We start from the raw sequence: 55678 nt of genomic DNA, 5'->3' as shown, positions 1-55678 counted from the left end.
ATGGCCAGGTGTATGGCATGGCGCAGGGCAATGTGCTGGTCGGCGGCGTGGGCGCGCAGGCGGCCGGCAGCTCCGTCACCGTCAACCATCTGAGCGTGGGCCGCATTTCGGGCGGCGCCACGGTCGAGCGCAGCGTCGCCAGCGCGGTGGGCGCCAACGACATCATCCGCCTGGAACTGAACGCCACCGATTTTGCCACCGCCAGTCGGGTGGTCGACGCCGTCAACAGCCGCTACGGCCCCGGCACGGCCGCCGCGCTCGACGGACGCGTGATCCAGGTGCGCACGCCCGCCGGCAGCGACCAGCGCGTGGCCTTTTTGGGCCAGCTGGAAAGCATCGAAGTCAATCCGGCGCGCCTGGCCGCGAAAGTCATCATGAATGCGCGCACCGGTTCGGTGGTGATGAACCAGTCGGTGACGCTGGAAACCTGTGCGATTTCGCACGGCAACCTGTCGGTGACCATCAATACCGAGCCGCAAGTGAGCCAGCCGCCGCCATTGTCGGGCGGCACCACGGTGGTGACGCAGACGGCGCAGATCGATATCAAGAAGGAACCAGGCAAGGTGATGCTGGTCAAGGGCGGCGCCGCGCTGTCCGACGTGGTGAAAGCCCTTAACGCCATCGGCGCCTCGCCGCAGGACCTGCTGGCCATCCTGCAGGCCATGAAGGCGGCGGGTTCCCTGCGCGCCGAACTTGAAATCATTTGATCGAGGGGCATGCCATGATCAGCCAGACCGACCTCAGCAATACCGCCGCCTACGACGTCAAGGGCATGGATGGCTTGCGCCAGTCCGCCAGGGCGAAGGATCCCGCCGCGCTGAAAGAGGCGGCTACGCAGTTTGAAGCCATGTTCATCAACATGATGATGAAAAGCATGCGCGACGCGTCGCCGCAGGACGGCATCATGGATAGCCAGCAAAGCAAGATGTACACCTCGATGCTGGACCAGCAGACCAGCCAGAACCTGGCCAAGCGCGGCACCGGACTGGCCGATGTACTGCTGCGGCAACTGTCCTCGACCCTGAGCCCGGCCGTCGATGGCGAAGCGGAAGCGGCAGCCTCGCCCCGTTCGTCGAGCATGGCGGCGGCGCTGGCCGCGTTCCGCCAGCAGCAGGGCGCGGCCACCGACGGCGCCGCCGCCGCCACCGGGACCGGGGCCGGCAAGACGCTGAGCGACAAGGCCAATTCGACCCAGGCGCCGCACGTGCGCGCGTTCCAGGAAAAGCTGGGCGTGCATGCGGAAGAAGCCAGCCGGAGCACCGGCATTCCGGCCAAGTTCATGCTGGGCCAGGCGGCGCTGGAAACGGGCTGGGGCAAGCGCGAAATCATCGGCCGCGACGGCAGCAGCAGCCACAACCTGTTCGGCATCAAGGCCAGCAGCGACTGGAAGGGCAAGGTCACGGAAGCGGTCACCACCGAATACGTGAATGGCAAGGCGCAGCGCAAGGTCGAGAAATTCCGCGCCTACGACAGCTATGCCGACAGTTTCAAGGATTATGCGCAATTAATCACTGGCAATAAACGCTATGAAAAAGTGCTGGCCAATGCCGGCGACGCCAGCGCGTTTGCGCAGGGACTGCAAAAAGCGGGCTATGCCACCGACCCGAACTATGCTGCCAAACTGACAAAAATCATCAAGGGTTCGCTGGTCGGATAGGGCCTGCGGCGGCCGGCGCCGAACGCCGGCTTCAAGTTTTCCGCGCCGCTGCCGTAAACAATCATGACAGGAACCTAAAAAGACACCATGACCTCGAATCTACTCAGCATCGGTAAAAGTGGCTTGCTCGCAGCGCAGGTGGGCCTGTCGACGACCGGCCATAACATCACCAACGTGAACGTGGCCGGCTACAACCGCCAGACCGTCGAGCAGCAGACGGCGAACGCCAACTTCGCCGGCTATGGCTATGTCGGCACGGGCACGGAAGTGTCGCAGATCAAGCGCCAGTACGACAGTTTCATGTCGACCCAGGTCAATGCGGCGCAAAGCACCACCAGTTCGCTCAACGCCTATTACACGCAGATCAGCCAGATCGACAACCTGCTGGCCGACTCCACGGCCGGCCTGTCGCCGTCGCTGCAGGATTTTTTCAAGGGCGTGCAGGATTTCAGTTCCAACCCGTCGTCGGTCTCCTCGCGCCAGGCCCTGCTGTCGAGCGCCAGTTCGCTGACGGCGCGCTTCCAGAGCCTGAGCGGGCGGCTGTCGGAAATCGGTTCCGGCGTCGATTCGCAGATCACCTCGAACGTGGCGGTGATCAATACTTACGCCAAGCAGATTGCCGAACTGAATACGTCGATTTCGCAGCTGACGGTCGATCCGCAGACCCAGCCGAACGACCTGCTGGACCAGCGCGACCAGCTGGTCAATGAACTCAACAAATATATCAAGACCACGGCCCAGCCGGGGTCGAACAACACGCTTACCCTGTCGATCGGCTCGGGCCAGCCGCTGGTCGTGGCCAACCGCAGTTTCGAGCTGGCCGACACGCCTTCGCTGACCGACCCGAACCGGGTCGAAGTAGGCTATGTGACGGGCGCCAACGTGACGATCTTGCCGGAAAACGCGCTGACGGGCGGCTCGCTGGGCGGCCTGCTGGAGTTTCGCAGCGGTACCCTGGACCGGGTGCAGAATTCGCTGGGCAAGGTGGCCGCGGCGATGGCGACCACCTTCAACGACCAGCACAAGCTGGGCCAGGACCTGAACGGCGACATGGGCGGCGATTTTTTCAAGATCCCCGATCCGGTCATCGGCGGCAGCCGCCTGAACAGTGCGTCGAACACCACCGTGCTGTCGGCCAAGATCAGCGACCCCACCGCATTGACGGCCAGCGATTACAGCCTGAAATATGATGGCAACAACTATGTCGTGACGCGCCAGAGCGACGGCGCGCGCACCGTCATCAATCCGTATCCGCAAACCACGCCGCAGACCATCGACGGCGTCGATTTCTCGATCTCGGGCACGGCCGCCGAAGGCGACAACTACGTCATCAAGCCGACCGCCAACGTGGCCGCCGGCCTGGGCGTGCTGATTACCGACCGCAACAAGCTGGCGGCCGCCGCGCCGATCACCACCGGGGCGCCGGTCAGCAATACCGGCAGCGGCAAGCTGAGCGCCGGCACGGTCGACAAGACCTACCTGGAGGCGGGCAATGCCTTGACGGCGCCCGTCACGCTGACGTATGACAAGGCAGCCAATGCACTCAGTGGCTTTCCTGCCGGCAAGGCCGTCACCGTCAAGGGTCTCGACGGCAACAGCACCACGTACCCTGCCGGCACCGCCAGTATTCCCTACAAGGAAGGCGATAACTTCAGCTTTGGCGGCGTCAGCGTGTCCATGACGGGCGTGCCGGCCAATGGCGACACCTACACCATCGCGCCGAACACGGGCGGGGTGGGCGACAACCGCAATGCGGCGGCGCTGGCGGCCTTGCAGACCACCAATATCCTCGACGGCGGCAAGGCCACGTTCCAGGGCTCGTATGCGGAAACCGTCAGTTTCGTCGGCAACAAGACGCGCGAAGTGCAGGTCAGCGGGCTGGCCAGCCAGGCCCTGCTCGAACAGACCACCAGCCAGCAGCAGGCCGTGTCGGGCGTCAACCTCGATGAAGAGGCGGCCAACCTGCTGCGCTACCAGCAGGCTTACCAGGCGTGCGGCAAGGTCATGCAGATTGCCAGTACCCTGTTCGACGTGGTCATCGGCCTCGGACGCTAATCATTATTTTGCAGCGGCATCGCCGCCGCCATCAGGAGCAGCATCATGCGCATCAGCACACGAATGATCTACGAGCAGGGCAGCACCCAGCTGAACAATTTGCAGAGCGCCTTGAACCGCACGCAGATGCAGCTGTCGACCAACCGCCGCAACCTGACGCCGGCCGACGATCCGATCGCCTCGGCGCGCGCGCTGGAAGTGACGCAGTCGCAGGCGCTCAATACCCAGTTTGTGACCAACCGCTCGAATGCCACCAATTTCCTGTCGCAGGAAGAGCTGGCGCTGAAAAGCACCACCAACCTGATCGCCGACGTGCAGGAACTGGTGGTCAAGGCCGGCAATCCGGGCCTGCGCGACGAGGAGCGCGCCACCATCGCGAAAGAGCTGGAAGGGCGCATGACTGACTTGCTGGGCATTGCCAACACGTCCGACGGCGCCGGCGGCTACCTGTTCGGCGGCTACAAGTCCAGCACCCAGCCGTTCAGCCAGACGCCGACCGGCGCCGCCTATGCGGGCGACCAGGGCCAGCGCGAGCTGCAGGTGGGCTCGTCGCGTTTCCTGGCCACCAGCGATTCGGGCGCGGCGGTGTTTGAAAACAATATGACGGGCAACGGCAAATTTACCGTCACTCCCGACAGCGGCAATTTCACGCGCGGCGGCGCCGGCATCGTGACCAGCAGCACCGTCACCGATGCCAGCAAACTGACCGGCAACAAGTACGAAATCAAGTTCAGCGTCAGCGGCACCGGCGACTCGGCCGTCACCAGCTACACCATCAACGACCTGACCCTGGGCCAGACGGTGCCCAACCCGGCCGTGCCGGTGACGTACAAGGCGGGCGACGCGATCAACTTTGACGGCCAGCAGGTCGTCATCAACGGCAAGCCTGGCGACCAGGACAGCTTTGGCGTGGCGCCCAGCGCCAAGGAGTCGCTGTTTACCACCGTGACCAACCTGATCGGCGCACTGCGTACCTCGGGTAGCGGCGACGCCGGGCAGGCCCGCCTGGCCAACAACCTGAGCGCCGCCAGCAGCACTCTCAGCACGGCCTACGACAATGTGCTGTCGGTCACTGCCGAAGTGGGCGCGCGCATGAAGGAACTCGATTACCTGGCCAGCTCGGGCGACGACCTAGACCTGCAATATTCGGCCACCCTGTCCGACCTGCAGGACCTGGACATGGTCAAGACCGTCTCGCTGTTCACCCAGCAGCAGATCACGCTGCAGGCGGCGCAGAAAACCTTTACGCAAGTGTCGGGACTGTCCCTGTTTAACTATATTAACTAGCTTACGCCGGGCGAGGCCGCCGGCTAGCCGGGGCAGGAAGATTCTTCCGCCCCGGCTTTTTTACATCCATCCATGATCTGCAGGCAAACTGTGCAGGTAGACTGCCTATCTGTTATACTTGAGGCCGTTCAATATCCCGTTTCCCTTCATGCACCTCACCGACCACCACGAACACGTCCTGCTGCTGGCCAGCGAATTGCGCATCCAGGTCTGCAAGCTGCGCCGGCGCCTGCGCGAAGAAGCGCATATCGCCGATGTCACGCCGTCGCAGGCCTCGGTGCTGAGTCGGCTGGAGCGCGATGGCCCGGCCACTGTCAGCAGCCTGGCGCGCGCCGAAGGCATGCGCCCGCAGTCGATGGCCGCCACCGTGCAGGCCTTGGGCGACGCCCAGCTGGTGACGGGTTCGCCCGACCCGCTTGACAAGCGGCAGACCATATTGACCCTGACCGACCATTGCCGCGCCCTCGTGAAAGCGAGCCGCGCGGCACGCGAGGACTGGCTGGCACGCACCATCGAGAGCCGGCTGACACAAGACGAAACAGCACAATTGCAGCAGGCCATGGCGCTGCTGAAACGTTTGGCCGATTGAACCCGAACAGCGAAATGCCGGGGTCGGACCCTGAGGGTCCGACCCCGGCATTTGCTTTTGGGTTAAAAAAAGAAGCTAATTTAGCAACATTCACTACTGACCCAAGCCAGGAGGCTCCCCACACAGATGCACAATACTTTCCGCTCATTAAGCAATCCCAATTACCGTATCTGGGCCGGTGGTGCCCTGGTCTCGAATGTCGGCACCTGGATGCAGCGCACCGCGCAGGACTGGCTGGTGCTCAGCGAGCTGACCCATCACAACGCCAGCGCCGTCGGCATCGTCATGGCGCTGCAGTTCGGACCGCAATTGCTGCTGTTGCCGCTGACCGGCATGGCGGCCGACCTGCTGGACCGGCGCAAACTGCTGCTGTTCACGCAGGCCGCGATGGGATTGCTGGCGCTGGGGCTGGGATGGTTGTGCATCAGCGGACGGGTGGAGCTGTGGCATGTGTATGTATTTGCTTTCCTGCTGGGCTGCGTGACGGCGTTCGATTCGCCCGTGCGCCAGACCTTTGTCTCGGAAATCGTCAGCGAGCAGGACCTGACCAATGCCGTGGCGCTGAATTCCACCTCGTTCAATGCGGCGCGCATGCTGGGTCCGGCCGTGGCCGGCTTGCTGATCAGCAGCGTCGGCAGCGGCTGGGTTTTCATCATCAACGCGTTCTCGTTTGCCGGCGTGATCGGCTCGCTGTTGCTGCTGCGCACCTCCTTGCTGCGCCGCGCGCCGCGCATCAAGGCCACGCGCGGCAGCCTGGTCGAAGGCTTCCGCTATGTCAGCGGGCGGCCCGACCTGGTGTCGGTGCTGCTGATGCTGTTCCTGATCGGCACCTTCGGTTTGAACTTCCCGATCTTTTTGTCCACCATGTCGGTCACGGCCTTCCATGCGGGCGCCGGCCAGTATGGCGTGCTCAGTTCCATCATGGCCTGCGGTTCGGTGGCCGGCGCCTTGCTGGCGGCCGGGCGCGACAAGCCGCGCCTGGCGCTGCTGCTGGGCGCCGCCGCCCTGTTCGGCTTCGGCTGCGCGCTGGCCGCCGTGATGCCCAATTACTGGCTGTTCGGCATCGTATTGGTGGTGATCGGGATTGCCGCGCAAACCTTTACCACCACCGTCAACAGTGCGGTGCAGCTGTCGACCGATCCGGGCATGCGCGGCCGGGTGATGGCGATATTATTGGCGATCTCGGCCGGCGGCACGCCGCTGGGCGCGCCGATCGTCGGCTGGGTGGCCGATGTGTTCGGTCCCCGTTGGGCGATGGGCATCGGCGCCTTGTCCGGCTTTGCGGCGGCCGCCGTCGGCGTGCGCTATCTGGTGAAATACCACGGCCTGACACTGCGTTTCGACAGCCGGCGCTGGCGCTTTGCGCTGAGTGGCGGACAGAATCCGCACTAAGGCGCAGGGATGGGAGTAACCGGCGGCGCCGGCCGCAGCGGATTGGCCGGCGGCGGTGGTGGCGGCCGCTCGCGGTTGGCAAAGCCGCGCGGCAGCAGGCGCGCCGCCTCGATGCCGCGCAGGAACAGGTTCTGGAACGGTACCGCAAAATACGGCAGCACCATCGCCAGCACCAGCAGGCCCACGCCCAGGGTGACGGGAAAGCCGATGCCGAAAATGTTCAGCTGCGGCGCGGCGCGCGTCAGGATGCCCAGCGCCACGTTGGTCAGCAGCAGGGCGGCCACGATCGGCAAGGAGATCTGCACGCCCGAGCGGAAGATTTCCGCACCCCAGGCGGCCAGCTGCTGGAAGCCGCCGCCGCTGATCGGGCTGGCCGAGATCGGCAGGCTGACAAAGCTTTCCGCCAGCGCCGCCAGCAGTACCAGGTGGCCGTTAACCGTCAGGAACATCAAGGTGGCCAGCATGGTCAGGAACTGGCTGATGGCCGACGAGCGGCCCTTGGTCTGCGGGTCGAAAAACGACGCAAAGCCCAGGCCCATGGTCAGGCTGCTGATCTCGCCGGCCATCTCGATGGCGGCAAACACGATGCGGATCGAAAAACCCATCGCCAGGCCCACCAGCATTTCCTGCGTCAGGATCAGCAGGCCGGCCAGCGACAGCGGGTCGGCGGCCGGCAGGGCCGGCACGGTGGGCGCGATGATCATGGCCAGCAGGGCGCCCAGCGTAACTTTCACGCTGACCGGCACCGCCGCGTTGCCGAACAGCGGGGCAGCCGCGATCAGGCCCAGAATGCGGCTCAGCGGCCACAGCAGGGCCGCAATCCAGGTGTTCATTTCAATGCTGGACAGGGTCAGCATGGGATCAACCCTGGCCGCATGCTAGCCGACCAGGTTCGGAATGCCGGTAAATACCTGGCGCATGTAGTCGAGCATGACGGACAGGATCCACGGCCCGGCCACCACGATGGCGACAAAGATGCCGACCAGCTTGGGAATAAAGGACAGGGTCGCTTCGTTGATCTGCGTGGCGGCCTGGAAGATGCTGACGATCAGGCCGATGATCAGCGCCACCAGCAGCATGGGCGCCGCCACCATCAGGGTGATTTCCATGGCCTGGCGGCCCATCGTCATGACGCTTTCGGGTGTCATTGCATGCGTCCCTAATAAAAACTCTGCGACAGCGAGCCGAGCAGCAATTGCCAGCCATCGACCAGCACGAACAGCATCAGCTTGAAGGGCAGCGAAATGGTGGCCGGCGACATCATCATCATGCCCATCGACATCAGCACGCTGGCCACCACCATGTCGATGATCAGGAAGGGAATGAAAATCGCAAAGCCGATCTGGAATGCGGTTTTCAGTTCACTGGTGACAAAGGCCGGCACCAGAATGCGCAGCGGCACGTCTTCCGGCCCTTGCAGGGCGGGCGTGCGCGACATCTTGGCGAACAGCGCCAGGTCGGCCTGGCGCGTCTGCTTGAGCATGAAGGTTTTCAATGGATCGACGCCCTTGTCGAGCGCCTGCTGCATGGTCAGCTTGTTTTCCTGGTAGGGCAGGTAGGCGTCCGTATAGATCTTGTCGAACACGGGGCCCATCACGAACAGGGTGAGGAACAGCGCCAGGCCCACCATCACCTGGTTCGGCGGCGCCGACTGCGTGCCGATCGCCTGGCGCAGCAGCGACAGCACGATGATAATGCGGGTAAAGCAGGTCATCATCAACAAGGCCGCCGGCAGGAAAGTCAGCGACGTCATCAGGATCAGGGTCTGCAGCGGCAGCGAATAGTTCTGTCCGCCACCGGGCGCCGGCGTGCTGTTGAATGCGGGAATGCCGGGCTGGGCCAGCGCCCATAGCGGCAGGGCCAATGCACAGCCTGCCAATAGCCACTTCAGGGGAGTTTTCAAGGTAGTCAACGTCTGCGCCTGCTTATTTCCCATTGCGTTTTTCGATGGTCTGCTTGAGCCATTCGGAAAAATTGGCGGCGGCCGGGCCGTGCTGCGCGTTCGACAGCTGCGGCAGCTCGCCTTCCTGGCGCGGCAGCGTGGCCAGCGCATTGATGCGGCCGGGCGAGGCGCCCACCACGATCCACTGGTCGGCCACTTCGATCAGCACGATGCGTTCGCGCCCGCCCAGGTTGAGCGAACTGACCACGCGCATCTTGCTGTTGCCGCCCAGCGCTTTCGGGCCATAGCGTTTCATGGCCCAGGCCAGTGCGACCAGCAGGGCCAGCACGAACGCCAGCGCGAAAATGGTTTGCAGCAGGCTGCCGCTCGACGCGGTGGGCGCCATTGTCATCGGCGCACCGGGCGGCATGGCGGGCAGGGCGGGGGCTGCGGCCGGCGCGGCAGCTGGCGCTGCCGCAATTTCTGCGGTCGCCACGACAGGCGTGGCCGTATCGGGAGCCGCTGCTGCAGGTGCGCTGGCCGTCACGCTGGCCGCTGGAGCAGTTGCGGCTGTTGCAGGCGCTTCTGCCGCCTGCGCCACGCAGCATGCCGCCGCCAGCGGCAGCAGCACGGTGGAAATCAACAGGCCAGGCTTCATTTATTGAGTTTTCGGATACGTTCGGAGGGCGTGATGATGTCGGTCAGGCGGATGCCGAACTTGTCGTTGACCACCACCACTTCGCCCTGGGCGATCAGGCAGCCGTTGACCAGCACGTCCATCGGCTCGCCGGCCAGGCCGTCCAGTTCCACCACGGAACCCTGCGCCAGTTGCAGCAGGTTCTTGATGGCGATCTTGGTGCGGCCCAGTTCGACCGTCAGCTGCACCGGGATATCGAGGATGAAATCGATATCGTTGTGCGTTTCCGACTTCGACGCCTGCTTCGAAAAATCCTTGAACACGGCGGCGCTGGCCGCGCTGGCGGTATTGGCGGCCTGGTTCTGCAGCGCTTCGGCTTCGGCCTTGGCCTGCTCGGCAATCGCCGCGCCCCAGTCGTCTTCCGCGCTTTGGTCGTCCAGATTGTCAGCCATGTCATTCTCCTGTTGTACGGGGACGGGCCGCACCGCGGCCCGCAGTCAATTGTTTAATGATTGTTGATATTATCGGCATTGGCGAGCAGTTTCTCGACCTTCAATGCATATTGTCCGTTCAGCACGCCATAAGTGCAATCCATCACGGGCACGCCGTCGACGGTGGCGGCGATCAGTTCGGGGATATTGAGTGGAATGATGTCGCCCACTTTCATGTTCAGGATCTCGTCGAACGAGACGCGCGCCGTGCCCAGGGACGCCACCAGCTCGACTTCGGCGATCTGGATCTGCTGCGTCATCAGGCGGATCCAGCGCTTGTCCACTTCCAGCGCCTCGCCCTGCAGGCTGGACGTGAGCGAATCGCGGATCGGCTCGATCATCGAATACGGCATGCAGAAGTGAATCTGGCCCGACACGGAACCGAGTTCCACCGTAAAGGTCGACGCCACCACCACCTCGTTCGGCGTGGCGATATTGGCGAACTGGGTGTTCATTTCCGAGCGGATATATTCAAACTCGACCGGGAACACCGGTTCCCACGACTTGGTATACGCCTCGAACACGATATCGAGGATGCGCAGGATGATGCGCTGCTCGGTCTGCGTGAAGTCGCGGCCCTCGACGCGCGTATGGAAACGCCCGTCGCCGCCGAACAGATTGTCGACCAGCAAGAACACCAGGCCCGGATCGAATACCATCAGGGCCGTGCCGCGCAGCGGCTTCATGTGTACCAGGTTCAGGTTGGTGGGCACCACCAGATTACGGATGAATTCGCTGTACTTCGACACCCGCACCGAGCCGACCGACACTTCGGCGCTGCGGCGCAAAAAGTTGAACAGGCCGACACGCAACAGGCGCGCGAAGCGCTCGTTGATAATCTCCAGCGTCGGCATCCGGCCGCGCACGATGCGCTCCTGGGTTGCCAGGTTGTAAGTGCGTACTCCCGTGACATCTTCCGGCGCCTGCGCGTCGTCCTGGTCTCCGTTGACGCCCTTCAGAAGGGCATCGACTTCTTCCTGGGAGAGGAAATTATCGGCCATGGCTGCTTATTGAATGATAAATGCGGTAAATAACACGTCCGTCACGTCCTGTTCCGGCCCTTTTTCTTCGAAAGGCTGGTTGACTTGCGCGACGATTTCGGCCGCCAGCTGCTGCTTGCCTTCCACGGTATTGAGTTCCGAGGCCTTTTTGCCGGACAGCAGCAGCAGCAAACGGCTGCGCACCTTGGGCATGTTGACCTTGATCGTTTCCATTTCTTCCGAACTCGCTACCTGCAGTGTGAAGGCAATCTGCAGATATTGCTCGCCATTTTCCGGCTGCAGGTTGACGGTGAACGAATCGATCGGCACGAACACGGGCGGGCCTGCTTTCGTTGCAGCATGTTTTTTCTTCTTCGACGAACCCGATTCTTCGTGATCGCCCTTGTCATGCAAGAAATACCAAGCCGCGCCACCACCGCCGCCGCCGGCCAGCAGGACCGCTGCCAGGATGATAATGATCAGCTTCTTTTTTGACGCTCCCGCAGGTGCCAGGGCCGCATCGGCTTTCGGATCTGCTTTCATTTTTGGATTTGCTTTCAATGGTACTCAACTGCATGGAAGTGGATCACGACGCCATTATGTCATTATCGGCAAATTCTGCGCAGAACCAACTGTGGAAAAGAGGGCGCAAGTGCGCTCAACTTGCTTTTTGAGCGCCCAGTGAGCTGAAAACGCGGTCAGGCAAAGGTATCGACCTCGCCCAGGGTCGGCCGGCCACGTGCGCCACCGCTCTGGGTGATGGCGATTTCGCCGCCCGTTACGCCACCGCCCTGATTGCCGCCACGGCCGTTGCCGGCACCGTCGCGCTGGCCGCTGTCCTGCTGCGCCTTGCCATCCGATACGGTGGCGTTGCCAAAGGCGATGCCCGCTTCGCTCATCATGTCGCGCAGGCGCGGCAGGGCCGCTTCCAGCGCCTGGCGTACTTCGGGCTGGGCCGACATGAAGGCGGCGTCGGCCTGGTCATTGGTAACCGTCAGCACCACTTGCAGCGGGCCCAGGTCGGGCGGATTCAGGGTCAAGGTGGCGGTCTGGTCGCCACCGGCCGCCATCCACACGACTTTCTGGCCCAGTTGCTGGTCCCAGGCCGGCGTGCCGACGCGGCCCATCAATTTGTCGGCGGGCACGGCGGCGGCGGCGGCCGCCTGTTGCAGTGCGCCGGCCGGCAATTGCGCGGCCAGGCGCGCCAGGTCCGGCGGCGCTTCTTTCGGCAACGCCTCCGTCAAGGTACCGCTTTTGGCGGTGGCGGCCAACTGGGCGTCGAGCGCCAGCTTGCCGGCGTCGCCCTTGCCAGCCTGTGCAGCGGCAGCCGCATGGGCCTTGCCCAGGCTGGCGGCAAAGCCGGCCGCCGCCGCAGGATCGGCATCGGCATCGACCTTAACGCCCGTCAATGCTTCGCCGGCCTGGCCGGCCAGCAATTGCGCCGCGCCGAGACTCTTGCCGTCGGCCTTGGCCAGCGCGCGCGCGCCCGCTTCGCCTGCTGCCGCGCTGCCGGTGGCTGGCTGCGTGGCCAGCCTGGCATTGCCCACCAGGGCCAGCATTTCCGCGATGGGATCGCTTGGCGGCTGCGCTTCCGACGCCACGGTTTCTTCCGAATCGCCTGCTTCCTCGTCGACGCCAGAGCTTTCCTTGTCGCTCGCCTTGTTGCTGGCCTGCGCCTGTTCGGCCGCGCGGTTGGCCGGCTGCGCAGGCTGGGTGGCCTGGGCAGCCGGCGCGGCCGGCCTGGCGGCCTGGGCTGGCGACGGCGCATTGGCGCGGCTGGCCTGGCGCTGTTCCAGCTGGCGGTTCAGCGTGCGCTGGAACTCGCCATCGGGCGCGCTGCCGGACGGCATGTCGCGCTTGGCCGGCGCCGGCGTGGCATTCGGGGAGGAAATCTGGGAGAGCGGGGTCTGCATGGTGTGCCCTGGTAGCGCTGCTGGTATTAACGGGAATTAGCGTTTGTAATAAGCTTGTCGTGCTGCGTGTTCGTCCATGGCCTTCTGGTCGCGCTTGTTTTCCAGCTTCAGGGCCTGTTCCTGCGCCCGGTTATTCAGCGTGGTGTAGGACATGCGTTTCCTTTCCGCATCCTGCCAGCGCGCTTTTTCCTGCTCGCTGCGCGCCTGCGCGTGCTGCACCACTTGCTGCTGGCCCGTGATGGCGCTGTCGAGCTTGAGCATGAAGGCCTGGAAATTGCGGTAAGCCATGGGCGTGATGCCATTGGCCATGTTTGCTTCGAAGCGCTGGGCATAGTCGTCGCGGTAGCCCACCAGCATCTGCAGCTTTTGCTGGCAATCGTCGATCGCCTTCAGGGCCGCGCCCAGGCGCTTGGCGCAGTCGTCGGTTTCGCGCTGCGCCAGGTCGATCAGGGTAGCAAGTTGGGAAGGAGATGCCATGGTTTAATTATATGCCTGGCAGAACGGCTTCAATCACTCGAACAGAGCGGCAAGTTGCCCCAAGCTCTCATCCATGCTGACCCGCTCCGTGATTTGCTGTTGCAAAAACGCTTCAATCTTTTCATGCAGGGCGATCGCCTGGTCCAGCACCGGGTCGGTGCCGGCGCTGTAGGCGCCCACGCTGATCAGGTCACGGCTGCGCTCGTAGCGCGAATACAGTTGCTTGAGCTTGCGCGCCTTTTGCTGGTGTTCATGGGTGGTAATCGAGTGGGCCGCGCGCGAAATCGACTGTTCGATATCGATCGCGGGGTAGTGGCCCGCTTCTGCCAGGCGGCGATTGAGCACGATATGGCCGTCGAGAATCGCGCGCGCCGAGTCGGCGATCGGATCCTGCTGGTCGTCGCCCTCGGTCAGCACGGTATAGAACGCCGTGATCGAGCCGCCGCCTTCTTCGCCATTGCCGGCCCGCTCCACCAGCACCGGCAGCTTGGCGAACACGGACGGCGGATAGCCTTTGGTGGCGGGCGGCTCGCCGATCGCCAGCGCGATTTCGCGCTGCGCCATCGCGTAGCGCGTCAGCGAATCCATGATCAGCAGCACGTTCTGGCCCTGGTCGCGGAAGTGTTCGGCAATCGCGGTGGCGTACGCCGCGCCCTGCAGCCGCATCAGCGGCGGCGTGTCGGCCGGCGCGGCCACCACCACCGAGCGGGCCAGGCCTTCCGGCCCCAGGATCTGTTCGATGAATTCCTTTACCTCGCGGCCCCGTTCGCCGATCAGGCCGACCACGATCACGTCCGCTTCCGTGTAGCGCGCCATCATGCCCAGCAGCACGCTCTTGCCGACGCCGGAGCCGGCAAACAGGCCCATGCGCTGGCCACGGCCGACCGTCAGCATTGCATTGATCGAGCGCACGCCCACGTCCAGGGTGTCGACGATGGGCGCGCGGCCCAGCGGATTGGCGGGGCGCACATTGATGGGGGCGCTGTCGGTCGTATGCAGCGGCCCCAGCTGATCCAGTGGCCGTCCGGCGCCATCGAGCACGCGGCCCAGCAGCTGCGGCCCGACCGGCAGGTGGCGCGCGCGGTCGCTGGGGCGGCGGCGCGGGTGCGCCACGCTGCCGGGACGCGGAATCGCCGGCTCGACCGAAAACACGCGCGTGCCCGGCACGATGCCTTCGACATCGCTTTGCGGCATCAGGAACAGGCGGTCGCCTTCAAAGCCCACCACTTCGGCCTCGACCCGGCCGCCATTGGGCAGCGGCACGGTGCAGGCGGCGCCCACGGCCAGGCGCAGGCCGACCGCCTCCATCACCAGGCCGGCCACGCGCGTGACGCGGCCCGATACCTGCATCGGCTCGACAAAGCCGACCACCGCGCCGCAATCGTTCAGGTAGGCGCGCCAGCGCGCCGCATGCGTGTTGGGTTTGTTCGGCGGCAGCGGATCGTGTTCGCTCACGGCGCCAGCCAGTCCAGGTCTTTGCCGAGCGCGTGCGTCAGGCGCTGCCAGCGCGTCGAGGCCTGCGCATCGATCTGGTTGCTGGCCGTGTCGATCTTGCAGCCGCCGCGTTCCACCGACGGATCTTCGATCACGCGCCAGCCGCCCTTGTCGAGTTCTTCGCCGATGCCGTCGCGCACCACTTGCGCGTCCTCGGGATTGAGCATCAGCAGCGCCGGCTGTTGCAGCACGGGCAGGTATTCGATTGCTTCGCGCACCATCGGCAGCATCAGTTCCGGGCGCACGGGCAGGGCGGCCTTGAGCATGCCCTTGGCCAGCTGCAGCGCCAGTTCCATCACGTCGCTGGCGATCAGCTCGTCGGCCTGCTGCACCGCCGTGCCGAACGCGACGGCGATGGTCTGCAGGTGCGCCAGTTCCACCTGGGCAGCTTGCTGGCCTTCGGCATACGACTGCGCGTGGCCGTCGGCATGCCCGGCCGCATGGCCTTCGGCATAGCCGGCCGTGCGGCCTTCCTCGAAGCCGGTGGCGTGCGCCGCCTCGCGGATGGCGTCGATTTCTTGCTGGGTGGGATACTGCAGCGGTGGTGCGAGTTCTTCTTCCGGCAGCTCGGCAAACGGGTCCGGTTCGGGCTCCGGCTCCGGTTCGAGCAGCTTGCGCGCCGCCACCACGCTGGGGCGGTCGTCGCCGAACGAGGTCATTTCCCAGCGTTGATACGCGGTTTGTTTTTCTTTGGGAATAAAATTAGACAAACGAATCCTCGCCTTTTCCACCCAGTACTATCTGCCCTTCGTCCGCCAGGCGGCGCACGATTTGCAGGATCTGCTTCTGCTGCGACTCCACTTCCGATAGCCGCACGGGGCCTTTCGACTCCAGGTCTTCGCGCATCATCTCGCCGGCGCGCTGCGACATGTTCTTGAAGATCTTCTCGCGCAGCTCCTGCGAGGCGCCTTTCAGGGCAATGATCAGCATTTCCGACTGCACTTCGCGCAGCAGCAACTGGATGCCGCGGTCGTCGATATCGATCACATTGTCGAACACGAACATTTCGTCCATGATCTTCTGCGCCATGTCGTTGTCGTAGTTCTTGATATTGTCCATTACCGAGCCTTCCTGCTCGCCGCTCATGAAGTTCAGGATCTCGGCGGCAGCGCGCACGCCGCCCAGCGACGATTTCTTGATGTTTTCATTGCCCGACAGCAGTTTCGTCAGCACGTCGTTCAGCTCGCGCAGCGCGGCCGGCTGCACTCCGTCCAGCGTGGCGATGCGCAGCACCACGTCGTTGCGCAGGCGGTCGGTGAAATGGCCGAGGATTTCGCAGGCCTGGTCGCGCTCGAGGTGGACCAGGATGGTGGCGATGATCTGCGGGTGCTCGTTGCGGATCAGCTCGGATACCGACTGCGAGTCCATCCATTTCAGCGATTCGATGCCGGACGCATCCTTGCCACCCAGGATGCGCGACAGCAATACGGAGGCCTTGTCGTCGCCGAGCGCCTTGGTCAGCACCTGGCGGATATATTCGTCCGAATCGAGGCCGACGGTGGAGTTGAGCTCGGTTTGCTCGCGGAAGTCGTCGAGCACTTCGACCACCTGTTCGTGCGCGATGCCCTTCATGGTGGCCATCGCCGCGCCCAGTTTCAGCACTTCGCGCGGGCCCAGGAATTTCATTACCTCGGCCGCTTCGCTCTCGCCCAGCGCGAGCATCAGAATGGCCGCTTTTTGCAGTCCCGTCGATTCAGTCATTATTGCCTATCCATGCCTTGATTACGTTGGCGACCACGCGCGGATCGTCCTGTGCCAGCTTCCTGGCCATCGCCAGGTTGTCGCGGTAGCCGCGGGCCGTGTCTTCTTCCAGTTCTTCCAGCTCGGCTTCGCTGAGCAGGACTTCGTTTTCCTCGTCCGTCTTCGGCAGTTCCGGCTCGATCACGGGCGGCGGCGCGCCGAAGTCGTCGATCTTGCGCATCACCGGGCGCATCATCGGACGCACGATCTTGATGAACAGGTACAGCAGGATCAAGGCGGTGATCAGGAACTTCGCCAGTTCCTTGGCCAGCGGCAGGTTGGCCGGATCGCGCCACCATTCGAGCTTGCCTTCCGGTGCGCGTTCGATGCCGTCGAAGGGCGAATTGGCCACGCTGAAGCTGTCGCCGCGGTCCTTGTTGTAGCCCATTGCCTCCTTGACCAGGTTATTGATCTGCACCATTTCCGCAGGGGAAATCGGCGTCACTGTCACCTTGCCATCGGGCGCGATATTGCGGCGGTAGTTCACCACCACCGCCACCGACAGCCGGCGCAGGCCGCCCATCGATTTCTGTTCGTAGCGCACCGTCTTGTCGACTTCATAATTGGTGGTCGATTCCTTCTGCGACGGCGGCGTGGGCGTGCCGGTACCGGGTGCGCCCGGCGCTTCGGCCGTCAGCGGCGCGGTGGCCACGCCCGGCGGCTGGTTCGACAGCGCGCCCGGCACGCCGGACGGATTGGCGTTGCCCGGGCCGGTCGACTCGCTGGTCTGCTGGCTGCGGATGGTCGACGCTTCCGGCGGCGAGTTCGGCTTGTAGGTTTCGGCCGCCTGTTCGCTCTGTGAAAAATCGACGTCGGCCGTCGCTTCGGCGCGCACATTGCCTTCGCCGACGATCGGCAGCAGGATCGATTCGACCTGCTTGATCACGCTTTGCTGCAGTTGCTGCACGTATTTCAGCTGGTTCGGGTCCAGGCTCTTGATGCCGTTGGCGCGGTCCTTGTCGCGTTCCTGGTTCGACAGCAGGGTACCCGCTTGGTCGACCACGGTGACGTTAATTGGCAGCAATTCCGGCACGCTCGACGCCACCAGGTGCACGATGGCGCTGACCTGCAGCTGGTCGAGGCCGCGGCCCGGGTGCAGGTTGAGCAGCACGGAAGCGGTCGGTTTTTGCTGTTCGCGCACGAACACCGACGGTTTCGGCAGGGCCAGGTGGACGCGCGCCGTGTCGACGGCGGCCACCGATTCGATCGACTTGGCCAGCTCGCCTTCGAGGGCGCGCTGGAAATTGACTTGTTCCAAGAACTGCGACACGCCCAGTTTCTGGTTTTCCATCAACTCGAACCCCACGTTGCCGCCTTTCGGCAAGCCTTGCGCGGCCAGTTTCAGGCGCGCATCGTGGACCTGTTCGGACGGCACCAGGATGGCGCCGCCGCCTTCGGAAAACTTGTGCTTGATGCCCAGCTGGTCCAGCGACGCGGTGATGGCGCCGCCGTCGCGGTCGGTAAAGTTGGAGAACAGGACCTTGTACTCGGGCGGCTGGTTCCACATGTACAGCGCCACGCCGATGGCGATCAGCGCCGCCACGCCCAGGCCGCGCAGGAAATTCTTGCCCATCGGCGTTTTGGCGAACGCCTGCACGGATTCCACCGGCGAGCGCGCGGGAGCGGGTGCCGGTGAGGGTTGGTTCAGTTCGATTTCTTCCGCTACAGCCATGATTGCCTTCCGTGGCGCTGGTATTATGTGGGTGGTGAGGGGGGCCGCCTGCGAAACGAGGCGCGATAAGTGAAATTATCCGCCCCTGTCACGCGCTTCAATCGTTCAAACAGAAGGCAGTTTTGCCGCCTGCTCGGCCGAGCGGCTGGCTTTGCTACTGGTATTGTGGAAGCCTGGCAACGTACGGTAGCAGCAATTGTACCCGGCGCTGCCTTGCCTGCCATGGTTTTGTGCCTTGGGGGCAACAGACAGTTATCGGAGGCACAGTGAAAACAGGCGGTATCGACAGCAGCAGGATCGAGGCGATGATCTCGCAATTGAAGGCGGCGGCCACGCGGCCGGAGGCCAAGGTGCCGGCCATCGCGCTGGAGGCGCCGGCGGCCAAGGTCAATTTCGCCGATGCGCTCAAGGGGGCGCTCGATTCGGTCGCCGCGACCCAGAACGCCTCGGCGGACCTGGGCAAGCGCTTTACCATGGGCGACGACTCGGTCAGCCTGTCGGACATGATGGTGGCCTCGCAAAAGTCCAGCATCGCGTTCCAGGCGACGGTGCAGGTGCGTAACAAACTGGTATCGGCTTACCATGAAATCATGAATATGCAGGTTTGAGCCTGGCGCCGTCAAGTTAAGCTGTTCAAGCATTTCAAAACCACCCCGCACAGCGAAAAGGCTGGGGTCGGACCCTCAGGGTCCGACCCCGGAACTTGCTTTTGGGGTCGAACACGGCCAACGTGACAGCATCAAGATCCGGCCCTGCCCATACAGATTGCGCGCATGAATAAACTGGAACTGATGAAGACCTTCGTGCGCGTTACGGAACTGCGCAGCTTTACGCAGGCGGCCGCCAGCCTGGGCCTGCCCAAGGCCAGCGTGTCCGAGCATGTGCGCGACCTGGAGCGGCTGCTGGGCGCGCGCCTGCTCAACCGCACCACGCGCAAGGTCAGCGTGACCCAGGACGGCCTGGCCTTGTACGAGCGCTGCAAGGACATGCTGGCCGACATGGACGACATGGAAAACATGTTCCGCCTGGACGGCACCGTGCTCGGTGGCCGCCTGCGCATCGACATGCCGACCGTGGCGGCGCGCCAGCTGGTGATGCCGCACCTGGGCCAGTTCCTCGCCGCCTATCCGCATATCCAGATCGAAGTGAGCAGCACCGACCGCCGCGTCGACCTGGTGCGCGAGGGCTTCGATTGCGTGTTGCGCGCCGGTGACGTGCAGGACCCGTCGCTGATCGCCCGCTACCTGGGCACGGTGGCGATGGTCAACTGCGCCAGCCCCGCTTATCTGGCGCAATATGGCACGCCGCACACTGTCGATGAACTGGCAGAGCACCGCCTGGTGCATTACGTCACCACGCTCGGGGCGCGTGCGTCCGGCTTCGAATATGTGCTCGACGGCCAGCTGCACCAGCTGCCGATGGCGGGCAGCGTCACCGTCAACAACACGGAAGCGTTCCAGGGCGCCTGCCTGGGCGGGATCGGCATCGCGCAGATGCCCCTGAGTGGCGCGCGCCCGCATCTGGCCGCTGGCACGCTGGTGGCGATATTGCCGCAGCACCTGGCGCCGCCGATGCCGATCGCCCTGTTATATACGCACCGGCGCGACCTGCCGCAGAGAACACGCGTCTTTATGGACTGGCTCAGTGCGCTGATCGAGCGTGAATGGATGGCAAAGTAGGTATTGTGCGGGTGATCCGATCAGTCTTATCGGATTCGTGCGGTTTATGAATAAGAGTGGCGACAATATACTGGTTTCACCGATGAGCAATGCGCTACATCGCCTGCCAACCCACTCGAAGGAATACCTCATGAGCACCACTGCCATCGCCCTGATTACCGGCGCCAACCGCGGCCTGGGCAAGAACACCGCGCTGAAGCTGGCCGAAACCGGTGTCGACCTGATCATTACCTACCGCAACAACGCCGACGAAGCCAACGCCGTCGTGGCCGACATTCGCGCACTGGGCCGCCGCGCCGTCGCGCTGCAGCTCGATGTGGCCGACACGCGCGGGTTTGCCGGTTTTGCTGAAGCCGTGCGCGCCGTGCTGGCCAGCGAGTGGCAGCGCACGCAGTTCGACTATCTGGTCAACAACGCCGGCAGCGGCGTGCATGCGTCGATCGCCGAGACCACCGAAGCGCAATTCGACGACATGGTCAATGTGCATCTGAAAGGGGTGTTTTTCCTGACCCAGAAACTGCTGCCGCTGCTGGCCGATGGCGGGCGCATCGTCAATCTGTCGAGCGGGCTGGCGCGCTTCAGCAACCCCGGCTATGCCGCGTATGCGGCGATGAAGGGCGGCGTCGAGGTACTGAGCCGCTACATGGCGCAGGAACTGGGCGCGCGCGGCATTGCCGTCAATGTGGTGGCGCCGGGTGCGATCGAGACCGATTTCGGTGGCGGCGTGGTGCGCGACAATCCTGCCGTCAACGCCCATCTGGCCTCGATCACGGCGCTGGGCCGGGTCGGCTTGCCGGACGATATAGGCGGCGCCATCGCTTCGCTGCTGCAGCCGGGCAACCGCTGGATCACCGGGCAGCGCATCGAAGTGTCGGGCGGCATGAACCTGTAAGGCTGTCAGCCGAGGCCGGCGATGCGGGCATTGCGCTCGCGTTCCAGCCTCGTGATATAGCGCTGCACGTGGGCTAGCATGCCGCGCGGCAAGTCAACGAACTGGCAGCCCAGGCGGCGGTTCAGTTTGTTGTTCAGCAAGGTCATGTCGAGCGAATTGCGGATCTGCAGGGTGGCCGTGACCATGCCGATCTCGGGCAGGTCGATGCGGCAGCCCGGATAGTTCTTGCCGATCGTATCGCCCAGCGCCAGCTTGTTGTCCATGATGGCGATGCCGCCGCAGCTGATGTCGGCCAGCGGGAATGGCGTATTCGACGTGCCCTGGTCGGTGACCACCGGGATCGTCACGCGCACCGGATTGCTGACCGGCGTGTTCATGCGGTAATACTCGCGCCGCTGCAGCCGGATCAGGGTGTCGGGAATGGCCATCTTGAGCGCTGGCGTCGCGCCATACATGACTTCTTCCAGGCTGTTGCTGGCAAACAGGATGCGGATCTTGTCGAGCGAGGTTTCAAACGAGATGCCGCTGGCGGCGGCCATGCGCCGGCTCTGGCCGGTATCGACGGGTCGGTCGAGGATCACCATGTCGCGCTCGGCATCGACGTCGAGGATGGTGGTCACGCACACATCGGACTGGCCATGGATCAGCATGCGGATCAGCTGGTTCTTTTCGCCGATGCTGCGCAGCAGGGCGATGATTTCGCGCCGGGATTCCACTTCAAAGTCATGCCAGTTTTCAAGACCGGTATCCATAATATGTGCTTGCATTGATGCCTGTCTGTATTGTTCTGTGGTGGTATTCTATGGATCGCCCGGAAGCGCGGCGAGCGTATCGGGAGGCGGCGGCAGCGGCCCGCCTTTCGCGGATTCAATATGATATAACCAGGCCAGCAGTTCTGCAATCGCGCGGTACAGGCCGGGCGGTATCTGGCTGTCGAGGTCGATATCCATCAGCAGCGCCACCAGCTCCTTCGATTCGTGCACGAACACGCCATGCTCGCGCGCCGTGCTGATGATCTTGTCGGCAATCATGCCGCTGCCCTTGGCCACCACCTTGGGCGCCGCCTCGCCGCTCTGGTAGGCCAGCGCGACCGCTGTCTGCGGCATCTTGCGCTTGCCGTCATCCAGCATTGTCGTCTCCGCCTTGCTTGCCGGCGATGGTCAGCGACGACAGCGGCCAGCCTGCCGCTTCCATCGACGCCTCCAGCTGCGCCGCATGCTGGCGCAAGGTGGCGGCGCTGTCGTCGCTGCCGGCCTGCATCTGGATCTGCACTTTGCCACCTTGCAACACCACCTGCGCCGACAGGTCGCCCAGCAGGGGGAACTGGAAGCGCACGCTGCTGCGCCAGGCGGTGGCGTCTTCATTGTCCTGGCCATGCTGGCCGCCTTCGGGCGCATCCTTGGTGATATCCCACTGCATCTTTTGTCCGGGCCATGCTTCGCCCTGCCATTGCACGCGCGCCTGCTCATGCGTGTGCAGCTGCAGGTTGATCAGCTGCGCGGCGGCCAGATCGGTACCGTTTTTCATCACGTCGCCCTGCAGGGTTTTCTGCATCTGCGGTTCGAGCAGCAGCGAGGCCAGCGGGCGCTTGCCATCGGCCCACTCGGCCACATGCGACTCATAGAACAGGCCGCTGCTGCCGACGGCGTCGCGCAGGTTTTGCGCCACCTGCGACGGATCGGTACCGGCGTTGGCCATCAGGCTGGTCTTGCCGACCAGCGACAGGGGCGCGCCGGGCACGCTTTCCGCCTGGCTCAGCACGGTGCTGATGGCGCGTGCGGTACTGCTCAGTTCCGGGGCGGGCGTGTCGGCATTCAGGGAAGGCAGCAGATTGGCCGGCGTCAGCGGCGCGCGGCCCAGCAGGGCCGCCTGGGCGCCGCCGGCCCGCGTGCCGGCTTGGGCGCCTTGCGCGCCAGCCGCTTCCGGTTCGGCCTGCGCATCGGCATAGGTCAGCATGGTGCTGGCGCGCGGATCCGGGCCGGCGCCGATCTGGAACGAGGGACGGGGATTGATGCCGACCAGCAGCAAGGGCACGTTGGCGCCCAGTTCGGTGCCAGCCGGCAGCTGCATGCGCGCCGGCGTGCCGGCCACGCGCACCAGGTAGCTGCCGTCGGTCATGCGGCCCATTACCTGGCCGGTCATCGACTTGCCGACCATGCCTTGCAGCGAACGCTGGAATTCGGCCTGGCGCGGTTCGGCCACCGCGTCGCCGGGACGCGTGCCCTTGACCGGCGTGACCGGCGCCATGCCGATATTATTGGGCAGCATGGCGCCGGATCCTGCTCTTAAACGCTATAGGCGTTGGCCAGGCGCCGTTCGGTGCCGGTGCTGTTGATCAGCTTGGACAACTGCGCCATCCACGGCATGGCGAGGTCGCGGATCTTGCGGTCGTCTTCCAGCATCTGCTTGATCAGTTCCACCTTGCGCAGGCGGCCCGCACTTTCCAGCACGACTTTTTCTTCGTTGTCTTTCAGGCGCTGCGCATGCCTGGCGATTTGCTGTTCCAGGGTTTCGAGCTCGTCCCATTCGGCATTGCCGGCGGCCACCAGCATGCGGGCGGTCAGCGCCTGCATCGCTTCATAGGTGGCCAGTACTTGTTGGTGTGTCATCATGTCAGGCGCTCGCGTAGTTGGACATGCGGGAAATCGGCGCATCGCCGGCGGTGAGGTTGATGCCGCTTGGGGTGCCGATGGCGTTCCAGGTATCGCGCAGATCGGTCAGCAGGCGTTGTACTTCTTCCAGGATAGCCAGGTCGTTCTTCAGGTTGGCCGTCAGCAGGCGCGCGCCCATGTATTCATACAGCGCGTCGAGGTTTTCGGCGATCTCGCCGCCCGCATTCTTGTCCAGGCTGGCGCGCAGGCCATGGTCGATCAGCTGCATCGCGCGTGAAATCGACTTGCCCTTTTCCGGGATATTGCCGGCTTTCATGTGCATCTGCGCGCTCAGCACGGCTACCAGGGCGCCGTCATACAGCATGGCGATCAGTTTGTGCGGCGAAGCGGCACCAATGCCTGTTTCCAGGCCAACCTTGGCGTACGATTGCGCGCCCTTGTTTGATGATCCAAACATTCGTATTCCTTTGATAGGTAGACGTTACATCGCGGCCAGGGCCGCGAGCTGCTGAGTCAAATAATTGCTGGTGCTGTTCATCGAGCTGAGCGTCACGTCGAGCGAACTGTATTGCTTGCGCAAGCGCGCCTCGGTCAGGGTCAGCCGGGTATTCAAGGCATCGCGCTGCTTGGCAATATCGGCGATGCTCTTGTTCAAACCGTCATTCTTGTTCTGGATCAGGCCCGAGGTTCCCAGGTAGCTATCCGTAATAGTAGCAAACAAGGCGCTGATACCCTTGGAAATATTAACCGTGCCGCGGTCGCCCAGCTGGCCGCCTTTGATCAGTACGGCAATCCCGGCGCTGCCGGACCCGGCCGAACCGGTCAGGGTCTGGCCGCTGCCGACCGCCACCGCACCGTCGATGGTGCCGGCGACGTCCACGCCGGTGGTCATGGTCGGCGTGCCGAACAGGTCGTCGGCGCCATTGCCGGTGATTTCCAGCTTCGACGAGGAACCGTATTTGTTCGACACGATGCTGAACACACCATTTTCCTGCGTCACCTTGACGCCAGCTGTGGTGTCGGTCACGCCCGAGGCGCCGTTGATCAGCGACTGCAAGTGGCTGACCAGACTATCGGCCGTGTAATTGCCCGGCACCAGGGTGGCCTTGGTGCTGACACCGTTGATTTCCAGCGACAGCTGGTCGTTGACGCCGGCGGTAATGGTCAGGCCGGCCGGGGCGCTGCCCACCAGCGTGCCCTGGGTGGCCAGTTTGGAAATCGAAATGCCCTTGGTGCCGACGGTCGAATTGCTGGTCGAGCTGACAAAGCTCACCAGGCTGTCGCTGGTGGAACCCGACGTCGCCAGCAGTTTGATGACATCGTCCGAATTCTTGTCGATGGCGGTTTGCATCTTGCCCGTATCGAGCTTCAGCGTGCCATCTTTCTGGAAGGCAACGCCCAACTGGCTCAGGCTGGTCACAGTGCTGTCGAGGCCAGGCACGCTGGTACCGAACAGCTTGCGCAAGCTGCTTTGCAGGGTATTGGTAGTCGAGTCGCCCACCAGTGGGCCGCCGGTGCGCGCCGCGCCCTGTTTCAAGTCGGGCGTGACGGCCGTGAGGGTATTGATCGAGGCGTTGAGCTCATTGTAAGCCTTGACGAAGTTGGTCAGCGCCGACTTGATGCCGGAGGTGTCCATGCTGACGCCGACGCTGCTGGTGCCGATTTTCAACACCGACATCGTCACGCCAGGCACGGCATTGTCGACGCTATTGGTCTGGCTGGTAATGGCCACGCCATTGACGGTCAGTTTGGCATTCTGGCCAGCGTTGCTTTGCGTCATGTTCTGCGTGCCATTCGGCGCGTAGGACAGCAAGTCGCTCAGTTCCTGGTCGCCAGCGACGGACACGCGCATGCTCGACGTTTCGCCGCTCTTGTCCGAGGTCAGCACAAGGCGGTTCGGTTTGTCGCTACCGTCGGAAATAATGCTGGCGGTCACGCCGATGCCGGCCTTGTTGATGGCGTCGCGGATACCTTGCAGTGAATTGTTGCTGCCGTCGATGGTCACGGTGCGCGCCACGCGCGAGGCATCAAGATCGAAGGTGGCGCCGGTGTATTTGCCGTCGGCCAGCGTGCCGCCGGTGACGCTGCCGAAATCGAAGGTCAGCACGGTGCTGGCGCCCGAACCGATCAGGGCGCTCGTGCTCTCCTGGCCGGCGGCGGTAATCGTCTGCGCCTGCGCCAGCTGGGTTACGTTGACGCTGTAATTGCCCTTGACCGTATCCTTGCCGGCTGTCGCAGTCAGCACCTTGTCATCGGCCGAGGTGGCGTTGGCGACCTTGTATTTCGAGGAATCGGCCAGCGCGGTGACGGTGGTCTGGAAGGCGCCGACGGCGCCGCTCAGGGTGCCATAGGCGGATATTTGGGAGGTAATCGCTTTCTCTTTGTCCTGCATGGCGACAAAGGGGCGGCTTTCCACGGCCATCAGCTGACTGACCAGGCCATTTACGTCGAGAACGCCACCAGTACTGACGGATGAAACAGCCACAATAACCTCCTATGGGAATGCATGAATATACTTGGTTAACGGCATATTTCATCCAGACTTTAGAGGGGTATTTGGCTGCCTGTTTGCCCTATGCCACGAAGAACATGGCACAGGGCGGTTTCATGCTGTCTGCTTGATCAGCAAGCCCTGGGCTTTTTCCAGCGCCTTGCCGATTTCCAGCGCTTCCTTGGTGGGCATCTGGCGGATGACCTCGCGGGTTTGCTGGTCGATCACCTTGACGATGGTGCGGTCACTGTCGGTATCGACCGAAAACTCCAGCTCGCGCGACATGAATTGCATCGCCTTGTTGATCTCGCTGACGGCCTGCTTGACTTCTTTCAGCTCGGATTGCGCGTCGTCCTTGCCGCCTGCCTTGCTGTCGGCCACCGCCGCCGTCACCGGTTTGGCGGCGATAGTGCCTGTGGTAACCGCTGCGCGTGGCTGCGGTGCGGCGGGAAGGCCGCCTGTTGCCTGGATATCCATGATGGTGTCCTCTAACGGAAATTCCCCGGCGGATCAAGATGCGATATCTGGATCGGCCGGGGAGGGCTAGGCTACGGTACTGCCTGGCGGTGATTAGCCGCGCAGCAGGGACAGCACGCCGTTAGGCAGCGAGTTGGCCTGGGCCAGCATCGCGGTACCTGCCTGTTGCAGGATCTGGCCGCGCGTCAGCTTGGCTGTTTCCGATGCGAAGTCGGTATCCTGGATGCGGCTACGCGATGCCGACAGGTTTTCCGAAGTCGATTCCAGGTTGCTCACTGCCGTTTCAAAGCGCGACTGCAAGGCACCGAAGGTCGCGCGCTGGCTGTTGACACTGGCCAGTGCGGAATCGAGAATCTTCAGCGCTTTGTTCGAACCTTCGACAGTCGATACGTCGATGCTGGACACCGAATTGAGTGTCGCCGGACCAGTGGCCACGCCATTGCCGGCGGTAACTGTACCCAGCGAGAAACCCTTGTCGGAGTTCATCGAGATATAACCCATCGTGACTGCCGAGCCGCCGGTTGCAACCGTGGCGGCAGCCGTCGCCGTACCATCGGCGCCGATCGATGCCGCCGTGAATGACGATGCCGTGCTCTTGTTTTCCAGCTTGATGTTGTTGCCGGCAATGTTGGTCAGCACCAGGCCGTCTTTGGCGTCGTTCAGCTTGGCAGTAACGCCGGTGGTGGACGACACATCATTGAAGGCGCTCACTGCCGATGCCAGGCCCGATGCGTTGTTCGCGCCCACCGTGAAGGTCACGTTCGAGGCGGTGCCGTTGTCGGAGGTGACTGCCAGCGAATACACGCCATTGGCCGTAAACTTGACTGCTTCTTCGGTCTTGGCGGTTGCCGTCACGCCCGTATCGGAGGTCTTGCCGTTGATGCTGGCTGCCAGGGTTTGCGCGGTGTCGGTGGTGGTTGCCGTCACCGTTGCCGTTTTCAGGCCCTGGATGTCAAAGGTGCCGCCGCTGTAGGCAGTACCGGTCGTGGTCGTGGCTGGTGGCGCCGCCGACGACTGGTTGTTGCCGTAGTTATTGGTACGGAAGTTGGCGGTCGTGGCCTGGATGGTCTGGCCAGCGTTGGCGCCCACCTGGAACGATGCCGAGCCGAACGAGCCGTCGAGCAGTTTCAGGCCGTTGAACTCCGACGTTTGCGAGATGCGGTCGGCTTCCGACAGCAACTGGCCTACCTCGGCCTGGATTGCCTTGCGGTCGCCGGCCGAGTTGGTGGCGTTTGCCGACTGTACCGACAGTTCGCGGACACGTTGCAGAATGTCGCCCGTCGATTGCAGCGAACCCTCGGCCGTTTGCAGCAGCGACACGCCGTCGTTGGCATTGCGCTTGGCTTGATCGAGACCGCGGATTTGCGACGTGAAGCGCTCGGAAATCGCCAGGCCCGCAGCATCGTCTTTTGCGCTATTGATGCGCAAACCCGAGGACAGGCGTTGCAATGAGGTGGACAGGGCGGACTGCGACGTGCTCAGGTTGCGTTGCGCATTCAGTGACGCGGTATTGGTATTGATTACTGAGGCCATTTTGAAGCTCCTTGCTATATGTTTTGGCTATATGCCTGGTACCTTGGTCCGCCCCTCCGTTCCGGGACACTCACACCGCAGTTATATTCATTAACGGAATGCCGTATGGAAAGTTTAGGAAAGGAAAGGCACTATATTTTTGTTTTTCACTCTCAAGTTGCCATGGATGAGGGCGTTTAAGCGACAGGATTTTCATAAACTTTAGGGTGGAAAATAATTAAATAGAAGAAATATTTTTTATTATTTTTTTATCAAAAAAATCCCCGGCGGGAAAAATCCGGCCGGGGATGAGCGTGGTGGGCAGGCGCGCCGTGGCGGCGCCCGGGTGATGCGGTTTAACGTCCTTGCAGCAGCGACAGCACGCCGTTGGGCAGCGAGTTGGCCTGGGCCAGCATGGCCGTGCCTGCCTGTTGCAGGATCTGGCCGCGCGTCAGCTTGGCCGTTTCCGCCGCAAAGTCCGTGTCCTGGATGCGCGAGCGTGAAGCCGACAGGTTTTCCGACGTCGATTGCAGGCTGGTGACGGCGGTTTCAAAACGCGACTGCAAGGCGCCGAACGTGGCGCGCTGGCTGTTGACGGAAGCGAGTGCCGAATCGAGCACCTTGAGCGCGTCGGAGGCGCCCTTGACGCTCGATACGTCGATGCCGGACACCGAGTTCAGCTTGGAGCCGCCGGCCGTGACGGCATTGGTGCCCGTGACGGTGCCGATCGAGAAGCCCTTGTCGGAATTCATCGAAATATAGCCCATGGTGGTGGCCGTGCCGCCGCTGGCAGCGATGGTGGCGGTGGTGCCTACCGTACCGGCGCTGTTGATGGCCGCTGCCGTGATGGTCGAAGCAGCGTTGGTGCTGTTGTTTTGCAAGGTGATATTGTTGCCGGCAGCATTCGTCAGGATCAGGCCATTGTTGCTGCTGTTCAGCTTTGCAGTCACGCCGGTCGAGGCCGAGGCATCGTTGAACGCGCTGACCGATGCGGCCAGGGTCGTCGCATTGAGCGGATTGCCAACGGTGAAGGCCACGTTGGCAGCCGTGCCATTATCGGAAATAACGCCCAGTGAATACACGCCGCCAGCAACAAAGGTGGCCGATTCTTCGGTTTTCGCCGAGGCGGTCACGCCGGTTTTTTCGCTGGCGCCATTGATGTTGGTGGCCAGTGTCTGTGCCGTATCCAGGGTGCCGACCGTGATGGTGGCCGATTGCAAGCCCTGGATATCGAACGAGCCAGCGCTGTAGGCGGTGCCTGCGGTGCTGGTGGCTGGCGCGGTGGTGCCCACTTCATTGTTGCCGTAGTTATTCGTGCGGAAATTGGCGGTCGTGGCCTGGATGGTCTGGCCGGAGTTGGCGCCGACCTGGAAGGTGGCCGAGCCAAACGAGCCATCGAGCAATTTCAAGCCATTGAATTCCGACGTTTGCGAAATACGGTCCGCTTCCGACAGCAGTTGGCCAACTTCCTGCTGGATCGCTTTGCGGTCGCCTGCCGAGTTGGTGGCATTGGCCGATTGCACGGACAATTCACGGATGCGTTGCAGGATATCGCCCGTCGATTGCAGGGAACCTTCAGCCGTTTGCAGCAGCGAGATGCCATCGTTGGCATTGCGGCGTGCTTGATCGAGACCGCGGATTTGCGAGGTGAAACGCTCGGAAATTGCCAGCCCTGCAGCGTCGTCTTTCGCGCTGTTGATGCGCAGACCGGACGACAGGCGTTGCAGGGAGGTGGAGAGTGCGGATTGCGAAGCGCCCAGATTGCGTTGCGAATTGAGCGATGCGATATTGGTATTGATAACTGCGGCCATTTTGATGCTCCCGATGTGCGGGTTTTGGCTCTGTGCCTGCTCACCTTGGTCTGCTCCCGCCTTCCGGAGCACTCAAACCGTAGTTGTAAAGATTAACGGAAGCTGGCCAGAAAAGTTTAGGGCTCAAAAGCAACTTTTTTCGTGTTTTCCCCTATGAAGGGCAAGTGGCGCCGGCCCTATACGGCAGTGTTTTTTGATACTTTATGGCAAAAATAAAAAAAATAATTGCCAGATCAGGGGGTGAAAACAGCGATTTTTGAGTTTGATGGGCAAAAAAATGCCCGCTTGGTGGCGGGCATGGGAGGCGATGGCGTGAAATGTGCGGCTAGTCGGCCACCACCACGCGGTTCTTGCCGGTCTGCTTGGCCTGGTACATCGCGCGGTCGGCGCGCTTGACCAGTTCGACCTGGTCTTCATTGGGCTGGCGCAGGGCCACGCCGGCGGAAAAGGTGATCAGCACTTTTTCATTGTCATGCAGGAAGAAGTGGCGGGTCAGTTCGCGCTGTAGCCGCGTCATGGTCGAGGACGCCGCTTCGACCGTGGTTTCCGGCAGCAAAATCAAGAATTCTTCGCCGCCGAAGCGGGCGATGACGTCCATCGAGCGCAGCGTTTCCTTGACGATTTTTACCAGGTGTTTCAACGCGGCATCGCCTGCCAGGTGGCCATAGGTGTCGTTCAGGCGCTTGAAGTCGTCCAGGTCCAGCATGGCGATGCACAGCGGCGTGCCACGGCGGTCCGAGCGCGCCGTTTCGCGCTCGAACACATCGTCCAGGCCACGCCGGTTCAGGCTGCCCGTCAGCTGGTCTTCTCGCACCAGTTCGCTCATATGCTGGAGTTTGGCTTCCAGCGTGTGGATGCGCTGTTCCGCATCCTGCACTTCCTGGCGCGCCAGTACCATCTTGTCGCGCGCGCGCAGGGCTTCGGTCTGCACCATGCGCGTTTCATGCAGCACCGCGTCGAGCACCTGGTTCAGGTCGGTGATGTTTTCCGCCTGGCTGATCTTTTCGGAATAGCCGCCGATCTTTTCATGGAAGTCGCCGGTGCTGGCGGCCACCTGGCCCAGACGGTCGATAAAGGTCATCATCATGTTCTTGACGGTCAGCTTGACGTCCGAAAGACTGTGCTTGAGCTGGCTTTGCTTGTAGATGACTTCCTTCAGGCTGCGCGTGGCGTCTTCCAGCGCGCGCTGGTCGAGCGGGCCGGCGATCAGGTTCTGCACCGCGTCGACCTGGCCGCGCAGCCAGCTGTCGTCGTCGAGCAGCTGGCTGACGTTGTCCAGCAGCAGCTTGAACAGGCGCAGCAGCAGCTCCTGCTGCTCGGCCGTGTCGCCGCTCTTCAGTTCGATCTGATAGCACAGCTGTTTCAGCCGCAGCGCCGCTTCGTTCAGCGCGTCTTCCGTGTGCGCCTGCTTGATGGCCGCGCCCAGCGATTCGGCTTCTTCCACCAGCGCCGGCGTGCCGGTCAGCAGGGTCGCCACGGCAAAGCCCAAGGTGCGGCTCAGCAGTTCGCGCAGGGTGCGCGTCTGTTCGCCGTCCGGCAATGGCGGCAATTCGATGCCGCCTCCCTTGCGTGCCTGCTGCTTGTCGGACAGTTGCGCCAGCGCGCGCGCATAGCTGTCCCAGTCGCGCGCTTTGAGGGCGCGCTGGAAGCGGCGGCCATAGTCGCCCAGCTCGCCGCCCGATTCGCTCATCTTCGCGGCAAACTGGCCCAGCACGTTTTCGGCGCCATTGTCCGGTACTGCGCTGGCGGCCAGCACGGCAGCCGGTGCGGCGGACTCCGCCGGCTCGCTGATGCCGGCAATTTCATTGTAGATATCGCGGTAGGCGTTCGGCGTGGGCGCAATGCGGCGCGTGGCCAGGCGGCGAAACGCTTCGCGCGCAATGTCGGCGGGGTTGGCGGCGCCGGCGACGGTGCTCGCAGGGGCACCGGCAGTCACGCTGGCCGGCGAAGAGGGCAATTTACTGGACATGTAGGCACGGCCTTTTTGGATATTTGCTAATTATCGCCATGATATGCGAGTTGGCATAGCAGGTATTCTTCGAGAAGCAAGGCGAAGGGGAGCCAATTCGCGTGATACGCTGCCGGGGCCGCCTGTTTGCAGCGTCTTCATGGCTCCGGTACCTATTCCACCAGCTGGTTGCGGATCGCGTAATGGGTCAGTTCGGCACTGTTTTTCAGCTTCATTTTCAGCAACAGCCGCGCGCGGTATTCGCTGACCGTCTTGGCCGACAGTTTCAGTTCTTCGGCGATCGCGCCCACCGTCTTGCCCGAGGCAATCAGCACCAGGGTCTGGTATTCGCGGTCCGACAGCGTTTCGTGCAGCGCCGTTTCATGGTCTTCGCCCACCGTGTTGGCCAGTTCCTGAGCCAGTGCGGCGCTGATGTATTTCAGGCCCTCGGCCACCTGGCGGATGGCGGTCACCAGTTCGCGCGGCGCGCTCTGCTTGGTGAGGTAGCCGGCCGCCCCCGCTTTCAGCGAGCGGATCGCATACTGGTCTTCGCGGTGCATCGACAGCATCAGTACGGCCAGTTCCGGCTTTTCCTTCTTGATCTGCTTGAGCACGTCGATCCCGCTGCGGTCGGGCAGGGAAATGTCGAGCAGCATGACCTGGCATTTCGAGGCGCGAAAACGCTTGATCGCATCGTGGCCGTTTTCAGCCTCGCCGGCCACGATGATGTCCTTGGTATCGGCCAGGATCTGTTTCAGGCCCTCGCGCACGATCGCATGGTCGTCGGCGATAAACACGCGGATAGTGGCTTTTTCTTTCATGACTGCATTCGTTTCTGCATGTGCTTCATCGTTGATTCGTATTTACTGGCAAACCTGCTTGCGCGGGGGCATCGGCTGCAGCCGCTATTATCGCCGCTCGGGGCGTCGCCAGCCCGATTTTTATGGTCAGCACGGTCCCGCCGCCCGGCGCATCGGCCAGGCTGAGGGTGCCTTGCAATGCGCTGGCGCGTTCGATCATGCCGCGGATGCCGAACGATTGCGGCTTGGCGCGGTCTGACAGGCGCATGCCGACGCCATTGTCGGTAATTGACAGGCGGATATGCTGGCGCTGGGTCACCAGGCGCACCGCCACCTGGCTGGCGTGCGCATGCTTGGCGATATTGGTCAGCGCTTCCTGGGCGATGCGAAACACGGTGGTGGCCTGGTCCAGGCTCAGCTCGACCTCCTTGCGGTTCGAGGAAAACGTGCATTCGATGCCGGCCTGGCGCGCAAATTCCTTGACCTGCCAGTCGAGCGCGGCAACGATGCCCAGGTCCAGCATGGACGGGCGCAGGTCGAGCGAGATGCGGTGCACGGCGTCGATGCTGCGGTCGACCAGCGCATCGACGTAGGCCGCTTTCTCCAGCAATGCAGCATTGTCTGGCGGCAAGCGGCTGCTCAGCATTGCCAGCGCCATCTTGATCGCCGTCAGGTTGCCGCCCAGTTCGTCGTGCAGCTCGCGTGCCAGCCGCGTGCGCTCCTGTTCCTTGACCTTGTCGATATGCGCCGTCAGCTCGGCCAGGCGGGCGCGCGACTGGCGCACTTCGATCTGCTCCAGCCGGCTTTCCGTAATATTGGTCATGATGCCTTCCCACTGCACCGTGCCGTCCGCCAGCGCGCGCGGCGTGGAACGCAGGTTGATCCACTTGACGTCTTTCCACGCGTCGACCCAGATGCGGCCTTCCCAGTTCCAGCTCCACAGCGCGCTTTTCGACGCCAGCATCGACTCGCGGTAGGAGGCGCGGTCGTCAGCCAGGATCAGTTCATGAAACAGTTCCGGCTGCGCATGCAGTTGTGCCGGAGACAGGCCCAGCAAGGCCTGGCAGCCATCGCTCAGGTAGGGGAAGCCGGGGCGGCCGTGCGCATCCAGACTGAACTGGTACACCAGGCCCGGCGTATTCGACACGATGGCGTTGAAGCGCGACTGCACCTGGGCCAGGGCGGCGGCGGTTGCCTGCGGCGTCGCGAGATCGTCGCCAACGGCCAGGATCAGCGCGCGGCCGTGATGGTTGACGCGCGACAGGCGCAGCGTCAGCGCATAGGCGCTGGCGTCGCGCCGCCGCTGCAGCACCGGCACGCTGGCCTGGGCGCCGATTTCTTCGCTCAAGCTGGCTGGCTGGTCGGCCGGCCATTGCGGCGCCAGTTGCCGCATGGTCATGGCTTGCAGCTCGTGCAAGGCATAGCGCAGGTTGTCGCAGGCGGCAAGATTGGCATCCAGCACTTGCAGGGTCGCCGCATCGAACAGATAGATTTCACTGGCGGCGGCCTGCATGGCGGGCGCCAGCCGGGGCGTGGTGGACGGGGAGGACAAGGTTGGCATGGACGTGTCTTTCTTTATCAGCGGCGCGCGCGCCAGAACGCGGCAAACCGGCGCAGCACGCGCGCCGGGCGCGAATTGTGGCGGCCGGGCCTGCCTTTGTAAAGGCGGCGCCACCAAACGCGGCGCGCGCGGCCCAGCATGGCCGACAGGCGGCTGGTACGGCGCCACGCATGCGTCGCCTGCAGCCGGGCGATCCAGCGGTCCTTGGTTTCCATGAAGCGGCCGTGCCAGCGGGCAAACCACGGCAGGGTCAAGAGGGTAGGGCGCGTCAGCGTATACAGGCGCGCGACGGCGGCGGCGCCACCGAGCTTGGCCGCGACGATCACGCCGATGCCTGAAAACGCATGGCCGCGCGCAATCGCCAGCAGCGCCAGCAGCTTGACGGGGAACAGCAGCACCGCCGGCAGCACGAACACGGCCAGCGCCCAGTATGGCGGCAGGCGCACGATCCACGCTTCGAGCGCATGCAGCGGCGGAAACTGCGCCAGTACCCGCATCGCCCGCGCCCCGTTCGCCCACAGCCATTCCTCGATCAGCAGGAAAATCGCCGCCAGGTAGACCAGGGGCGCGAACAGCCAGCGCCTGAAACGGTATGGTTTTTTCATCCGGCTCCAAAAATGTTACCTCGATGATACGTCAAAAAAGCCCGCACACGCGCCGGTGAGCGCCGCTCCGTGGGGCTACAATAGGCATATGAATAAAGCATTTGTAAAAGAGTCGGACAACGACGACGATGAAGAAGCCATCGCGCTGGCGCTGGCCATCCCCGCCGGTGCCAAGAATTACATCACGCCGGCCGGCTACCAGCGCATCCGCAGCGAGCTGCTGCAGCTGATCGACGTCGACCGTCCGGAAGTAGTGCGCATCGTGCACTGGGCCGCCTCGAACGGCGACCGCTCGGAAAACGGCGACTATATCTACGGCAAGCGCCGCCTGCGCGAAATCGACCGCCGCATCCGCTTCCTCACCAAGCGCATGGACCTGGCCGCCATCGTCGACCCCAGCGTGCACCATGGCAACGACCAGGTCTTCTTCGGCGCCACCGTCACCTATCTGACCAGCGACGGCGAGACGCACACCATCACCATCGTCGGCATCGACGAGTTCGATCCGCTCAATGGCAAGATCAGCTGGGTCTCGCCGATGGCGCGCGCCATTACCAAGGCCCGCGAAGGCGACGTGATTGTATTGAATACACCGCTGGGGGCGCAGGAGCTGGAGTTGCTGGAAGTGACGTATCCGGCGCCGGGGGAGGGGTAGCTTGCGGTGGCGCAGGGAACTTCGGCCGTAGGACTGCCATGCTGGGGATTTCCTGATCGGGAGAGCGCGCCATGCCCCGTACTGCACGATTGTTCCTGCCTGGAATGCCCTTGCATGTCGTACAGCGCGGTGCTGACAGGCAGGACTGTTTTTTCGAAGCAGCCGATTATCGCTGGTATCTGCAGCAGTTGCAGCGACATTGCCGACAGCAGGAGTGTTCGTTGCATGCGTATGTGCTGATGACCAATCACGTGCATCTGCTGGTGTCTGCACAGAAGATCCAGAATATTTCTCGGTTGATGAAGTCGCTGAATCAGGATTATGCGCACTACATCAACTGGCGCCACCATCGCACCGGGCCCTTGTGGGATGGACGCTACAAGTCTTGCGTCGTGCGGGACGCGACCTATTTATTGGTGTGCCAGCGCTATATCGAACTCAATCCTGTACGCGCCGGCATGGTGCGATATCCGGGAAATTACAGATGGTCGAGCTATCGTGGCAATGCGGAAGGGCGAAGCGATCCGCTGATTGAGCCGCATCCGCTTTACTTTGGTCTTGGTGGCAGTCCGGGTGGCAGGCAGCAGGCGTATGCTGCTTTATTTCAGGCCGATGAGGGAAATGCGTTTCAGGCATTGCGTGACGCCAGCCGCAGCAATGCTGTCATCGGCAGTGCGGAGTTCCTGCAGGAAATTCAAACCCGCAAAGCGTGAATGCCGGGGTCGGACCCTCAGGGTCCGACCCCAGTCTGCGCCTTGGGGTTTAATTGCGTTCGCGCAGAATCCGGTTGACCCCGGCCACCCGGCGCACATTGCGCAGCAAGGCGGCCAGGTGCACGCGGTCCTTGACCTGTACCGTGAAGCGCAACTGGTCGAGCACATTGTCCTTGTCCTCGTCCATGCCGACATAGATGATGTTGGCGTCGGACTCGCCGATTTCGGCGGCCACGCGTGCCAGGATGCCGCGCTCGCTGTTGATCAGCACCTTGATGCGGCAGTCGAAGCGGCGGTTCAGCTCGGTTCCCCAGCGCACCGCGATCCAGCGGTCCGGTTCCTTGATGCGCTGGCGCTTGGCCTGGGTGCAGTCGCTGGTATGCACCAGCAAACCCTGGTCGCGGCGCAGCTGGCCGATGATCTGGTCGCCCGGGATCGGCAGGCAGCACGGCGCCAGTTGCACCGACACGCCTTCGCTGCCGCAGATGGTGACCGGGTCGAGCTCGCTGCCGCTGTTGTGCTCCACCGGCATGCTGGCCGCTTCGCCGCCGATCAGGCCAAAGATGTGGCGCGCCACCAGCGTGGCCATGCGCTTGCCGATGCCGATGTCGGCATACAGCTCGTCGAGCGAATTGGCGCTCGATTCGTTGAGCAGGCGCTCGACCAGCGGCTCGGGCAGGTCGGCGTCGATGTTCAGCGTCAGCAAAGCCTGCGACATCAGTTGCTGGCCCAGCGAAATCGACTCGGGCAGGTTGATCGTGCGCAGGTGGTGGCGGATCGCCGAACGGGCTTTGCCGGTACGCACGAACGACAGCCAGGTCGGGCTCGGGCGCGAGGCGGAGTCGGTAATGATCTCGATGATGTCGCCATTGTGCAGCTCGGTGCGCAGTGGCGAGGTTTCGTTGTTGATCTTGACAGCCACGGTCTGGTCGCCGATGCCGGTGTGGATCGAATAGGCGAAGTCGATGGCGGTGGCGCCGCGCGGCAGGGCGATGATTTTCGACTTCGGCGTAAACACATACACGGAATCGGGGAACAGGTCGACCTTGACGTGTTCCAGGAACTCGGCCGAGTCGCCCGTCTGCTGCTGGATGTCGAGCAGCGATTGCAGCCACGCATGGGTGCGCTGCTGCAGGTCGGACGGGTTCGATTCGCCGCTCTTGTACAGCCAGTGCGCCGCCACGCCAGATTCGGCCGTGCGGTGCATTTCCTGGGTACGGATCTGGAATTCCACCGGCGTGCCGTACGGACCGATGACGGTCGTGTGCAGCGACTGATAGCCGTTCAGCTTGCGGATCGCGATGTAATCCTTGAACTTGCCCGGCATCGGCTTGTACAGGCTGTGCAAGGTACCCAGCGTGACATAGCAGTCGGCAAAGCTGTTCACCACCACGCGGAAGCCATACACATCGAGCACCTGCGAAAACGACAGGTGCTTGCTGCGCATCTTTTTATAGATGTCGTGCAGCGACTTTTCGCGCCCCGTCACTTCGGAGTCGATCTCGGCCATGGACAGCGTGCTTTTCACCGCTTCCATGATCTTGTTGACCACTTCGCGCCGGTTGCCACGCGCCGCCTTGACAGCTTTCGCCAGGGTGCGGTAGCGCATCGGATGCAGGTGCGAGAACGACAGGTCCTGCAGCTCGCGGAAAATATTGTTCAGGCCCAGGCGGTGCGCGATCGGCACGTACACTTCCATGGTCTCGCCGGCGATGCGCGCCTTTTTTGCCGCCGTCATGAAGTCCAGCGTGCGCATATTGTGCAGGCGGTCGGCCAGCTTGATCAGGATGACGCGCACGTCGGACGCCATCGCCAGCAGCATCTTGCGGAAGTTTTCCGCCTGCGCCTCGATCTGGCTCTGGAATTCGATCTTTTCCAGCTTCGACAGGCCATCGACCAGATGCGCGACGGGTGCGCCGAAGCGCTCGATCAGTTCGTCTTTCTTGACGTCCTGGTCTTCCATCACATCGTGCAGCAGGGCAGCCATGATGGCCTGCGCGTCGAGCTTCCAGTCGGCGCAGATTTCGGCCACGGCGATCGGGTGCGAGATATACGGCTCGCCCGAGCGGCGCATCTGGCCCAGGTGCATTTCGTCCGAGAAGCGGTAGGCTTCCTTGACTTTTTTCAGGTCGGCGGGGGAAAGGTATTCGGCCAGCTTGTCCATCAGGTGGCTGACGGAGGCCACCCCAGGCACCGGCGCCGGTGCGGCTGACGTGGGAACGCCTGGCGCATTGGTGCCCTGCGGTTTTGCCGCCTGGCGCGGAGCCAGGGTCGGCGGTGCTGCTGAAGTCGTGTCGGCTGGGGTCAGACTCATAAAACGTCGCGTTACTTCGCAGTGTGAATAAAGGAAAAATCAGAACCAGGGATCAGCACTGTTCCGTCACGCGGGATCCCTTACATCGGAACCTTTTTCAGCATCTCGATGCCGACCTTGCCGGCAGCGATTTCGCGCAGGGCGACGACGGTAGGCTTGTCCTTGGCTTCGACTTTAGGCGTGTGGCCTTGCAGCAACTGGCGTGCGCGGTAGGTCGCTGCCAGGGTCAGCTGGAAACGGTTAGGGATTTGTTTCAGGCAATCTTCAATGGTAATACGGGCCATGGTAACTCCTAATTGATTGGTGCGTGGCGCTGTGTGAACTGTGGTGCACGATGAAAGAGCGGGCGGAAAGCCTACTCCGCATGCAGGCCCAGTTGGGCGAAAAGCGAGGCGTTGCGGGCCGCTTGTTGCGCAAACCGGCAACGGGCCGCTCTCACGATCGCGCTCAGTTCGGACAAAGCGACCGTAAACTCTTCATTGATAATAACATATTCGAACTCTGGCGCGTGTGCGATTTCGCCGCCGGCCGCCAGCAGGCGGCGCGTGATTACGTGCGGCTCGTCCTGGCCACGCTTGTTCAGGCGCTCTTCCAGCGCATCGATCGATGGCGGCAAAATGAAAATGCCGGCCGCGCGCGGGAACTGCTTGCGCACCTGGCGCGCGCCCTGCCAGTCGATTTCCAGCAGAATATCGGTGCCGGCCGCCATCTGCTGCTCGACCATGATGCGCGAGGTGCCATAGTAATTGCCGTGCACTTCGGCCCACTCCAGGAACTCGCCCTTGTCGGCGCGCGCAATGAAGTCCTCGGCGCTGGTGAAATAGTATTCGCGGCCGTGCTCTTCGCCAGGGCGCGGGGCGCGGGTGGTGGTCGAGATCGACAGTTTGATGGCCGGTTCCTGCGCCAGCAGCGCGTTGACCAGCGTCGATTTGCCGGCGCCGGAAGGGGCGGCGACCACGAACAGGCTGCCAGAGAAGGCGGTAGGGTGGCTCATGCGGGATCTTTCCATATAGCGTGTGAGGTCGGCGCTTTCCTTGTGCGACAGCGCCCGGGGGCGGTATTTTACCAAGACCGGGGCTTGCTGGTCATCAATTTCGATGGACGCTGTTGCGCCGGCGCGGCAAGCCTGGCTAGCGCGGCAGCCTGCCGAATACGATCTCGCCGCTGTTGAGCACGATGGCGCGGCCATTGACGTCGGTGCAGTCGCGGTTGCTGATGCGCACGACGGCGCCGTCGACCGACACTTCCACGCCCAGGCTGGTGCGCGAGCACAGGCGGTAGGAGGCCGCGTCGACGCCCGCATAAATCGAGGCGCCCCGTTCCTTGAGCGGCACGCAGCCGGCCGCGCACGCTTCGATGGCGTACGGCGATGGCGGCTGCGCAGCAGGACCCTGGGCCCGGGCGGCCGATGCCAGCGCCGCGCCGATAAACATCCACTTGCCGGCCATGCGCATCGCCTACTCCAGGTTCTGTACTTGTTCGCGCATCTGCTCGATCAGCAGCTTCAGGTCCATCGAGGCGTCGGCCAGTTCCTTGACCGAGGCCTTGGCGCCCAGCGTGTTCGCTTCGCGGTTCAGTTCCTGCATCATGAAGTCCAGGCGCTTGCCCACCTGGCCGCCCTTGGTCAGGATATGGCGCGTCTCGCCCAGGTGGGCCGACAGGCGCGCCAGTTCTTCCGACACGTCGATGCGGATGCCGTACAGGATCACTTCCTGGCGGATGCGTTCCATCGCATCCTGGCGCGACAGCGCCGAGTTCGAGCCCTGGCTGGCCAGGCCCAGCGCGTCCTGCATGCGCTCGATGGCTTTTTGCTGGAAGGCCGCCACCACTTGCGGAATCAGGGGGGTAATGCGCTTGACGATGGCTTCCATCGCTTCGATGCGGGCAATCAGTACCGCTTCGAGCGCCGCGCCTTCGCGCTTGCGGCTGTCGACAAAGGCGGCAATCGTGCGGCGGGTCAGCGCGCTGACGTCGGCCTGCAAGGACTCCTGGCCCACTTGCGCTTCTTCGATCACGCCGGGCCAGCGCAGCAGTTCGGCCACCGACATGACCGGCGCGGAGACGAAATGCTGGCCCACTTCCGCTTGCAATCGTGCCAGCTCGGCCAGCAGGGGCAGGTTCAGCGCCTGCGTGCCGGCGGTGGCGGCCTTGCGGCCAAAGCTCAGTCGTACTTCCACCTTGCCACGCGTGATGGCGGACATGACGGCGGCGCGCAAGTCAGGCTCGAGCGTGCGCAAATCGTCGTTGATACGGAATTGCAGGTCGAGAAAGCGCGAATTGACGCTCTTGATTTCAATTGTCAACGTGCCTGCAGCCCCTTCGCTGGTGGCAACCGCGTAGCCTGTCATGCTTGAAATGCTCAAAGGATTCCCCGATTTGGTCTTGTATACAGTCACTTATACACTTAATCAGCCAGCGCAGGCAAGACCGCCCGCACCGGAAAAACAGTGTTATCCGGGCGTGGTATGCCGTCCGTTGCTGATCATTGCTCAATATTGCGTGTTTTACGGCATTGTAAATAAAATTGTATCTGGCGGGGCAGGAATGTATGGATCGTGTACGTGTTGCTTTTTAAGCAGATCAGCGGCGCGCTGGCGGCGGCATTCTTGCTGGCGCGCGGTGTTAAAATCGCTGCCGCATTCCAACCCTACAGGACACTCCATGACATTTGAATCCCGCCCGAGCGGCCGCGCCGTCGACGCGCTGCGCGCCATCCGCATCACCCGCCAGTACACCAAGCATGCCGAAGGCTCGGTGCTGATCGAGTGCGGCGACACCAAAGTCATCTGCACCGCCAGCATCGAAGACAAGGTGCCGGGCTTCCTGAAGGGCAAAGGACAGGGCTGGCTGACAGCCGAATACGGCATGCTGCCCCGTTCGACCCACACCCGCATGGACCGCGAAGCGGCGCGCGGCAAGCAGTCTGGCCGCACCCAGGAAATCCAGCGCCTGATCGGCCGCTCGCTGCGCGCCGCGTTCGACCTGCAGGCCTTCGGCGAGCGCACCCTGCACCTCGATTGCGACGTGATCCAGGCCGACGGCGGTACGCGCACGGCCTCGATCACGGGCGCCATGGTGGCCGCCTACGACGCGTTTGCGCAGCTGCAGGCGCGCGGCGCGATCACGGCGATTCCCGTGAAAAGCTTTGTCGCCGCCATCTCGGTCGGCGTCTACCAGGGCATGCCGGTACTCGACCTCGATTACGTGGAAGACTCGAACTGCGACACCGACATGAACGTGGTGATGACGGAAGCGGGCCACTTCATCGAAGTGCAGGGCACGGCCGAAGGCGCCGCGTTCGACCGCGCCGGCATGAACCGCCTGCTGGACCTGGCGCAGGGCGGCATCGCCGACCTGGTCAGGCTGCAAAAGCAGGCGCTGGGCCTGTAATGGCCGAAGGTGAGGGGCGCGCAAAAGGTTTACAATGTCGGCACTTTACACGGACCACTGCACGGACCACTGACATGACCCAACGCCTCATCCTCGCCTCCAACAACGCCGGCAAGCTCAAGGAATTCGACACGCTGCTCTCGACCATCGGCTTTGCCGTGCACGCCCAGGGAGAGTACGGCGTGCCGGAGGCCGACGAGCCGTTCCATACCTTTGTCGAAAACGCGCTGCAGAAAGCCCGCCACGCGTCGCGCCTGACCGGCCTGCCGGCACTGGCCGACGATTCGGGCGTGTGCGTCAATGCGCTGGGCGGCGCGCCGGGCGTGTATTCGGCGCGCTATGCGGGCGAGCCGAAGTCGGACGCGGCCAACAGCGCCAAACTGATCGCCGACCTCGAACCGCACGCCGACAAGTCGGCCTATTACTACTGCGTGCTGGTGTATGTGCGCCATGCGGACGACCCGCAGCCGGTGATCGCCGATGCGCGCTGGCATGGCGAAATGATCGCCACGCCGCGCGGCGAGGGCGGCTTCGGCTACGATCCGCACTTTTATATCCCGGCCCTGGGCAAGTGCGCGGCCGAGCTCACTTCCGCGGAAAAGAACGCCCTGTCGCACCGCGGCCAGGCCTTGCGCGTGCTGGTCGAGAAACTGCGATGATCCCGATCAAAGTCGCCGGCAGCATCGCCCGGCCCGGCAGCAAGCCCGCCCATGCGCCCGCGCCGCAGGAAGGCATTTCCGGCGCGGCCGGCGCGGCACTCAAGTACCTGCAACCGGGCGCCCTGAACCTGACGGCCCTGCCGCCGCTGTCGCTGTACATCCATTTTCCGTGGTGCGTGAAGAAATGCCCGTACTGCGACTTCAATTCGCACGAGGTACGCCAGGAACAGGGCTTTCCGGAAGACGAATACCTGGCGGCGCTGCGGCTGGACCTGGAAATGGCGCTGCCGCTGATCTGGGGCCGCAGGATCCACACCATCTTTATCGGCGGCGGCACGCCCAGCCTGATGTCGGCGGCGGGGCTGGACCGGCTGATGTCGGACGTGCGCACCCTGCTGCCGCTGGAGCCGGACTGCGAAATCACGATGGAGGCCAACCCCGGCACCTTCGAGACGGAAAAATTCAAGTCCTACCGCGCCAGCGGCATCAACCGCCTGTCGGTCGGCATCCAGAGTTTCAACGGCCGCCACCTGCAAGCGCTGGGCCGCATCCACGACGACAGCGAGGCGCGCCGCGCGGTGGAAATCGCGCATGCGCATTTCGACAATTTCAATCTCGACCTGATGTACGCGCTGCCGTCGCAGACGCTGGCCGAGGCACAGGCGGACCTGGAGACGGCGCTGTCGTTCGCGCCGCCGCACCTGTCGCTGTACCACCTGACGCTGGAGCCGAACACCCTGTTCGCCAAGTATCCGCCGGTGCTGCCCGACGACGACGACAGCGCCGATATCGCCGACATGGTGGCCGCGCGCGCGGCCGAGGCGGGCTATGGCCGCTATGAAGTGTCGGCCTATGCCCAGCCGGGCCGGCAGGCGCGCCACAACCGCAATTACTGGGAGTTCGGCGACTATCTCGGCATCGGCGCCGGCGCCCATACCAAGATCTCGTTCCCGCACCGCGTGCTGCGCCAGGCCCGCTACAAGCAGCCGCGCGCCTACATGGATGCGGTACGCAACGGCAATCCGGTGCAGGAAGAGCGCGAACTGGCGCGCGAGGAAATGGGTTTTGAATTCATGCTCAACACCCTGCGCCTGACGGGCGGTTTTGCGCCGAACCTGTTCGCCGAACGCACCGGCCTGGCGCTGAACGCCATCGAGCAGCCGCTCAATGCGGCCGAAGCGAAGGGCCTGCTGTACCGCGATCACCAGATCATCCGGCCCACCGAGCTGGGCCTGAGTTTTCTCAACGACCTGCAGCAGATGTTCCTGGAAGAGTAATCACTGTACGCCGGCGGCGCGCAATCGCTGCAGCTTGCCGGCGTAGAGCGCCTGGTCGCCGCGCAGGGTGCTGCTCTGCATGGCCAGTTCCAGCTGCCTGCCGGCCTGCGGCCATTGGCCCAGCTGCGCATGGGCCTTGGCCAGCCAGAAGTGAAATTCATGGTAGTCGGGATCGCGCGCGATCTCGCGCTGGAACAGGCGCGCCGCACCCTGGTAGTCGCCTTGCTGCATGGCCAGCCGGCCCAGGTTGAAAAAATGGAACGGCGGCTCGGGCTGCAGCGCCAGCAGCCTGCTGCGCAGCAGCCGGGCTTCGCTGCCACGGCCCAGCCTGTCGAGCGCCTGCGCCAGGTTTGACAGCAGCACCGTATTGGCCGGCGAGCGTTCGAGCGCATGGGCCAGCGTGCGCTGCGCCGCATCGAGATCGCCGTGGCGCAGCTGGATGATGCCCAGCGTATTGAAGGCGCCGGCAAACGAGGGCTCCTGCACGATGGCGGCGCGGGCAAACCAGTAAGCCTGGTCGAGGTCGCCGCCGGCCATGGTCTCGGCCGCACGGTTGTTCAGATACATGGCCAGGATGGTGGACTCGCTGATCAGGCGCGTCCGCTGGCCCGTCAGGTCTTCGGCCGGCAGGAAATCGATCAGCAGCGAGGCGTCGGCGTCATAGCTGTCGGCGTTCTGCCCCAGCCGCCGGCCCAGCACCAGGTTGACGTGGCCGGCGACAAAATACGTGTCGCCGTCGCGGCTCCAGCTTTCTTCGCCCAGCACCGTCTGGTATTGAACTTCCAGCCCCATCTCGCGCGCCAGCGCGGCCGTCATCAGCACCAGCGACAGGCAATTGCCGCTGCGCGCGTCAAACGCCTGCGCCGCCGTGCGCGTCATGCTGGCCTCGTATTCCAGTTTCAGGCCGGCCTTGTCATACAGCGTCATGGCCAGCGCACGGCGCGGATTCCTGCTGCGCGCCGCGCGTGACAGGTCGACCCGCACATACTCGCGCATGGCCGGACTCGGCGCCAGCGCCAGCCGTGCATCGACCGGGGCGGCGGGCGCCCTGAAGCTGGCGTCGTTGAACAATTCGGATGGGGGCGGCGCCGATGGGGTGGTGCCGCAGGCGGCCAGCGCGGCGCACAGCATGAGCGGCAGCAGGCGCAAGTGGCCGAGCAGATGGCTGATCAAAGCGTTCATGGTCGCGGCTCCCGCAAGACGATGCCGGGCGCCGGGAAGAACTCTGCGAGGTGGTGCGCCCGTGCCACCTGCAAACCAGTATCGGCGGCGCCTGCGCCACTGTCAATGTGCCGTCAGAACTCTTCCCAGTCCTGCTCGCCGGCCGGCATGGCCGGTGCCTTGCGGGTAGCGGGCGGGCGCGCCGGCAGGGCCGGTTTTGCCAGGCTCTTGCGCGCGGCCTGGGGTGCCGGCACGGCCGCACGCGGCCGCGCCGGTGCCGCTGCCGGCGCCGCCAGCGACTGTTCCAGCCTGAAGCCGCCGGCCACCTGCGCCAGCCGCGCCGCCTGGTCCTGCATGCTTTCGGCGGCCGCCGCCGCTTCTTCCACCAGCGCGGCATTCTGCTGCGTGACCTGGTCCATCTGCGCGATGGCCTGGTTGACCTGGTCGATACCCATGCTCTGCTCGGCGCTGGCCGAGGTGATTTCGGCCATGATGTCGGTAACGCGGCGCACGCTGTCGACCACCTCGTTCATGGTGCTGCCGGCCTGCTGCACCAGCCGGCTGCCGCCGTTGACCTGCGCCACCGAGTCGTCGATCAGGCTCTTGATTTCTTTGGCGGCGCTGGCGGAGCGTTGCGCCAGGTTGCGCACTTCGGTCGCCACCACCGCAAAGCCGCGTCCCTGTTCGCCGGCGCGCGCCGCTTCGACCGCCGCGTTCAGCGCCAGGATATTGGTCTGGAAGGCGATGCCGTCGATCACGCCGATAATGTCGACGATTTTCTTCGACGACGCATCGATGGCGCCCATGGTGTCGACCACCTGGTTCACGATGCCGCCGCCCCGTTCCGCCACTTCCGACGCGGACAGCGCCAGCTGGTTGGCCTGGCGCGCATTGTCGGCGTTCTGCTTCACGGTGGAGGTCAGCTCTTCCATCGACGAGGCGGTTTCTTCGAGCGAGCTGGCCTGCTGTTCGGTGCGCGACGACAGGTCCTGGTTGCCGGCGGCGATCTCGGAAGACGCCGTGGCGATCGCATGGGTGCCCGTCTGCACTTCCGACACCACATTGGTCAGCGCATCGTTCATGCCTTTCAATGCGCGCATCAGGTCGCCCACTTCATCGCGCGTGGCGCTGCCGAACTGCGTGCGCAGGTCGCCGGTGGCAACGGTGGTGGCCACCTCGATGGCTGCCTGCAGCGGCTGGGTAATGGAACGCGTGATCAGCCACGCGCACAGGCTGCCGAAGACGATCATCAGCACGCCCAGCACCAGGGTCAGGTTCAGGCTGCGCGCATTGGCCTGTTCGATGGCGCGCGCCGTCTCGTCGATGGCCTGGCGCTGCTGGGCCAGGAAGCCCTGCACCCGGGCCTGGTAGGCTTCGGCGGCCGGCATGTACTGCTGCGTAAAGGCGCGCTCCGCATCAGCGGCCTGGCCGGTTTTTTTGGCCGCCATCACCGCCTGCTTGGCTTCCTGGTATACGCCGCGCACCTGCATCACGGCGGCAAACGCGGCCTTTTCCTGTTCGCCAGAGAGCATGCCTTCCACCTGTTTCAGCAGGCCGCCGCCCTTTTTGGTGCCGGCCGCGATCGCGTCGGCAAACGTCACCGACAGCGTTTCATCGGTGCTCCTGGCGATCAGGGTGGTGCGCTCGACGGCCGAATAGATCAGCAGGTACAGGTCGGAGGTCAGGCGCTCCTTGGCCAGCGGCTTTTCCATCATGGCGCGCGTGGCTTTGGCGTTATCCCAGGCGCTGATCACGGAAAACGAGGTGCAGGCGATGGCCAGCAGCAGCACCACGGCAAAGCCGATCGCCAGGCGCGCGCCGATGCGGATATTCGAGAGAGTGTTCATGGTGCCTTTTACGCTAATGAGTAAAGCATTTTCAGGGTGAAATGCTACAGAGGCATGACGCTGCGCGGCAGGGATCGCTGGCGCGCTGACCGGTGACTGGCCGGGATAAAACACAAGGCGGGGGTAAGGCCCGGAAATGCTGACAAGAAAACAAAAGCGTCGAAAACGCCATGCCTTGAGTCCAGAAAAGAGGGTGGCGGTGCGCAAATCCTACCATGCAAAAATGACTGTTGGTATGAAAACCGCACCGGCGCGGTGCGCTGCGGGCGCGGTGTTGTTTTTGGCTCAGGCGTGCAGGTCGAGCGCCTGGCGCAGGTCCGGCTGCTCGGCCCAGCGCGCAAAGGCGGCGGCCATGCGCTCGCTTTCGGCGATCGCCCGGCGCCAGTCGCGGATGCGGGCCGCGTGGTCCTGGCCGTAATGGGGAAAGTCGCGCCGGTCGGGCAGCTTGCCGTTGGGCAGGCTGGCGACAAAGGCGGGCGAGGGCGAGACCAGGATCATGTTGTCGAGCGCGCCATCGTCGCCACGCACGCGGCGCCACGGCATGGCCTTGTCCAGCCAGCCCGGCACCAGATGGTCGGCAAAGTGCGGATACAGCACCAGGTCCGGCTCGCGCTGGTAGGGCAGGTGCAGGTGATAGTCGACCAGGCCGCCGTCCCAGTAGCGTCCGGGCGGCGCGCCGGCAATGTCCGTGACGGCGTCGAGCACCAGCGGAATCGAGCCCGAGGCCAGCAGCGCGTCGCGCAGATTGTCCTGCGCCAAAGGCACGAAGTGGCCATTGAAGGCGTCGAAGCGCGAGCGCAGCCAGCCCGCGCCATCGGGGCCGGCATGAAATACCACGCGCTCCAGCGATGCGGCCAGACGCGCGCGCGCCACCGCATTGCCGGCCGCCGCCAGCAAAAAGCCGCGCCGGTCGCGCCACGCGCCCGGCACCGCCAGGCCACCGATGCCGCGCACCGCCAGCACGGCCAGGCTGTGCTGCGCATGCTGCAGCAGCTGCGCGTCCTGGCCGTCGAGCATGGCGTCGAGCAGGGCGCGGCAGGTGCGGCTGACATGGGCCGGGCTGGGCTTGTCGGGGTAGCGCTGGCCCACGTATTCGTGCACCAGGCGGCGCTGCGCGGCGACCGGATCGGCAAAGGTGGCGGCGGCCATGCGCCAGGCGCCGATCGAGGCGCCGATGAACTGGCGCCGGCGCGGTGCGCGCGGCAGGAAGTCGCCGAACAGCCAGCAGTCGAGCTGGTGCAGGATCAGCCCTTTCGGTCCGCCGGCGGCGGCCGGCACGATGGCGATATCAAGCGCGCGCAGGCCCTGGTCGGCAATGCGCGCGCGGGCGCGGCGGCCCAGGCGGATGGTAATGGCGGAGGTGCTGGACGACATATGGTGCGGTTCGCGGCAGGTGGATGGTTTTCCATTGTAGCCCCAGCAGGCGGATCAGGCGTGCGACAAATCTTGCCGCTTTTTACTATTATCCGACGATCAATCATGGCAGAAAGATCAGTGCATCCGCCATGCCTGTCTACACCTTCAGAAAGATGACCACGTATACATGCGCACAAGCTACCTGTACCCGAGCACCCTGATGCTCGCCACCTTGCTGGCCGCCTGCGGCGGCGGCTCCTCGTCTTCGGACAGCAATCCCGCTGTCACCCCTGTCACCCCGGTTACGCCGGTCACGCCAGTCAGCCCTCCCGCCAGCGGCGACACGGGCAGCGTCAGCATGCCATTTGCCAGCAGCGCCACTGGCCGCTACCTGCTGCTGGCCGTCGCCAGCCAGAGCACCGGGCCGCTGACAACGGTCACGCAAGGCAGCACCGGCGCGCTGAGCGCCATCGCCGGCACCACCTTTACGGGCAACCCTGCGATCACGCGCGAGATCAGCGGCGACGCCAGCTTTGCCCAGGGGCGCTGGTTTGCCGGCACCATGACCGGCAGTACCGGCGCCACCGTCCTGAGCGGCAATAACGCCAGCGCGCACTACACGGTCTACAAGACGGTGGCCGCGCTGCCTGCCAGCGGCAGCCTGGCCTGCGATGCCGGCAGCTTTACCGCGCCCAGTTATACGGGCGGCAGCGTAATCGGCCAGGATGCCTATTTCGGCACGGCCAGCGGCAGCGCGACTCTGTCGTTCGGCGCCGCCGGCGCCGCGCTGGCGATGACGGTCGACGCCACCGCTGGCGGTAGCGCCGGCCGCATCAGCGGCGCCGGTCCCGTTTCCGTGCCGGCATCGACGGCGATGACAGGCGGTTTCCTGGGCGGCAGCACCGGCATGCTGCTGGCGCTGGGCGAGGGCGCCGTCACGGGCAGCTATCTGGTGATCGGCGGCTACAAGGTCACGCTGGCCAATGGCGCCAACTACCAGGGCGTGGCGACGTTCCGCTGCTCCTGAGTTGTCCGGGCATAAAAAAAGCGGCGTCCGTGCAATGTGCACGGCGCCGCTTTTTTATCCGGCCTGCAGCTTAGCGCAGGGCCGAAATCAGCTGTTTCAGCTTGCCCGTATCGACGCAGAAGGCGCGGATGCCTTCGGCCAGTTTTTCGGTCGCCATTGCGTCTTCGTTCATCATGAAGCGGAACGATTTTTCATCGAGCGACATCTTGACGATGCTGGCGCCCGGCGCCGCTTCGGCGCTCAGCTTGCGCTCGACCGGCGCATTCGTGTCGGCCAGCTTTTGCAGCAGGTCCGGGCTGATGGTCAGCAGGTCGCAGCCGGCCAGTTCCAGGATCTGCGAGGTGTTGCGAAAGCTCGCGCCCATCACTTCGGTGGTGTAGCCGAACTTGCGATAGTAGTTGTAGATGCGCTTGACCGACTGCACGCCCGGGTCTTCCGCACCCATGTAGTCGATGCCGGTCGATTTCTTGTACCAGTCGTAGATGCGGCCGACGAACGGCGAAATGAGCTGCGCGCCCGCTTCGGCGCAGGCGATTGCCTGCGCCAGCGAGAACAGCAGGGTCATGTTGCAGCGGATGCCTTCCTTTTCCAGGATCTCGGCGGCGCGGATGCCTTCCCAGGTGGAGGCCATCTTGATCAGCACGCGCTCGCGCGGGATGCCCGCGTTCGAATACAGCGCGATCAGGTCGCGGCCCTTGGCCACCGTGCCGTCGATATCGAACGACAGGCGCGCATCGACTTCGGTCGAGACGCGGCCGGGAATGGTCTGCAAAATCTCGACGCCAAACGCGATCAGCAGGCGGTCGATGATCTCGCTGGTCGACGCATTCGGATGGTCGCGCACGGCCTTTTCCAGCAGCGGCTTGTACTCATCTTTTTGCACGGCTTTCAGGATCAGCGAAGGATTGGTGGTCGCGTCGCGCGGCGTGTACGCCTGGATCGACTGGAAGTCGCCGGTATCGGCCACCACGGTGGTGTACTGTTTGAGTTGTTCTAGTTGGTTCATGGCTGGAGATTATACTGAAAGTAATTAAGGCCGGGGTCAGAGCCGACGGGTCCGGCCCCGGATTTTCGCTGCTAGCTCCGGAACTATACCGCTCAGCCAATAAACGAGTCGAACTGCATGTCAAATTCCTGCAAGGCTTTTTGCGCATTCTGCATCTTCTTGCGGAACTCCGGCCCCCGTTGCAGCGCCAGGCCCACGGCCAGCACGTCGATCACCACCAGGTAAGCCAGGCGGGCCGAGATCGGCGTGTACGGGTCGGTATTGAACACCAGGTCGATCGGGATCAGCACGGTGGCCAGGTCGGCCAGCGGCGTGCCCGATGGCGCCAGCACGATCACGTCGGCGCCGCCGCGGCGCGCCAGTTTCACGGACCGCACCAGGGCCGGGCTGTTGCCGCGCTGCGAGATGGCCACCAGCGCATCGCCGCCGCGCAGCAGGGCCGCAGCGATGCTGTGGATGTTCGGATCGCTGTAGGCGACCGTCGGCACGCCCGAGCGGAAGAACTTGTGCTGGGCGTCGGCGGCCACGATGCCCGAGGTGCCCTGGCCGTAGAATTCGATCTTGCTGGCGCGCGACAGGATGTCGAGCGCGCGCTGGATCGCTTCCGGGTTCAGGTTGTTGCGCAAGTCGAGCAGGGTATTGATCGAGCGGCTGCAGATCTTGTTGACCAGGTCGGCCGCCAGGTCGTCCTGGGCCGGCTGCTCGTTGGCGCCCGGCATGGCCAGCGCCAGTCCCTGCGCCAGGCGCAGCTTGAATTCGTGCCAGCCGTCATAACCGAGCGTGCGGCAAAAGCGCACCACGGTCGGCTCGGACACCTGCGCGTTTTTCGCCAACGCCGTGATGTTCTGGCTGACCGTCTGGTTCGGCTGTTCCAGCACCGCCAGCGCGACTTTTTTCTCCGACTTGGAGAGCGAATCGAGCTGGGTGCGGATGGAGTCGAGCAGCACTCTCAGTCTTCCGGAAGGGCTTCTTCACGCCACTGCAAGCCGTCGCGGCCGATCAGCGCGCTGGCCGCGGCCGGACCCCAGGTGCCGGCCGTGTACGGGATCGGCGCGCTGTCGTTCTGTTCCCAGCTGTCGAGGATGGGTTCGACCCATTCCCAGGCCGCTTCCAGTTCGTCGCCGCGCATGAACAGGGTCAGCTGGCCGCGCAGCACGTCGAGCAGCAAACGCTCGTAGGCGTCCATGCGCGGGGTCTTGAACGATTCGCGGAAGTCCAGTTCCAGCTCGGCCGGTTTCAAGCGCATGCCGTCGCCAGGCGTTTTCGCCATCAGGTTCATGCGCAGGCCTTCGTCCGGCTGCAGGCGGATCACCAGGCAGTTCGGCTGGAAGCTCGAGGTCGGCTGGTTGAAGATCGAGTGCGGGATCTGCTTGAAGCGCACCACGATTTCGGCCAGGCTGTCGGCCATGCGCTTGCCGGTGCGCAGGTAGAACGGCACGCCGGCCCAGCGCCAGGTGTCGATTTCCGCTTTCAGCGCGACAAAGGTCTCGGTGCGCGAGTGTTGCGGCGCATCCGGTTCGTCGCGGTAGCTCGGCACGGTGGTGCCGTCAACGTGGCCGGCGCGGTACTGGCCGCGCACGATGTTTTGCGCCAGCGTGGTCGGCGTGAATTTTTTCAGCGAGCGCAGCACCTGCAGTTTTTCATCGCGCACGGCGTCCGGCGCGATCGAGGTCGGCGGCTCCATGGCGACGATGCACAGCAGTTGCAGCAGGTGGTTCTGCAGCATGTCGCGCAGCGCGCCCGAGGTGTCGTAGTACCCCATGCGGTTGCCCACGCCCAGTTTTTCGGCGATGGTGATCTGCACGTCGGAAATCCATTCGCGGCGCCACAGCGGCTCGAACAGGATATTGCCGAAGCGCAGGGCCAGCAGATTCTGCACGGTTTCCTTGCCCAGGTAATGGTCGATGCGGTAGATCTGCGATTCCTGGAATACCTTGCCCACTTCGGCATTGATCTGCTTGGCGCTGGCCAGGTCGCGGCCCAGCGGTTTTTCCAGCACCACGCGCGAATTCGGCGTAACCAGGCCGTTCTCTTCCAGGTTGTCGCAAATCAGCGCAAACAGGTGCGGCGGCGTGGCCAGGTAGTACACGCGGGTCAGTTCGGCGTCGCCGCGCAGCGCTTCGACCAGCGGCGCATAGGTCGCGGCGTCGCTGGCGTTCAGCGAGACATACACGATGCGCGCGCAGAATTTGCTCCAGGTGGCGGCGTTGAGGGTGCTGGCCTTGATATGCGGGCGCGAGTTGGTCTCGACCATTTTCAGGAAGGCGTCCTGGCCGCTGTCCTGGCGGCCCACGCAGATGATGCGCGCCGTCGGTGGCAAGTCGTTCGCGACATCGCGCGCATACATTGCAGGCAGTAATTTACGCATGGCTAAATCGCCGCTGCCGCCAAACAGGACCAGGTCAAAATCGGTAAGAGCCATAATATGATGTCGTCGCAAAAGTAAAGGGGCCGGAGTCGGGAGGGTGCTGATACCTGTCAGTGCAGAGGCGCGCCGCCGGCCTTGTATCGCCGCGAGCTGCCGCAGTCTGACGCTGTCATAAATTCATGGTGTAAATTTACTACGCAGAACTGGCAATTGCAAGAAATTTTACTACATTACACTGGGTCTAGCCAGTGTTGCATTATATGCCTGCCGCCGCACTTGCCACATGCTTATCCATTTCAGGAACACCATGGTTGCAACGGAAATTTGCCACGCGGGTGCTGCTGATTTGCGCTGTAGCAACAAGCAGGTCAAGAAAATGGCCTGCAAGACCTTCGGACTGATTTAAGTAACTTTGGGGAAATAAAATGACCGTATAATCGGATAAAACGCTGACAACCATGTTGTCAATGACGTTCCAATCAATACTGCGCCATCACGTCGGCCAAGCCCCGAATCCGCCTTCCGACGTTACCGTATCACGCATTCAGGCAGCACAGCGCGCGGCAAGGCGGACTACATATTTAGAAGTTACAAAAACGGCTCAAGGGGAAACAATGAATTCAATGCAGCAAGATGTCGATGAGCGCACCAGCCTGACAGGCAATAACAAATTCGAACTGTTCCTGTTCAAGCTCGGCACCAGCGACCACTCCACCAGCCGCGAACTGTTCGGCATCAATGTCTTCAAGGTCCGCGAGATCATGGAAATGCCGGCCATCACGGCCGTTGCCGGTTCCCATCCGCACATGCTGGGCGTGGTCAATATCCGTGGCCAGATCGTGCCCGTGATCGACCTGCCGATGGCGGTCGGCTGCAAGAGCAATGGCCTGCGCATCCTGATGGTCACCGAATTTGCCCGCTCGACGCAGGCGTTTGCCGTGGAAGAAGTCGATGAAATCGTGCGCCTCGAATGGAACCAGGTGCTGTCGGCCGAGTCCAGCGTCGGTGGCGGCCTGGTCACCAGCATCGCGCGCCTCGACGGCGATACCGACAAGACGCGCCTGGCGCAAGTGCTTGACGTCGAGCAGATCCTGCGCAATGTGCTGCCGTCGGGCGACCCGGACGTCGACAAGAGCAGCATCGGCCCGCTGGTGCACCTGCCAGCCGGCTCGGTGATCCTGGCCGCCGACGATTCGGCGCTGGCCCGCTCGCTGATCGAAAAAGGCCTGGAAGCGATGGGCGTGCCGTTCATCATGACCAAAACCGGCAAGGAAGCCTGGGAGCGCCTGCAGGCGATCTCGACCCAGGCAGCCGCCGAAGGCAAGACCGCGAAAGACAAGGTCGCGCTGGTGCTGACGGACCTGGAAATGCCGGAAATGGATGGTTTTACCCTGACGCGCAATATCAAGAACGATGGCCGTTTCTCGTCGATTCCGGTGGTGATCCACTCGTCGCTGACGGGCTCGACCAACGAAGACCACGTCAAGGGCGTGGGCGCCGATGGCTATGTGGCCAAGTTCGTGGCGGCGGAACTGGCCGATACCATCCGCAAGGTATTGGCACGCTGATTCGTAAGCCGACAACTTTGTTGGCGGCTCATGTCGGCTCATGTCGGATTACGCGCAAGCGCTAATCCGACCTACGCCTGATCCGTGGGGGATGCGTAGGTCGGATTAGGCGCGAAGCGCCGTAATCCGACAACATCGTTGGCGATATTGCTTCATGCCTGGTAAGCGGTTTCCGGCTGCCCCGCCACATCCACCCGCACCGACAGCACATGCCCCGTCAACGGATAGGCAGCGATTTCTTCGGCGGAACGGTTATGGCTGGCGGTGGTGATATACAAGGTGCGCAAATCCGCGCCGCCAAACGTCATCATGGTCGGGCAGCGGGCCGGCACGGCGATTTCGCCGAGCAACTGGCCGTCGGGCGCGAAGCGCAGGATCTTGCCGCCTTCAAACATGGCTGACCAGTAATTGCCTTCGCTGTCGACTGCGGCGCCATCGGGGCGCCCGCCATAGCCGGCCGCCTTTTTGTCCGTGTCGAAGCGCTGGAAAGGCTGCGGTTCGGAGATCGCACCGGTGGCCGCGTCGAAATCGAAACGGTCGATGCGGTGCGTGGTGGTGTCCGAGTGGTACATGGTGCGCTGGTCCGGCGAAAAGCCCAGGCCGTTCGAGACCGTCATGCCGCCCGACCACACCTTGCGGACCTTGCCCTTTTCCAGCACAAACATTTCCGCCGCCTGGGCGTTGCGCGGCTCGAAGATCGTGCCGACCCAGAAGCGGCCTTTCGGATCCACCTTGCCGTCGTTGAAGCGGGTGGTGGCCATGTCGAAGGGCGCCGGGGCGATTTCCACCAGGCTGCCCGTATTCGTGTCGAGATGCGCAAAGCCGCTGCGCAGCGCCACGATCAGGCCGCCACCGGCATTGATCGCCAGCGCCGACGGTTCGGTCGGCATGTCCCATTGCATGTGCTGGCCGCTGTCCGGATGCAGGCGGTGCACGGCGCGCCCGTCGATATCGACCCAGTACAGCGCCTGTTCCTTTTCATGCCATAGCGGGCATTCGCCCACCTGCATGGCTTTGTCGCTGACGACCTTGATTTCGTTGATATTCATCAGTATGCCGCCTTTGCTGCGCGCGCCAGGGCGATCAGGCCGTTGGTCGAGCTGTCATGTGCTTCCGGCTGGGCCTGGCCGGTCAGTTCGGCCTGGATTTTCTTGGCCAGCACCTTGCCCAGCTCCACGCCCCACTGGTCGAAGCTGTTGACGTTCCACAGCACGCCCTGCACGAACGTCTTGTGTTCATACAGCGCGATCAGCGCGCCCAGCGTGGACGGCGTCAGCTGGTCCATCAGGATGGTATTGCTCGGGCGGTTGCCGGGGAAGGTTTTATGCGGCACCAGCGCTTCGATCTGATCCGCTGGCAAGCCCTGCGCCTGCAGATCCGCGCGGACCTCGTCACCCGTCTTGCCGGTCATGAACGCTTCCGACTGGGCAAAGCAGTTGGCCAGCAGGGCATCGTGGTGGCCCGGCAGGTCGTGCGTGGCGCGCAGCGCGGCGATAAAGTCGATCGGCGTGATGTCGGTGCCCTGGTGCAGCAGCTGGAAGTAGGCGTGCTGGGCATTGGTGCCGCAGTCACCCCAGATCACGGGGCCGGTCGGCACGCCGACGGGCTGGCCGTCCTTGGTGACGCGCTTGCCGTTGCTTTCCATGTCCAGCTGTTGCAGGTAGGCGGCAAAGCGGCTCAGGT

General features: G+C 63.5%; 55 protein-coding genes and 1 pseudogene (1 of these 56 cut by a window edge). 16 read left to right on the top strand and 40 right to left on the bottom strand.

Features of this window, described 5'->3' with window-relative positions:
- From RTQ46_RS17120 to RTQ46_RS17095, 6 genes are all read left to right on the top strand, one after another.
- On the top strand, window positions 1–707 hold the 3' portion of the coding sequence (locus RTQ46_RS17120) for a flagellar basal body P-ring protein FlgI (RefSeq protein ID WP_312438399.1). Its footprint begins 409 nt before the window's first position; only the last 707 of its 1116 coding nucleotides appear in the window; its start codon lies beyond the left edge, outside the window; its stop codon occupies window positions 705–707.
- Between the two features lie 14 nt (window positions 708–721).
- Window positions 722–1657 (top strand): flagellar assembly peptidoglycan hydrolase FlgJ, encoded by a 936-nt coding sequence (gene flgJ / locus RTQ46_RS17115; protein ID WP_312438397.1) that lies wholly within the window; start codon window positions 722–724, stop codon window positions 1655–1657.
- Window positions 1658–1744: 87 nt separating this feature from the next.
- On the top strand, window positions 1745–3712 hold the full coding sequence (gene flgK, locus RTQ46_RS17110; RefSeq protein ID WP_312438396.1) for a flagellar hook-associated protein FlgK: 1968 nt from the start codon (window positions 1745–1747) through the stop codon (window positions 3710–3712).
- 45 nt (window positions 3713–3757) lie between these two features.
- Window positions 3758–4999, top strand: coding sequence for a flagellar hook-associated protein FlgL (gene flgL / locus RTQ46_RS17105; RefSeq protein ID WP_312438394.1), 1242 nt, complete (start codon window positions 3758–3760; stop codon window positions 4997–4999).
- A gap of 148 nt (window positions 5000–5147) precedes the next feature.
- Window positions 5148–5588 (top strand): MarR family transcriptional regulator, encoded by a 441-nt coding sequence (locus tag RTQ46_RS17100; protein ID WP_312438393.1) that lies wholly within the window; start codon window positions 5148–5150, stop codon window positions 5586–5588.
- 126 nt (window positions 5589–5714) lie between these two features.
- Window positions 5715–6980 (top strand): MFS transporter, encoded by a 1266-nt coding sequence (locus RTQ46_RS17095; RefSeq protein ID WP_312438391.1) that lies wholly within the window; start codon window positions 5715–5717, stop codon window positions 6978–6980.
- Here RTQ46_RS17095 and fliR read toward each other — a convergent pair.
- The 13 genes from fliR to fliF all read right to left on the bottom strand — a co-directional run bounded on the left by fliR (window position 6977) and on the right by fliF (window position 18266).
- The gene (gene fliR, locus RTQ46_RS17090; protein WP_312438389.1) at window positions 6977–7837 is read right to left on the bottom strand and encodes a flagellar biosynthetic protein FliR; all 861 of its coding nucleotides are present in this window, start codon (window positions 7835–7837) and stop codon (window positions 6977–6979) included. The two genes, RTQ46_RS17095 and fliR, sit on opposite strands and share 4 nt — an antisense overlap.
- 21 nt (window positions 7838–7858) lie before the next feature.
- A complete protein-coding gene (fliQ, locus tag RTQ46_RS17085; protein WP_308924913.1) occupies window positions 7859–8128 on the bottom strand; it encodes a flagellar biosynthesis protein FliQ in 270 nt (89 codons plus the stop codon).
- Between the two features lie 11 nt (window positions 8129–8139).
- Complete coding sequence (fliP, locus tag RTQ46_RS17080) at window positions 8140–8916, bottom strand: flagellar type III secretion system pore protein FliP (protein WP_312438387.1); 777 nt, start codon at window positions 8914–8916, stop codon at window positions 8140–8142.
- Window positions 8906–9520 carry a flagellar biosynthetic protein FliO gene (gene fliO / locus RTQ46_RS17075; protein ID WP_312438385.1) on the bottom strand — a complete coding sequence of 205 codons (615 nt, stop codon included), beginning with the start codon at window positions 9518–9520 and terminating at the stop codon, window positions 8906–8908. The genes fliP and fliO overlap by 11 nt, the downstream gene beginning before the upstream one ends.
- Window positions 9517–9951: a flagellar motor switch protein FliN gene (gene fliN / locus RTQ46_RS17070; RefSeq protein ID WP_308924916.1), complete on the bottom strand. Its 435-nt coding sequence runs from the start codon at window positions 9949–9951 to the stop codon at window positions 9517–9519. Before fliN ends, fliO begins: the two co-directional genes overlap by 4 nt.
- A 53-nt stretch (window positions 9952–10004) precedes the next feature.
- Window positions 10005–10991, bottom strand: coding sequence for a flagellar motor switch protein FliM (gene fliM / locus RTQ46_RS17065; RefSeq protein WP_065306849.1), 987 nt, complete (start codon window positions 10989–10991; stop codon window positions 10005–10007).
- A gap of 6 nt (window positions 10992–10997) precedes the next feature.
- The gene (gene fliL, locus RTQ46_RS17060) at window positions 10998–11513 is read right to left on the bottom strand and encodes a flagellar basal body-associated protein FliL (protein ID WP_312438382.1); all 516 of its coding nucleotides are present in this window, start codon (window positions 11511–11513) and stop codon (window positions 10998–11000) included.
- A 155-nt stretch (window positions 11514–11668) separates the two neighbouring features.
- Window positions 11669–12883 (bottom strand): flagellar hook-length control protein FliK, encoded by a 1215-nt coding sequence (locus RTQ46_RS17055; RefSeq protein WP_312438380.1) that lies wholly within the window; start codon window positions 12881–12883, stop codon window positions 11669–11671.
- A gap of 36 nt (window positions 12884–12919) precedes the next feature.
- The gene (fliJ, locus tag RTQ46_RS17050; protein WP_312438378.1) at window positions 12920–13360 is read right to left on the bottom strand and encodes a flagellar export protein FliJ; all 441 of its coding nucleotides are present in this window, start codon (window positions 13358–13360) and stop codon (window positions 12920–12922) included.
- Window positions 13361–13393: 33 nt separating this feature from the next.
- Window positions 13394–14710 (bottom strand): flagellar protein export ATPase FliI, encoded by a 1317-nt coding sequence (gene fliI, locus RTQ46_RS17045; protein WP_312438435.1) that lies wholly within the window; start codon window positions 14708–14710, stop codon window positions 13394–13396.
- 101 nt (window positions 14711–14811) lie between these two features.
- Window positions 14812–15513: a flagellar assembly protein FliH gene (fliH, locus tag RTQ46_RS17040; protein WP_312438433.1), complete on the bottom strand. Its 702-nt coding sequence runs from the start codon at window positions 15511–15513 to the stop codon at window positions 14812–14814.
- A gap of 43 nt (window positions 15514–15556) precedes the next feature.
- Window positions 15557–16555 carry a flagellar motor switch protein FliG gene (gene fliG, locus RTQ46_RS17035; protein WP_312438377.1) on the bottom strand — a complete coding sequence of 333 codons (999 nt, stop codon included), beginning with the start codon at window positions 16553–16555 and terminating at the stop codon, window positions 15557–15559.
- Window positions 16548–18266 (bottom strand): flagellar basal-body MS-ring/collar protein FliF, encoded by a 1719-nt coding sequence (gene fliF / locus RTQ46_RS17030; protein WP_312438375.1) that lies wholly within the window; start codon window positions 18264–18266, stop codon window positions 16548–16550. Before fliF ends, fliG begins: the two co-directional genes overlap by 8 nt.
- Before the next feature lie 266 nt (window positions 18267–18532).
- On the opposite strand from fliF, the gene fliE reads away from it, so the two are divergent.
- The 3 genes from fliE to RTQ46_RS17015 all read left to right on the top strand — a co-directional run bounded on the left by fliE (window position 18533) and on the right by RTQ46_RS17015 (window position 20837).
- The gene (gene fliE, locus RTQ46_RS17025) at window positions 18533–18874 is read left to right on the top strand and encodes a flagellar hook-basal body complex protein FliE (protein WP_312438373.1); all 342 of its coding nucleotides are present in this window, start codon (window positions 18533–18535) and stop codon (window positions 18872–18874) included.
- Between the two features lie 165 nt (window positions 18875–19039).
- Window positions 19040–19945 (top strand): LysR family transcriptional regulator, encoded by a 906-nt coding sequence (locus RTQ46_RS17020; RefSeq protein WP_312438371.1) that lies wholly within the window; start codon window positions 19040–19042, stop codon window positions 19943–19945.
- Window positions 19946–20075: 130 nt separating this feature from the next.
- Window positions 20076–20837 (top strand): SDR family oxidoreductase, encoded by a 762-nt coding sequence (locus tag RTQ46_RS17015; protein WP_312438369.1) that lies wholly within the window; start codon window positions 20076–20078, stop codon window positions 20835–20837.
- 5 nt (window positions 20838–20842) lie between these two features.
- Here RTQ46_RS17015 and RTQ46_RS17010 read toward each other — a convergent pair whose 3' ends face one another.
- The 13 genes from RTQ46_RS17010 to RTQ46_RS16950 form a co-directional block, all read right to left on the bottom strand.
- Window positions 20843–21589, bottom strand: a complete 747-nt coding sequence (locus tag RTQ46_RS17010) for a flagellar brake protein (RefSeq protein ID WP_312438368.1) — start codon at window positions 21587–21589, stop codon at window positions 20843–20845.
- A 48-nt stretch (window positions 21590–21637) separates the two neighbouring features.
- Window positions 21638–21967 (bottom strand): EscU/YscU/HrcU family type III secretion system export apparatus switch protein, encoded by a 330-nt coding sequence (locus tag RTQ46_RS17005; RefSeq protein WP_312438366.1) that lies wholly within the window; start codon window positions 21965–21967, stop codon window positions 21638–21640.
- Window positions 21957–23105 (bottom strand): flagellar hook-length control protein FliK, encoded by a 1149-nt coding sequence (locus RTQ46_RS17000; RefSeq protein ID WP_312438365.1) that lies wholly within the window; start codon window positions 23103–23105, stop codon window positions 21957–21959. Before RTQ46_RS17000 ends, RTQ46_RS17005 begins: the two co-directional genes overlap by 11 nt.
- Window positions 23106–23122: 17 nt before the next feature.
- Window positions 23123–23449, bottom strand: a complete 327-nt coding sequence (locus RTQ46_RS16995; protein WP_312438363.1) for a flagellar protein FliT — start codon at window positions 23447–23449, stop codon at window positions 23123–23125.
- A gap of 1 nt (window position 23450) precedes the next feature.
- The gene (gene fliS, locus RTQ46_RS16990; protein WP_312438361.1) at window positions 23451–23906 is read right to left on the bottom strand and encodes a flagellar export chaperone FliS; all 456 of its coding nucleotides are present in this window, start codon (window positions 23904–23906) and stop codon (window positions 23451–23453) included.
- A 24-nt stretch (window positions 23907–23930) separates the two neighbouring features.
- Window positions 23931–25934 (bottom strand): flagellar filament capping protein FliD, encoded by a 2004-nt coding sequence (gene fliD / locus RTQ46_RS16985; protein ID WP_312438360.1) that lies wholly within the window; start codon window positions 25932–25934, stop codon window positions 23931–23933.
- A 120-nt stretch (window positions 25935–26054) separates the two neighbouring features.
- Complete coding sequence (locus tag RTQ46_RS16980; RefSeq protein ID WP_312438358.1) at window positions 26055–26417, bottom strand: flagellar protein FlaG; 363 nt, start codon at window positions 26415–26417, stop codon at window positions 26055–26057.
- 93 nt (window positions 26418–26510) lie between these two features.
- The gene (locus tag RTQ46_RS16975; RefSeq protein ID WP_312438357.1) at window positions 26511–27950 is read right to left on the bottom strand and encodes a flagellin; all 1440 of its coding nucleotides are present in this window, start codon (window positions 27948–27950) and stop codon (window positions 26511–26513) included.
- Window positions 27951–28285: 335 nt separating this feature from the next.
- On the bottom strand, window positions 28286–29740 hold the full coding sequence (locus RTQ46_RS16970) for a flagellin (protein WP_312438355.1): 1455 nt from the start codon (window positions 29738–29740) through the stop codon (window positions 28286–28288).
- 325 nt (window positions 29741–30065) lie between these two features.
- Complete coding sequence (locus RTQ46_RS16965) at window positions 30066–31709, bottom strand: GGDEF domain-containing protein (RefSeq protein WP_312438354.1); 1644 nt, start codon at window positions 31707–31709, stop codon at window positions 30066–30068.
- A gap of 152 nt (window positions 31710–31861) precedes the next feature.
- Window positions 31862–32509: a response regulator transcription factor gene (locus RTQ46_RS16960; RefSeq protein WP_312438352.1), complete on the bottom strand. Its 648-nt coding sequence runs from the start codon at window positions 32507–32509 to the stop codon at window positions 31862–31864.
- A gap of 25 nt (window positions 32510–32534) precedes the next feature.
- The gene (locus RTQ46_RS16955; protein WP_312438351.1) at window positions 32535–34049 is read right to left on the bottom strand and encodes a histidine kinase; all 1515 of its coding nucleotides are present in this window, start codon (window positions 34047–34049) and stop codon (window positions 32535–32537) included.
- Window positions 34050–34066: 17 nt separating this feature from the next.
- A complete protein-coding gene (locus RTQ46_RS16950) occupies window positions 34067–34654 on the bottom strand; it encodes a hypothetical protein (protein ID WP_312438349.1) in 588 nt (195 codons plus the stop codon).
- Window positions 34655–34742: 88 nt separating this feature from the next.
- Between RTQ46_RS16950 and greB the strand changes: the two genes are divergently transcribed.
- Window positions 34743–35309, top strand: coding sequence for a transcription elongation factor GreB (greB, locus tag RTQ46_RS16945; protein ID WP_312438347.1), 567 nt, complete (start codon window positions 34743–34745; stop codon window positions 35307–35309).
- A 71-nt stretch (window positions 35310–35380) separates the two neighbouring features.
- Window positions 35381–36022 (top strand): transposase, encoded by a 642-nt coding sequence (locus RTQ46_RS16940; RefSeq protein ID WP_312438345.1) that lies wholly within the window; start codon window positions 35381–35383, stop codon window positions 36020–36022.
- Window positions 36023–36071: 49 nt separating this feature from the next.
- Here RTQ46_RS16940 and RTQ46_RS16935 read toward each other — a convergent pair whose 3' ends face one another.
- The 5 genes from RTQ46_RS16935 to RTQ46_RS16915 all read right to left on the bottom strand — a co-directional run bounded on the left by RTQ46_RS16935 (window position 36072) and on the right by RTQ46_RS16915 (window position 40684).
- On the bottom strand, window positions 36072–38336 hold the full coding sequence (locus tag RTQ46_RS16935; RefSeq protein ID WP_312438344.1) for a bifunctional (p)ppGpp synthetase/guanosine-3',5'-bis(diphosphate) 3'-pyrophosphohydrolase: 2265 nt from the start codon (window positions 38334–38336) through the stop codon (window positions 36072–36074).
- Window positions 38337–38416: 80 nt separating this feature from the next.
- Window positions 38417–38620, bottom strand: a complete 204-nt coding sequence (gene rpoZ, locus RTQ46_RS16930; RefSeq protein WP_010400723.1) for a DNA-directed RNA polymerase subunit omega — start codon at window positions 38618–38620, stop codon at window positions 38417–38419.
- Between the two features lie 71 nt (window positions 38621–38691).
- Window positions 38692–39330, bottom strand: a complete 639-nt coding sequence (gmk, locus tag RTQ46_RS16925; RefSeq protein ID WP_312438342.1) for a guanylate kinase — start codon at window positions 39328–39330, stop codon at window positions 38692–38694.
- 136 nt (window positions 39331–39466) lie between these two features.
- The gene (locus tag RTQ46_RS16920; RefSeq protein ID WP_312438341.1) at window positions 39467–39784 is read right to left on the bottom strand and encodes a hypothetical protein; all 318 of its coding nucleotides are present in this window, start codon (window positions 39782–39784) and stop codon (window positions 39467–39469) included.
- 9 nt (window positions 39785–39793) lie between these two features.
- Window positions 39794–40684 carry a YicC/YloC family endoribonuclease gene (locus tag RTQ46_RS16915; protein ID WP_312438340.1) on the bottom strand — a complete coding sequence of 297 codons (891 nt, stop codon included), beginning with the start codon at window positions 40682–40684 and terminating at the stop codon, window positions 39794–39796.
- Window positions 40685–40997: 313 nt separating this feature from the next.
- Here RTQ46_RS16915 and rph point away from each other — a divergent pair, with 313 nt between their 5' ends.
- The 3 genes from rph (at window position 40998) to hemW (ending at window position 43662) form a co-directional block, all read left to right on the top strand.
- Window positions 40998–41726: a ribonuclease PH gene (gene rph, locus RTQ46_RS16910; RefSeq protein WP_312438339.1), complete on the top strand. Its 729-nt coding sequence runs from the start codon at window positions 40998–41000 to the stop codon at window positions 41724–41726.
- Window positions 41727–41800: 74 nt separating this feature from the next.
- Window positions 41801–42385 (top strand): RdgB/HAM1 family non-canonical purine NTP pyrophosphatase, encoded by a 585-nt coding sequence (gene rdgB / locus RTQ46_RS16905; protein WP_312438338.1) that lies wholly within the window; start codon window positions 41801–41803, stop codon window positions 42383–42385.
- Window positions 42382–43662: a radical SAM family heme chaperone HemW gene (gene hemW / locus RTQ46_RS16900; protein ID WP_312438337.1), complete on the top strand. Its 1281-nt coding sequence runs from the start codon at window positions 42382–42384 to the stop codon at window positions 43660–43662. The genes rdgB and hemW overlap by 4 nt, the downstream gene beginning before the upstream one ends.
- Here the strand turns inward: hemW and RTQ46_RS16895 are convergent, their stop codons facing one another.
- The 3 genes from RTQ46_RS16895 to RTQ46_RS16885 form a co-directional block, all read right to left on the bottom strand.
- Window positions 43663–44844, bottom strand: a complete 1182-nt coding sequence (locus RTQ46_RS16895; RefSeq protein ID WP_312438335.1) for a tetratricopeptide repeat protein — start codon at window positions 44842–44844, stop codon at window positions 43663–43665.
- A gap of 113 nt (window positions 44845–44957) precedes the next feature.
- Complete coding sequence (locus RTQ46_RS16890) at window positions 44958–46670, bottom strand: methyl-accepting chemotaxis protein (protein WP_312438333.1); 1713 nt, start codon at window positions 46668–46670, stop codon at window positions 44958–44960.
- 285 nt (window positions 46671–46955) lie between these two features.
- On the bottom strand, window positions 46956–48044 hold the full coding sequence (locus RTQ46_RS16885) for a patatin-like phospholipase family protein (RefSeq protein ID WP_312438332.1): 1089 nt from the start codon (window positions 48042–48044) through the stop codon (window positions 46956–46958).
- A gap of 169 nt (window positions 48045–48213) precedes the next feature.
- On the opposite strand from RTQ46_RS16885, the gene RTQ46_RS16880 reads away from it, so the two are divergent.
- Complete coding sequence (locus RTQ46_RS16880; RefSeq protein WP_312438330.1) at window positions 48214–49053, top strand: hypothetical protein; 840 nt, start codon at window positions 48214–48216, stop codon at window positions 49051–49053.
- A gap of 70 nt (window positions 49054–49123) precedes the next feature.
- On the opposite strand, the gene tal is transcribed toward RTQ46_RS16880, so the two are convergent.
- From tal to RTQ46_RS16860, 4 genes are all read right to left on the bottom strand, one after another.
- Window positions 49124–50059, bottom strand: coding sequence for a transaldolase (gene tal, locus RTQ46_RS16875; RefSeq protein ID WP_312438328.1), 936 nt, complete (start codon window positions 50057–50059; stop codon window positions 49124–49126).
- A gap of 92 nt (window positions 50060–50151) precedes the next feature.
- Entirely contained in the window at window positions 50152–51006 is an 855-nt protein-coding gene (locus RTQ46_RS16870) for an SIS domain-containing protein (RefSeq protein WP_312438326.1), read from the bottom strand.
- Window positions 51007–51008: 2 nt separating this feature from the next.
- Window positions 51009–52481 carry a glucose-6-phosphate dehydrogenase gene (gene zwf / locus RTQ46_RS16865; protein WP_312438324.1) on the bottom strand — a complete coding sequence of 491 codons (1473 nt, stop codon included), beginning with the start codon at window positions 52479–52481 and terminating at the stop codon, window positions 51009–51011.
- 202 nt (window positions 52482–52683) lie between these two features.
- Window positions 52684–52887 (bottom strand): hypothetical protein, encoded by a 204-nt coding sequence (locus RTQ46_RS16860; RefSeq protein WP_312438322.1) that lies wholly within the window; start codon window positions 52885–52887, stop codon window positions 52684–52686.
- Window positions 52888–53041: 154 nt separating this feature from the next.
- On the opposite strand from RTQ46_RS16860, the gene RTQ46_RS16855 reads away from it, so the two are divergent.
- The gene (locus tag RTQ46_RS16855) at window positions 53042–53995 is read left to right on the top strand and encodes a chemotaxis protein (protein ID WP_312438321.1); all 954 of its coding nucleotides are present in this window, start codon (window positions 53042–53044) and stop codon (window positions 53993–53995) included.
- A gap of 152 nt (window positions 53996–54147) precedes the next feature.
- Here RTQ46_RS16855 and RTQ46_RS16850 read toward each other — a convergent pair whose 3' ends face one another.
- On the bottom strand, window positions 54148–55044 hold the full coding sequence (locus RTQ46_RS16850; protein ID WP_312438319.1) for an SMP-30/gluconolactonase/LRE family protein: 897 nt from the start codon (window positions 55042–55044) through the stop codon (window positions 54148–54150).
- Window positions 55044–55678: pseudogene (locus RTQ46_RS16845) on the bottom strand (glucose-6-phosphate isomerase); the annotation flags it as partial. The gene RTQ46_RS16850 and the pseudogene RTQ46_RS16845, both read right to left, overlap by 1 nt.

The sequence above is a fragment of the Janthinobacterium sp. genome (assembly GCF_031995485.1).
In the GTDB taxonomy this organism is placed as follows: Bacteria; Pseudomonadota; Gammaproteobacteria; order Burkholderiales; family Burkholderiaceae_D; genus Janthinobacterium.
This window is presented reverse-complemented; position numbering and strand designations above follow the sequence as displayed.

Bases quoted from the DNA above. Each gene is read 5' to 3' on its own strand.
- RTQ46_RS16855 (WP_312438321.1), top strand. From the start codon at position 53,042: ATGAATTCAATGCAGCAAGATGTCGATGAGCGCACCAGCCTGACAGGC.
- flgK (WP_312438396.1), top strand. From the start codon at position 1,745: ATGACCTCGAATCTACTCAGCATCGGTAAAAGTGGCTTGCTCGCAGCG.
- fliL (WP_312438382.1), bottom strand. From the start codon at position 11,513: ATGAAAGCAGATCCGAAAGCCGATGCGGCCCTGGCACCTGCGGGAGCG.
- RTQ46_RS17015 (WP_312438369.1), top strand. From the start codon at position 20,076: ATGAGCACCACTGCCATCGCCCTGATTACCGGCGCCAACCGCGGCCTG.
- fliH (WP_312438433.1), bottom strand. From the start codon at position 15,513: ATGACCTCGTTCGGCGACGACCGCCCCAGCGTGGTGGCGGCGCGCAAG.
- fliO (WP_312438385.1), bottom strand. From the start codon at position 9,520: ATGAAGCCTGGCCTGTTGATTTCCACCGTGCTGCTGCCGCTGGCGGCG.
- RTQ46_RS16970 (WP_312438355.1), bottom strand. From the start codon at position 29,740: ATGGCCGCAGTTATCAATACCAATATCGCATCGCTCAATTCGCAACGC.
- RTQ46_RS17095 (WP_312438391.1), top strand. From the start codon at position 5,715: ATGCACAATACTTTCCGCTCATTAAGCAATCCCAATTACCGTATCTGG.
- gmk (WP_312438342.1), bottom strand. From the start codon at position 39,330: ATGAGCCACCCTACCGCCTTCTCTGGCAGCCTGTTCGTGGTCGCCGCC.
- fliR (WP_312438389.1), bottom strand. From the start codon at position 7,837: ATGCTGACCCTGTCCAGCATTGAAATGAACACCTGGATTGCGGCCCTG.
- RTQ46_RS16975 (WP_312438357.1), bottom strand. From the start codon at position 27,950: ATGGCCTCAGTAATCAATACCAATACCGCGTCACTGAATGCGCAACGC.
- RTQ46_RS16885 (WP_312438332.1), bottom strand. From the start codon at position 48,044: ATGTCGTCCAGCACCTCCGCCATTACCATCCGCCTGGGCCGCCGCGCC.
- RTQ46_RS16915 (WP_312438340.1), bottom strand. From the start codon at position 40,684: ATGACAGGCTACGCGGTTGCCACCAGCGAAGGGGCTGCAGGCACGTTG.
- RTQ46_RS16940 (WP_312438345.1), top strand. From the start codon at position 35,381: ATGCCCCGTACTGCACGATTGTTCCTGCCTGGAATGCCCTTGCATGTC.
- fliG (WP_312438377.1), bottom strand. From the start codon at position 16,555: ATGACTGAATCGACGGGACTGCAAAAAGCGGCCATTCTGATGCTCGCG.
- RTQ46_RS16965 (WP_312438354.1), bottom strand. From the start codon at position 31,709: ATGTCCAGTAAATTGCCCTCTTCGCCGGCCAGCGTGACTGCCGGTGCC.
- RTQ46_RS16850 (WP_312438319.1), bottom strand. From the start codon at position 55,044: ATGAATATCAACGAAATCAAGGTCGTCAGCGACAAAGCCATGCAGGTG.
- flgJ (WP_312438397.1), top strand. From the start codon at position 722: ATGATCAGCCAGACCGACCTCAGCAATACCGCCGCCTACGACGTCAAG.
- RTQ46_RS16980 (WP_312438358.1), bottom strand. From the start codon at position 26,417: ATGGATATCCAGGCAACAGGCGGCCTTCCCGCCGCACCGCAGCCACGC.
- rdgB (WP_312438338.1), top strand. From the start codon at position 41,801: ATGACCCAACGCCTCATCCTCGCCTCCAACAACGCCGGCAAGCTCAAG.
- RTQ46_RS16880 (WP_312438330.1), top strand. From the start codon at position 48,214: ATGCGCACAAGCTACCTGTACCCGAGCACCCTGATGCTCGCCACCTTG.
- RTQ46_RS17020 (WP_312438371.1), top strand. From the start codon at position 19,040: ATGAATAAACTGGAACTGATGAAGACCTTCGTGCGCGTTACGGAACTG.
- RTQ46_RS16860 (WP_312438322.1), bottom strand. From the start codon at position 52,887: ATGGTTGTCAGCGTTTTATCCGATTATACGGTCATTTTATTTCCCCAA.
- hemW (WP_312438337.1), top strand. From the start codon at position 42,382: ATGATCCCGATCAAAGTCGCCGGCAGCATCGCCCGGCCCGGCAGCAAG.
- rpoZ (WP_010400723.1), bottom strand. From the start codon at position 38,620: ATGGCCCGTATTACCATTGAAGATTGCCTGAAACAAATCCCTAACCGT.
- fliJ (WP_312438378.1), bottom strand. From the start codon at position 13,360: ATGGCATCTCCTTCCCAACTTGCTACCCTGATCGACCTGGCGCAGCGC.
- RTQ46_RS16920 (WP_312438341.1), bottom strand. From the start codon at position 39,784: ATGGCCGGCAAGTGGATGTTTATCGGCGCGGCGCTGGCATCGGCCGCC.
- fliN (WP_308924916.1), bottom strand. From the start codon at position 9,951: ATGGCTGACAATCTGGACGACCAAAGCGCGGAAGACGACTGGGGCGCG.
- greB (WP_312438347.1), top strand. From the start codon at position 34,743: ATGAATAAAGCATTTGTAAAAGAGTCGGACAACGACGACGATGAAGAA.
- fliM (WP_065306849.1), bottom strand. From the start codon at position 10,991: ATGGCCGATAATTTCCTCTCCCAGGAAGAAGTCGATGCCCTTCTGAAG.
- RTQ46_RS16935 (WP_312438344.1), bottom strand. From the start codon at position 38,336: ATGAGTCTGACCCCAGCCGACACGACTTCAGCAGCACCGCCGACCCTG.
- fliI (WP_312438435.1), bottom strand. From the start codon at position 14,710: ATGCAGGTATCGGGCCGCGTCACGCGCGTGGCCGGCCTGGTGATGGAG.
- RTQ46_RS16890 (WP_312438333.1), bottom strand. From the start codon at position 46,670: ATGAACACTCTCTCGAATATCCGCATCGGCGCGCGCCTGGCGATCGGC.
- RTQ46_RS16950 (WP_312438349.1), bottom strand. From the start codon at position 34,654: ATGAAAAAACCATACCGTTTCAGGCGCTGGCTGTTCGCGCCCCTGGTC.
- RTQ46_RS16895 (WP_312438335.1), bottom strand. From the start codon at position 44,844: ATGAACGCTTTGATCAGCCATCTGCTCGGCCACTTGCGCCTGCTGCCG.
- RTQ46_RS17005 (WP_312438366.1), bottom strand. From the start codon at position 21,967: ATGCTGGATGACGGCAAGCGCAAGATGCCGCAGACAGCGGTCGCGCTG.
- RTQ46_RS17100 (WP_312438393.1), top strand. From the start codon at position 5,148: ATGCACCTCACCGACCACCACGAACACGTCCTGCTGCTGGCCAGCGAA.
- fliQ (WP_308924913.1), bottom strand. From the start codon at position 8,128: ATGACACCCGAAAGCGTCATGACGATGGGCCGCCAGGCCATGGAAATC.
- RTQ46_RS17010 (WP_312438368.1), bottom strand. From the start codon at position 21,589: ATGGATACCGGTCTTGAAAACTGGCATGACTTTGAAGTGGAATCCCGG.
- fliF (WP_312438375.1), bottom strand. From the start codon at position 18,266: ATGGCTGTAGCGGAAGAAATCGAACTGAACCAACCCTCACCGGCACCC.
- RTQ46_RS16960 (WP_312438352.1), bottom strand. From the start codon at position 32,509: ATGAAAGAAAAAGCCACTATCCGCGTGTTTATCGCCGACGACCATGCG.
- RTQ46_RS17000 (WP_312438365.1), bottom strand. From the start codon at position 23,105: ATGCTGCCCAATAATATCGGCATGGCGCCGGTCACGCCGGTCAAGGGC.
- fliS (WP_312438361.1), bottom strand. From the start codon at position 23,906: ATGTTTGGATCATCAAACAAGGGCGCGCAATCGTACGCCAAGGTTGGC.
- tal (WP_312438328.1), bottom strand. From the start codon at position 50,059: ATGAACCAACTAGAACAACTCAAACAGTACACCACCGTGGTGGCCGAT.
- fliP (WP_312438387.1), bottom strand. From the start codon at position 8,916: ATGGGAAATAAGCAGGCGCAGACGTTGACTACCTTGAAAACTCCCCTG.
- rph (WP_312438339.1), top strand. From the start codon at position 40,998: ATGACATTTGAATCCCGCCCGAGCGGCCGCGCCGTCGACGCGCTGCGC.
- flgL (WP_312438394.1), top strand. From the start codon at position 3,758: ATGCGCATCAGCACACGAATGATCTACGAGCAGGGCAGCACCCAGCTG.
- RTQ46_RS16955 (WP_312438351.1), bottom strand. From the start codon at position 34,049: ATGCCAACCTTGTCCTCCCCGTCCACCACGCCCCGGCTGGCGCCCGCC.
- RTQ46_RS16995 (WP_312438363.1), bottom strand. From the start codon at position 23,449: ATGATGACACACCAACAAGTACTGGCCACCTATGAAGCGATGCAGGCG.
- RTQ46_RS17055 (WP_312438380.1), bottom strand. From the start codon at position 12,883: ATGCAGACCCCGCTCTCCCAGATTTCCTCCCCGAATGCCACGCCGGCG.
- zwf (WP_312438324.1), bottom strand. From the start codon at position 52,481: ATGGCTCTTACCGATTTTGACCTGGTCCTGTTTGGCGGCAGCGGCGAT.